This window comes from Stenotrophomonas sp. FR010 (genome assembly GCF_047520755.2).
GTDB classification, from domain to species: Bacteria; Pseudomonadota; Gammaproteobacteria; order Xanthomonadales; family Xanthomonadaceae; genus Stenotrophomonas; species Stenotrophomonas sepilia.
The window spans coordinates 29,603-84,312 of sequence record NZ_JAXBQT020000022.1; the positions used below are offsets into that span (position 1 = coordinate 29,603).

Here is a 54,710-nt window from a genome sequence, read left to right on the forward strand (position 1 = left end):
GGCCGGCAACCCGCAGCCCTGCAATTCCCTGGGATTGCCGGCCAGCGGCCGGCACTACCGGAAAGCCCTCAGGCGTGCAGGGCGCGGGCGTGGTGGGCGACGTGCTCGCCGATGAAGCTGGCGATGAAATAGTAGCTGTGGTCGTAGCCCGGCTGCAGGCGCAGGGTCAGCGGATGGCCGGCTGCGCCGCAGGCCTGCTGCAGGCGCTGCGGCTGCAGCTGGGTCTGCAGGAACTCGTCCGCCTCGCCCTGGTCGACCAGCAACGGCAGGCGCTCGCTGGCCGTCGCCAGCAACGCACACGCGTCCCACTGCGCCCAGTCGGCTGGGTTGTCGCCCAGATAAGCCGTGAACGCCTTCTGCCCCCACGGTACGTGGCTGGGCGCGACGATCGGCGAGAACGCCGACACACTGCGGTAGCGCCCCGGGTTGCGCAGCGCGATCACCAGCGCACCATGGCCGCCCATCGAATGGCCGCTGATCGCGCGTGCATCGGTCACCGCGAAGTTCGCCTCGATCAGCGCCGGCAGTTCCTGCGCCACGTAGTCGTGCATGCGGTAGTGCTTCGCCCACGGAGCACGGGTGGCATTGAGGTAGAAGCCTACCCCCTTGCCCAGGTCGTAGCCTTCGGCATCGGCCACGTCATCACCGCGCGGGCTGGTATCCGGCGCGACGATGATCACACCGTGCTCGGCCGCATAGCGCTGCGCGCCGGCCTTGGTGATGAAATTCTGCTCGGTGCAGGTCAGGCCGCTCAGCCAATACAGCACCGGCAGCTTCTGCGTTTCCGCCTGCGGCGGCAGGTACACGGCGAACTGCATGTCGCAGCCCAGCGTGGTGGAATGATGCCGGTAGACGTCCTGCCAGCCGCCGAAACAGGCGCGGTGTTCAATGCGTTCCATGATGCTCTCCTGCGCGGCGGCGTCAGCCGTCACGTGTGTTGATCAACTCATCCAGCTGCGACAGCAGGCGCAGAAGCGATTCGACGCCAGGCTGGCCATCCAGATTGCGGTACGCCGCCACCGCCACGTCGCTGCGCGGTGGCCATTGGCCGTCAGCGCGGGCTTCGTGCAGGCGCGGCAGGAATACCTGCGCAAGCCAGTGCTCGAACGGCATGCCATCGTCGCTGCCGAAGGCCGAAGTCACCGCACGCGGTGGCCCCACCTCGCCGTCGACCCAGCCTAGCGCACGCAACGCCTGCTCGATCGGGTCGACCAGGGCCGCGCGCGGATCTTCCGCACGCGGCCGGCGCAGGGCATCGAACCAGCCCACGCCGCGGCTCAGTAATGGACCACCGAACGGATCGACTTGCCTTCATGCATCAGGTCGAAGGCGTCGTTGATCCTGTCCAGGTCCATGGTGTGGGTGACGAACGGGGCCAGTTCGATATCGCCCTTCATCGCATCCTCGACCATGCCCGGCAGCTGGCTGCGGCCCTTCACGCCACCGAAGGCGGTGCCCATCCACTTGCGGCCGGTCACCAGCTGGAACGGGCGGGTGGAGATCTCCTGCCCGGCACCGGCCACGCCGATCACCACGCTCTGGCCCCAGCCACGGTGCGCGCATTCCAGCGCCGCGCGCATCACGTTGACGTTGCCGATGCACTCGAAGCTGTGGTCCACACCCCAGGTGGTCATTTCCACGATGACCTGCTGGATCGGCTTGTCGAAGTCCTTCGGGTTGATGCAGTCGGTGGCGCCGAATTCGCGCGCCAGTTCGAACTTGGACGGATTGGTGTCCACCGCGATGATGCGGCCGGCCTTGGCCTGGCGCGCACCCTGGATCACCGCCAGGCCGATGCCACCCAGGCCGAACACCGCCACGCTGTCGCCTTCCTGCACCTTGGCGGTGTTGTGCACCGCGCCGATGCCAGTGGTGACGCCACAGCCGAGCAGGCAGACGTGCTCCGGGTTGGCGTCCGGGTTGATCTTCGCCAGCGAGACTTCGGCCACAACGGTGTACTCGCTGAAGGTCGAGCAGCCCATGTAGTGGTACAGCGGCTCGCCGTTGTAGCTGAAGCGGCTGGTACCGTCGGGCATCACGCCCTTGCCCTGGGTGGCGCGCACCGACACGCACAGGTTGGTCTTGCCGCTCTTGCAGAACAGGCATTCGCCACACTCGGCGGTATACAGCGGAATCACGTGGTCGCCCGGCTTGACGCTGGTCACGCCCTCGCCCACTTCCACCACGATGCCGGCGCCTTCATGGCCCAGCACCACCGGGAACAGGCCTTCCGGGTCATCGCCGGACAGGGTGAACGCGTCGGTGTGGCAGACACCGGTGTGGGTAATCTTCACCAGCACTTCGCCCTTCTTCGGCGGGGCGACGTCGATCTCGACGATCTGCAGCGGCTGGCCGGGACCAAAGGCGACGGCGGCACGGGACTTCATGATGGCTTCTCCAGGATCAGGCGGAAATGGGATACAGCGTGAGCGGCGCGACGTCGCGCCGTCGTTATTTCAGGTACGAGCGGATCAACGCGCTCATGTCGCGCACGCGTTCGGCGCGTTGTTCGTCGGAGGCGGCGGGCTGGCCGAATTCCTCGCGCAGATGGGCCTCCATCACCTCGGACATCAGGCCGTTGACCGCGCCACGGATGGCGGCGATCTGCTGCAGCACCGGCCCGCAGTCGGCGCCGGCTTCCAGCGCGCGGTCCAGCGCATCGCACTGGCCGCGGATGCGGCGCACGCGGGCCAGGACCTTCTTCTTCTCTTCGGGGGAGTGCGGCATGGCGAGGCCACCTCTGAACTATACTGGGGGATAGTATATATGCAAAAAGCAGAAGGGTTGACGCAATAGGCTGCTTGGCAGCTCTACGCCGGGTGCCTGCAGAAACCAGATGCAGCCACCGCACTGTCCTAGATGCACGTCATCCGCCGCGAGCTGGCCCAGCTGCCGCCGGCCCATGCCATCTGGTCGTTCGATGATAGGTAGCTGGAGCACGACCGATGGCGGCGCTCCGGCCTACCGGGTTCAGGCCTCCTCGCGCACGTAAGCGAACGACTCGTCCAACCGCTCGAAGCCGATCACATCAGCGACGATGGCCTGTGCGTCGTCTTCGCTGATGTTTCCTTCTTCAATATCGTCAACGCGGGCGAACAACCGCTGCAACGCCGCGAACTGGTCGCCGCGCAGGAACGACTGGTGGCTCTGCAGCCAGCGCTGCAGATTGCCGGCCAGCTCGCCATGCGACAGCAGCGTATACGGCGCTTGGTAGTCGGCAACGGCTTCGACCATCTTGCGGAACAGGAAATCCTGGTAGTTGGCGGCCAGCACATCGGCACGATCATCGTCATGCCACACCAGCACGACGGGCGGCTCGGCAGAATCGGGCGCGTTGCTCCAGAAGCAGTAGCTGTCGCCGCCGCCGGTCCGCGCGAACGGCAGCAGCTGCAGGTCGGGACGCAGGGGATTGTAGTGGTCCTCGGCGGTCAGCTCCTGCCACGCTTCGAGCAGCTCATCGTGTTCCAGCGGTTCGTATTCCTGGGCGTACAACAGCACCGGTGGATCCGCCTGCAGCGTCGGGAACACCACCTCGGACCAATCCGGATGCGAACTGCCCCAGCTCAACCGGCCTGCTACCTGCAACTGCTTGAACAAAGGGGGGAAGGCCTGCCCGGTGGCCTGTTCGATGTCAGAGAGTGCGCTCATGGAAGTCCTTGTCGATGGAGGTCGCCCAGCTTGCCCGAATCCTCGCAGGAGATGAACCGGCAGCAACAGGTGGCGGGACTAGACTGCAACCACCGGATGCAGGAAATCACTGCCATGAACGCCACTGCCCGCAACTTCATCATCAACATCGACGTGCCCGACCTGGCCGCCGCCGAAACGTTCTACCTGGCCGCGTTTGGATTGCGCATCGGTCGTCGGCTCGGCCCCGGCGCGGTGGAACTGCTCGGTGGGCCAACACCGCTCTATCTGCTGCAGAACGAGGCTGGCAGCGCCGCCACCGAAGACGGCGACGTGCGTGACTACGAGCGCCACTGGACCCCGCTGCACCTGGACTGGGTGGTGGAGGACATCGACGCCGCGTTGATGCGTGCGGTCGCGGCCGGGGCGATGCTCGAGCAACCGGTGCGCGAGCGCCGCTGGGGCCGTATCGCCGTGCTGGCCGATCCGTTCGGGCACGGCTTCTGCCTGATCCAGTTCAGTGGCGAAGGCTACGACGCGCTGGTCGAATGAATTGCCGTCTGCATTGCGGGCGCCAATCCACGCATGGCGCGGGTCTACTGGTCTGGTCCTGGTGGACGCCATCCGGTAGGTGCCGACCGTTGGTCGGCACTCCTGCAGCACCTCACTCCCGCAACATATCCACGAACGCACGCAACGCACCGGGCATCTGCCGTTGCTTCGGGTAGTACAGCGCAAACCCGGCGAACGGTTCGCTCCAGTCTTCCAGCACCGCCACCATCTGCCCCGATTCGATATACGGCCGCGCGGTGTCTTCCAGCACGTAGGCCAGGCCGATGCCATCAAGCACCGCGCCGACCACGGTGCCCTGCTCGCTCAGCGTCAGCCGTCCGGGCACGTCGATTTCCAGCGCCTGCCCACCGCGCTCGAACTGCCACTTGTACAGATGCCCGCTGGCAAAGCGGAAGCGGATGCATTCATGCGCGGCCAGGTCGCGCGGATGCAGCGGCGCCGGATGCCGCCGCAGGTAATCCGGCGAGCCGACGATCAGCCCACGCAGCGGCGGCCCCATCGGCACCGCCACCATGTCCTCGGGCACGAACTCGTGCAGGCGCACGCCGGCGTCGTAGCCCTCGGCGACGATATCGACCAGCCCATCATTTTCGGTCAGCTCCACCCGCACGTCGGGATGGGCGTGCAGGAAGCGCGCCAGCCGAGGCCGCAGCTGGGTCGCCACCGCCGCGCGGGTGGCGTTGATCCGCAGCAGGCCGGCCGGGGCGGCGCGGAAGTGGTTCATTTCTTCCAACGCGTCATGCACCTGCCCCAGCGCCGGCTGCAAGCGCTCCAGCAGGCGCTGCCCGGCCTCGGTCAGGGCCACGCTGCGCGTGGTGCGGTGGAACAGGCCCACGCCCAGTCGTTCTTCCAGCGCGCGGATCGCATAGCTCACCGCCGAGGTCGACAGCGCCAGCTCGGCGCCAGCGCGGCGGAAGCTGCGGTGGCGGGCAACCGCCGCGAACGCGGCCAGGTGGGAAAGGTTGTCAGTGGCCATGATTGTGCAGTTTCACTTGATGAATCATGCCGATATCCACGCTTCTTGCCATTGGGAACGCGGCGTATTGTAAAGCGCCTTTCGATAAACCCTGCCAAGGATTCCCCATGTCCCTCGCCCGTGGTTACGCCGCCCATTCCCATACTGCTCCGCTGGTCCCCTATGAGTTCGAACGCCGTGCGGTCGGTCCCGACGATGTGCGCATCGAGATCCTCTACAGCGGCATCTGCCACTCCGACCTGCACCAGGCCCGCGATGACTGGGGTGGCTCGATCTACCCGATGGTGCCGGGCCACGAGATCATCGGCCGCGTCACCGAGGTCGGCAGCAACGTCACCCGCTTCAAGGTCGGCGACCACGCCGGCGTGGGTTGCATGGTCGACTCCTGCCGCCACTGCGACGCCTGCCAGCACGACCTGGAGCAGTACTGCGCCGAGGGCGCGACCTGGACCTACAACGGCCGTGAACGCGAAAGCGGCGCACCGACCTACGGCGGCTATTCCGACCACGTGGTGGTAGAGCAGCGCTTCGTGGTGAAGGTCTCCGACACCCTCGACCTGAAGGCGGCCGCACCGCTGCTGTGCGCCGGCATTACCACGTGGTCGCCGCTGCGCCATTGGAAGGTCGGCCCGGGCCAGAAGGTCGGCGTGATCGGCCTCGGCGGCCTCGGCCACATGGGCGTGAAGTTCGCCAAGGCGCTCGGTGCGCACGTGGTGATGATCACCACCACCCCGGAAAAGGGCGCCGATGCCAAGCGCCTGGGCGCCGATGAGGTGCTGGTCTCGCGCGATGCGGCGCAGATGAAGGCGCACGCCGGCAGCTTCGACTTCCTGCTCAATACCATCCCGGTCAGCCATGACACCAATCCGTACATGGGCCTGCTCAAGCGCGAAGCCACCATGTGCCTGGTGGGCGTGCTGACCGAACTGGACCCGCCGTTGACCGGCGGCAGCGTGATCTTCGGCCGCAAGCACCTGACCGGCTCGGCGATCGGCGGCATGGCCGAAACTCAGGAAATGATGGACTTCTGTGCCGAGCACGGCATCGTCAGCGATGTGGAGATGATCGACATCAGGAACGTCAACGAAGCCTGGGAGCGCATGGCGAAGAACGATGTGCGCTACCGCTTCGTGATCGACATGGCGACGTTGAAGAACGCGGCCTGAGCCAAGACGGATCTGGAAATGAAAAACCCCGGCAATGCCGGGGTTTTTCTTTTGGGTAGTGCCGGCCGCTGGCCGGCAACCCCGCATGACGGTCAGTACGCGAACTCGCGGAACACCGGATCGACGTCACCATGCCAGCGGCCATGGAACAGCGCCAGCTTGCGCTCGGCCGGGGTCAGGCCGGATTCGACGATCTCCTGCAGCACGTCCAGGAACTTGCTCTCGTCCTGGCCATCGGCATTGCGCGCCGCACGGCGCTTGAGGCCTTCCACGGAAATCCTTACCGCTTCCCGGGCCAGGTCGCGCACCGTGCCGTTGCGGAACGGCAGGTTCATTGCATGCTTCGGCACGCCGTCACGCAGCGCATGGCGCTCGGCCAGGGTGAAGTCATGCACCAGGTCCCAGGCAGCGTCCAGCGCAGTGTCGTCGTACAGCAGGCCCACCCAGAACGCCGGCAGCGCACACAGGCGGCTCCACGGGCCACCATCGGCGCCGCGCATTTCCAGGTACTTCTTCAGGCGCACTTCCGGGAACGCGGTGGTCATGTGGTCCGACCAGTCGCGCAGGGTCGGCAACGCGCCCGGCAGCACCGGCAGCTTGCCCTGCATGAAGTCGCGGAAACTCTGCCCGCTGGCGTCGTGGTAGGTGCCGTCGCGATAGGAGAAGTACATCGGCACGTCGAGCAGGTAATCGACATAGCGCTCGTAGCCGAATCCATCCTCGAACACGAAGTCGAGCATGCCGGTGCGGTCGGCGTCGGTGTCGGTCCAGATGTGCGAGCGATAGCTCAGGTAGCCGTTCGGCTTGCCTTCGGTGAACGGCGAATCGGCGAACAGCGCGGTGGCGATCGGCTGCAGCGCCAGCGACACGCGGAACTTCTTCACCATGTCCGCCTCGGTGGCGTAGTCCAGGTTCACCTGCACCGTGCAGGTGCGGGTCATCATGTCCAGGCCCAGCGAACCGACCTTGGGCATGTACGCGCGCATGATCTTGTAGCGGCCCTTCGGCATCCACGGCATTTCATCGCGCTTCCACTTCGGCTGGAAGCCCATGCCGAGGAAACCCAGCTGCAGTTCGCCGGCCACCTGCGCCACTTCGTTGAGGTGGGTGCCGGTCTCCACGCAGGTCTGGTGGATGGTCTCCAGCGCCGCGCCGGACAGCTCCAGCTGGCCGGCCGGTTCCAGCGTCACCGAGGCCCCATCGCGCAGCAGGGCGATGGTGCGGCCATTCTCCTGTACCGGCTCCCAGCCGAAGCGGACCAGGCCGTTGAGCAGTGCTTCGATGCCGCGCTCCCCCTCGAAGGTCGGCGGGCGCAGGTCATCCAGGCGGAACCCGAACTTCTCGTGCTCGGTGCCGATGCGCCACTGCGCGCGGGGCTTCTCGCCCGAGGCGATCACCTCCACCAGCTGCGAGCGGTCGGTAATGGGGGTATCGGCGACGTGGCTGGGGCTCGACAAGGGGAAGGCTCGCTGGACAGTGGCGGGGGATGTGGGGCTCGCGGCCTTCCATCGCAAGGGCGCACTATAGCGTGGCACCTCGTTGCGTCATGCGACGGTGACGGGTTTCAGCATCCTACCGACGCCCTCTTGACCCTCGTACACTCAACGTCATGAGCCGCCATTCACGACACCCCGAACTGCACCGCTCCGAGCGCGTCGGCTGGCTGCGTGCCGCCGTGCTGGGCGCCAATGATGGCATCGTCTCGGTGGCCGGCCTGGTGGTCGGCGTGGCCGCCGGCGGCGCCTCCGCTACCACCATCCTCGCCACCGGCGTGGCCGGCACCGTGGCCGGCGCGATGTCGATGGCCGCCGGCGAGTACGTCTCGGTACAGACCCAGGCCGACACCGAGGACGCAGACCTGGCAATGGAAAGGCGCGAGCTGCGCGAAAATCCGCACAGCGAGCTGGAGGAGCTGGCTTCGATCTACCGCCACCGCGGCCTGGAGCCTGCGCTGGCACGGCAGGTGGCCGAACAGCTCACCGCCCATGATGCGCTGGGTGCCCACGCCCGCGACGAACTGGGCATCACCGATACCCTGCGCGCCCGCCCGCTGCAGGCAGCGCTGGCCTCGGCCGGTGCGTTCACCTGCGGCGCGGCGCTGCCGGTGCTGACCGCCCTGCTCGCACCGGTCGACAGGGTCGCACTGATGACCACGGCCAGTACCCTGCTCGGCCTGTGCCTGACCGGCGCAGTGGCGGCCAGGGCTGGCGGCGCACCGCCGGTTCGCGGTGCGATCCGGGTGATGTTCTGGGGCGCATTGGCGATGGCCGCGGCGGCCGGCGTCGGTCGCCTGTTCGGTGCCCACGTGTCATGACCGCCATGCTGCCACCGGCCACCGCACTGCTGGCCGAGATGGCCAGCCTGGCCGGCTGCGCACGCGCCGAAGGTTATGCGTGCATCACCGCTCGGCGCGAACATGGCGCCAGCTCGGTGGAGATTCCACAACCACAGTTCGCGATCCTGCTGGAAGGCCGCAAGCAGGTGCGTACCGCGCACCAGTCGCTGGAGTTCATCCCCGGCGACATCCTGCTGCTGACCCAGCGCTGCCGCATCGATGTGGTCAACACCCCCGACCCACGCAGTGGCCGCTACCTCAGCGCCATCGTGCCGCTGTGTGCCGAAGTGCTGGCGGCCGCACGTACGCTGTGGAGCGGGGAGCTTCCCGCCGCCGGTCATGCGATGGCGCGACTGCCGTTGATCGATCATGGCGAGGTGCTGCGCCAGTGGCGGCAATCACTGCAGGACGGCCGTTACAGCGAAGCGCGGCTGGCCCTGGCCTCGTTGGTACTGACCCTGTGCCGGCAGGGCCACGGCAACCTGCTGCTGCCGAAGGCGCCGAGCCTGGGCGAACAGATCCGCGACCGCATCGCCGCCGAACCGGCTCGCGACTGGCAATCGCGTGATGTGGAAGCGCTGTTCGCGCTGAGCGGCGCGACCCTGCGCCGTCGGCTCGCCGCCGAGGACACCAGCCTGCGCCAGCTGCTCACCGAGGCCCGGCTGGCGCATGGCATGCAGCTGCTCTACACCACCGACCTGCCGCTGAAGACCGTGGCCGCACGCGCGGGCTACCGGTCTGCGGCCAGTTTCAGCAAGCGCTTCGCCGAGCAGTACGGGCTGGCTCCCACAGACATTTGAGGGGGTTCAGCAGGGCTTGCAGCCCTGCACCTGCAGACGCGACGGCAACAGCCGAAGCAACAGCAACAGCGTGCATTCCGTGAGGTGGCGGGACGGTGTCGGAGTGCGGGGACGCCGCAAGTACGTCCCTGTAGGCTTGGCAGCCGCATCCATGCGGCTGACACCCCGCACTCCGACACCGCCCCACCTCTGACAGATCGTCGCGGCTGTTGGTAGGTGTCGACCTTGGTCGACACATCTGTCAGACATCGAAATCGATCTGACCCCAAGAGAATTTCCAACAGATCGCGGAAAACTGTCGAAGGCGGTGTGGGTCCGGTTGCGGGGGCGTGAGCCGCATGGGCCCGAGGCATGCCTCGGGCGGGTTGGGCAGGACGCCCAACCCCGGCCTTGCCGTGTGCGCAGGAAAGCGCACACGAGCAAGCGGCGACCGAGCTTACATGGACGTACTTGCAGCGTCCCCCGCAACCGGACCCACCCCGCCATCCCACAGAGATCCAGCTTTTGACGTTGCTTTGGCTGCGGCGGTTGCCTCTGCGGGTGCAGGGCGCAGCCCTGCAGACAACACCCCTTCCCTGAGCATTCCGCGCAGTGGTTTGAGCGCCGCGCACACGCCGGCCGCGGCACGCTAATGCAGCAACGGAATCGCCCGTCGTCCACCGAGAACCGCCATGACCCTGCGCCACCTGCCCCTGCGCACCGCCCTGCTGCTGGCCCTGTCCGCCCTGCCACTGGCCGCGCTGGCCGAAGCCACCTCGCCCGCGCCCACCCAGCAGGTGCCCGGCGTCTACCACCAGCGCGTCGGTGCGCTGCAGGTCACCGCCCTGTTCGACGGCGTGGTCGCGCTGGGCCGGCAGGAAGTGGTCGACGTGCCGCCGACACTGGTCAGCCGCCTGTTGGAAGGCCGCTACGTGCCCGAAGACAAGAAGGGCCTGCAGACCGCGATCAACGCCTTCCTCGTGCGCCAGGGCAACCACCTGACCCTGGTCGATACCGGCACCGCGCAGTGCTTCGGCCCCGGCCTGGGCCAGGTGCTGGGCAACCTGCGCGCCTCCGGCGTGGACCCGGCCGAGGTGGACGAGGTGCTGCTGACCCACGCCCATCCGGACCACCTGTGCGGGGTGCTCGATGCGCAGGGCAAGCCGGCCTACCCGAATGCCACCGTGTGGCTGTCCAGGGCCGATGCCGACTACTGGCTCAATCCGGCCAGCGAGGCTTCTGCGCCGAAGGGTGTGCGCTTCGCCTTCCCGCTGGCACGCAACGCGGTGGCGCCGTACCAGGCCAGTGGCCACCTGCGCACGTTCAACCCCGACGATGCCGTGCCCGGCGGCGCGGTGGCAATGGACACCCATGGCCACACCCCCGGCCACGTCTCCTACCGGTTCGACAGCCAGGGCCAGTCACTGCTGGTGTGGGGCGACGTGCTGCACTTCCATGCGGTGCAGTTCGCGCACCCGGAGGCCGCGTTCGAGGCCGATTCGGACCGCAAGGCGGCCATCGCCAGCCGTCGCGGGCTGCTGCAGCAGGCCACCGCCAACGGCTGGTGGGTGGCCGGTGCGCACCTGCCGTTCCCCGGCCTGGGCCACGTCCGCAGTGAAGGCCAGGCCTATGCGTGGGTCCCGGCGGAGTATTCGCCGTTGAAATGACCTCGTGTAGCGCCGAGCCCATGCTCGGCTACCACGCGCAGCGTGCCGGGATTCCGCAGCCGAGCGTAGGCTCGGCTCTACAGGAAGGCAGGGAAGGCCTTATTCCAGCCCCAGCCAGCCGCCGATCACGGCGCGCGCTTCGTCCACGCCGGTACGGTCTTCGCCGGAGAACACCTGCACGCTGACGCTGTCACCGTAGGCCGATTGCAGCTCCTTGCGCACCTTCTGCAGGGACTGCATCTGCTGGCTGCGGCTGAGCTTGTCGGCCTTGGTCAGCAGGGCGTGCGCCGGCAGGCCGCGCTGCACGGCATAGGACAGCATCTGCCGGTCGTAGTCCTTCAGCGGATGACGGATGTCCATCACCACCACCAGCCCCTTCAGGGCCTCGCGGGTGCGGAAGTACTTGTCGATGAAAGCCTGCCAGTGCGCCTGCAGGTCCAGCGGCACCTTGGCGTAGCCGTAACCGGGCAGGTCGACCAGATGCGCCTCCGGGGTGACCTGGAAGAACACCAGCTGCTGGGTACGGCCGGGGGTCTTGGAGACACGCGCCAGGGCGTTCTGGCGGGTCAGCGCGTTGAGCGCACTGGACTTGCCGGCGTTGGAGCGGCCGGCGAAGGCCACTTCGGCCCCTTCGTCGGGCGGCAGCTGCCGCACGTTATGGGCCGAAAGGTGGTAACGGGCGCGTTCGATGAGCAATGACATGTGCCTAGGATCGCATGTTGCGGCGCCGCGCGCCCGTGCCGGCGGCCTTTGCGGGCATTTTGCTGCACTGCTGCGTTGACCGTGCGCGGAAACGGCGTTGATAATCCGAACGATGCCGGCGGCCACCGCCCGGCCCGGTCCATACGGAGCTTCAGCATGCGCCACGCTCGCGTTCTTGCCGTATCCGCCCTTGCCACTGCTGTAGTCGTTGCCGCTGCTGCGTTCGCGCAGACCACGTTGACCCCGCTGCCCGACAATGGGCCGATCAACACCGCCTCGCTGGAGGTGGATTTCAGCAAGACCCACTGGGGCGATGCCAAGGCCGGCCAGGCCAAGGCCTCGGCCTGCGCGGCCTGTCATGGCGTCGACGGCAATTCCACGGTGGACATGTATCCGTCCATTGCCGGCCAGAGCGAGCGCTACGTGGCCCAGCAGATGGCCCTGATCGCCAATGGCCAGCGCAGTTCCGGCGCGGCAGTGGCGATGGTGCCGTTCGTGCAGAACCTCACCCCGCAGGACATGCGTGATATCGGCGCCTACTTCGCCACGCAGAAAGCCAACGCCGGCATCGCCGATGACACGGCGGTGACCGAGGGCCCGTACAAAGGCATGAAGTTCTACGAGATCGGCCAGCAGCTGTACCGCGGCGGCGATGCCAAGCGTGGCCTGCCGGCCTGCATGGCCTGCCATGGCCCCAGCGGTGCCGGCAATCCCGGTCCGGCCTATCCGCACCTCGGTGGGCAGCACGCCAGCTATGTCGCGCGCCGCCTGCAGGAGTACCAGGCCGGCCAGACCAACGAGACCGACAAGGCGCACTTCCAGATCATGGCCACGGTCGCGCAGAAGCTCAGCGAGCAGGAGGTGCAGGCGCTGTCGAGCTACCTGCAGGGCCTGCACAACAAGGCCGACGATGTGGCCGGCGCGGCCACGCCAACACAACCGGCTGCCGCCCCCTGACCACCACTGGTCGGCCCGGGCCGCGACGACGGCCCACGGCTGCGGTATGTTTCCTTCACGCCGGCGGCTGCGCCGGCGTTGCTTTTTTCAACGGAGATGCGTGTCGATGAGGTTGATTTCCCGCCTGCTGTTGTCCGTGCTGGTGCTGCTGCCGCTGGCAGCCTGCGCCGCCACCCCCGCCAATGCCCCGCTGGTCGAGGGCAAAGACTACGAGCGCATCGCCCAGCCGGGCCCGTTCCAGCCGCTGGCCGGCAAGATCGAGGTGGTCGAAGTCTTCGGCTACACCTGCCCGCACTGCGCCCATTTCGAACCGCAGCTGGAAGCCTGGGCGGCCAAGCTGCCGGCCGACGTGCGCTTCACCCCGGTCCCGGCGGCCTTCGGCGGTGCCTGGGATGCCTGGGCCCTGGCCTACTACGCCGCCGATGAAGTCGGCGTGGCCAAGCGCAGCCATGCCGCCGTGTTCAAGGCCCTGCACGAGCAGGGGTCGCTGCCGATGCAGAACGTCTCGGCCGATGAGCTCGCCACCTTCTACAAGGCCTACGGCGTGACCCCGGACCGCTACATCCAGGCCCTGCGCGGCGATGCCGTGCAGAAGAAGGTCGACGCCGCGCGCGCGTTCGCCCAGCGCACCAAGATCCCGGGCACCCCGGCCCTGATCATCAACGGCCAATACCTGGTGCGCGGCGAGAGCTTCGACGACCAGCTGCGCATTGCCTCGGCGCTGATCGCGCAGGCGCGCGCCGCCCGCGGCCGCTGAACCAACACCCACCACCGACACGGCGTTGTCGCCGCCGCATGTCATCATTTCCCCTTGGCCGGCGCTTGCCGCCGGCCCCACCTTTCCAGATGCTGGAGACGTTTCCATGAAGATCCGTTACGCCCTCGCCCTCGCCCTCGCAGCGCTGCTGCCGATCCTGGCGGCCTGCAAGGCCGACGACGGCAGCACCAACACCACCGCGGCCCCGGCCGAACCGGCAGCCACCCCGGCAGCCACCACCGAACCGGCTGCTGCGCCGGCAGCGGGCAGCGAAGGCGCCGCGCCGGCTGCCGCTGAAGGCGAGAAGGCCCCGGCCGAAGCGGCGCCGGCCGCCGCACCGGCCCCGACCACCGCCGCACTGACCGGCCCGGCTCCGGTGGAAGGTGCCGACTACCAGGTGATCCCGAACGGCCAGCCGTTCCAGCCGGCCGCCGGCAAGATCGAAGTGACCGAGATCTTCGGCTACGTCTGCCCGGCCTGCGCCGCGTTCCAGCCGCTGGTCGGCCCATGGAAGGCCGGCCTGCCCAGCGACGTGAACTTCGTCTACGTGCCGGCCATGTTCGGCGGCACCTGGGATGACTACGCCCGTGCCTTCTACGCCGCGCAGACCCTGGGCGTGCAGGAGAAGACCCACGAAGCGCTGTACGCCGCCATCCACTCGCAGAAGACCCTGAAGGGCGAGCGCGGCCGTGACTCGGTGGAAGACATCGCCAAGTTCTACGCCGCCTACGGCGTCGATCCGAAGCAGTTCGCGGCCACCATGGGCAGCTTCGCGGTGAATGCCAAGACCAACTCGGCCAAGCAGTTCGCCCAGCGCAGCCAGATCAGCGGCACCCCGTCGATCATCGTCAACGGCAAGTACCTGGTGAAGGGCAAGAGCTTCCCGGACATGCTGCGCATCGCCGACCACCTGATCGCCCGCGAACGCGGTGCGGCCCAGGCTCACTGATCCAAGAGAAGCATTTCCCGGCCGTGAATTCCCCCCGTACACGGACCCTGCGCTTGCTGACGGCCAACATCCAGGCCGGCTCAAGTACCCGCCGTTACAGCGACTATGTGACCCGCAGCTGGTCACATGCGTTGCCGGCGGGTCGCAAGCGCAGCAGCCTGGACGCGATCGCCACCCTGGCGCGCGAACATGACATCGTCGGCCTGCAGGAGGCCGACCCGGGCAGCCTGCGCTCGGGCTTCACCAACCAGACCCATTACCTGGCCCAGCGCGCCGGCTTCAACTACTGGAGCCACCAGCCGAACCGGCGCATGGGCGGGGTCGCGTCCAGCGCCAATGGCCTGCTGAGCAAGCTCGAACCGGTGGAAGTGCAGGACCACGCCCTGCCCGGCCGCATCGGCGGGCGCGGCGTGCTGCTGGCCAAGTTCGGCGACGGTACCGACGGCCTGGCGGTGGCGGTGGCGCATCTGTCATTGGGCGCGGGATCGCGGATGTCGCAGCTGGGCTTCATCGCCGAGCTGCTGTCCGACCACCCCAACGCGGTGCTGATGGGCGACTTCAACTGCCTGGCAGAACGCCCGGAAATGCAGGTGCTGTACCAGAAGACCCGGCTGCAGCCGCCCGGCTGCATCGTGCCGACCTTCCCCAGCTGGCGCCCCGACCGCGCCATCGACCACATCCTGGTCAGCAGTGGCCTGCAGACCCGCACCGTGGAAGCCATACCGGCCGCGTTTTCCGATCACCTCGCCCTGGCGATGCAGATCGACGTCCCGGCCGACGCCCTGCGCTGACCGCCCCCCCCCTGGTAGGTGCGGACCGTTGGTCCGCACGCTTCGCGCCGGCCGCCGCCTGGCGTCCCCTAAATCAGGGCGTAAACGACTTAATCCCCTCCGTCCCTTTTTTCAGGCGGTGACCGGCACCTTCAATCGCCGCGCGGTCATCGTGCTGCCCACCGAGGCCAGCACCGTGCAACCGATCGCCAGCCACTGCAATCCATGCAGGTGCTCGTGCAGCAGCAGCATCGCCCACAGCGCGGCCACCGCCGGCTCCATGCTGATCAGGATGCCGAAGGTCTCCTTTGGCAGGCGCTTGAGCGCCATCATCTCCAGCGACATCGGGATCGCACTGGACACCAGCGCCACCAGCAGGCCGGCCGCCAGGATCTTCGGATCGAGCAGCGCGGTGCCGGCATGAACCACGCCCACCGGCACCACCACCAGCGATGCCGCCAGCAGCCCCAGCGACACCGAATGCCCGGCGTGCAGGTGGCCGGCACGCTTGCCGAACACGATGTACAGGCCCCAGCACGCCGCTGCGCCCATCGCATACAGCACGCCTGCCGGATCCAGTGCCGGCCCGCCGCCGATCGGCAGCAGCAGCAACAGCCCCACCGCCGCGCACCCCACCCAGACGAAGTCGATGGGGCGTCGTGATGACAGCATCGCCACCGTCAGCGGCCCGGTGAACTCGATGGCCACCGCGATGCCGAAGGGAATCGTGCGCAGGGCCATGTAGAACAGCAGGTTCATCAGGCCCAGGGTGAGCCCGTAGCGCAGGAGGGTGATGGCATCCACGCGGCGGGTCCTCCAGCGCCACGGCCGCCAGAACAGCAGCAGCAGCAGCGCCGAGAAGCCCACGCGCAGCGCACTGGTGCCCTGTGGGCCGATCAGCGGGAACAGGTGTTTGGCGTAGGAGGTGCCGATGGCCAGCGAGGTGACCGAGCCGAGCACCGCCAGCGCCGGCAACATCGGCGCAAGTCGTGAGGTCTGCATGGGCAAAGTCTATTGCGCCGGCGCCGAGCACTTGGCTCAATTGACAGCCCGTTCGTGCAACTTCTGCTCGCCATGGCCACCGCCCCCGTGCTCGACAGCTTCGACCGCGCCATCCTCGACCTGCTGCAGCGGGACAACACCCTGCCGCAGCGCGAGATCGCCGAGGCCGTGCACCTGTCCACCCCGGCCGTGCAGCGACGCATCAAGCGGCTGCAGGACAGCGGCGTGATCGCGGCCAACGTGGCGGTAGTCGCCGCAGCCAAGGTCGGGCGACCGCTGACCATCATCGTCGAGGTGCGCGTGGTCAGCGAGCTGCGTGAACGCGTGGCGCCGCTCAAGCGCCGCGTGCAGGACGACCCGGCCGTGCAGCAGTGCTACTCGATCACCGGCGATGGCGATTTCCTGCTGCTGCTTTCGGCCGCGTCGATGGAGGAGTACGAGGCGATCACCGAGCGCCTGTTCGGTGGCGATGACAACATCGAGCGCTTCCGCACCTCGGTGGCACTGGGAACGTTGAAGCGCAGTTTCGAAGTGCCGCTGGCCCCGGTTCTGTAGCGCTGAGCCATGCTCGACTGCGCTTTGACCACAAAGTAACAGCCGCCGAGCATGGCTCGGCGCTACAGTCGGAGACCATGAACACACCGCCCTCCCCCGCCCGTCGCCTGCGCCGCTGGCTGCTGCGCGGCCTGTGGCTGGTCATCGCGATCGTTGCCGCGATGGCGCTGTGGAACAGCCCATGGGCTGCTGCACCGAAACTGCTGTGGACACTGTCGCGGATGCCTCCGGCCACCGAGCTTCCGGTGCCGGTGGAAGGCGTGCGGCCCCGCCAGATCGCCGATACCTTCGGCGCCCCACGCGGCCGTGACCGCTCCCACGCCGGCATCGACATCTTCGCCAGGCGCGGCACCCCGGTGCGCAGTGCCACCGCCGGCGTTGTCGTGGATGTCAGCGACCGCGGCCTCGGTGGCCGCCAGGTGTGGGTGATCGGGCCCGGGCGCGAGCGCTACTACTACGCCCATCTGGACGACTGGGCCGAGGGCCTGGCGCGCGGCCAGGTGGTCCAGGCCGGCGACCTTCTCGGCCACGTCGGCGACAGCGGCAACGCCAAGGGCACGCCGCCGCACCTGCACTGGGGCATCTACGGCGCCGACGGCGCCCGCGATCCACTGCCGCTGCTGCGTTGAACACCATATGCTGCGTCGAGTCCTGCGTGAGCGCCTTCCTCGTTCATGATTTGTAAATAGGAATAGTTCGTATTACCATTTCTTTCGTTTCCGGTGGTGCCAGGACGGCCTGCCCGCCCGTTTCCCACCCGTAGCGCCTCGCCTTCTGGATGCTGGCCGAGCGCGCGTGCTCGTCCAGGACCCCCATGAACCGTTCCGCCTTCCGTATCCCGCAGCCGCAACGGCTGTCCGTTGCCGTGCTCGCTGCACTCTGCGCCGTGGCCCCGGCCGCCTTCGCCGACACCGCCGCCGACCCTACCACGCTCGACAAAGTGGTGGTCAAGGGCGAACGCGCCGAAGGCTATTCGGTGCGCCGCACCTCGGCCGGTACCCGCTTCGACCTGGCGCCGCGCGAGATCCCGCAGTCGCTCAGCATCATCAGCCACCAGCGCATCGAAGATCAGAACCTGGACGACATCATCGACGTGCTGGCCAACACCACCGGCGTCAGCAGCACCCAGTCCGACAGCGAGCGCACCGAGTTCTATTCGCGTGGCTTCTACATCGATAGCTACCAGTTCGATGGCCTGCCGACGCAGATGGTGCAGAACTGGAGCTACGGCGATTCCGGCCTGGACCTGGCGCTGTATGACCGCGTGGAAGTGGTGCGTGGCGCCACCGGCCTGCTGACCGGTGCCGGCAACCCGTCGGCGTCGGTGAACCTGGTGCGCAAGCACGCCGACAGCGCCGAACTGACCGGCAGCGTCTCGGTGAACGTCGGCAGCTGGGGCCGCACCCGCAGCACCGTGGACGTGACCACCCCGCTGAACAAGAGCGGTTCGGTGCGCGCCCGCGTGATCGGCAGCTACCTGGACACCGACGCGCAGATGGATCGCTACAACCAGCACAAGACGCTGGGCTACGCCGTCATCGACGCCGACCTGACCCCGGACACCCAGCTGAGCGTGGGCTACGACTACCAGCAGAAGCGCGCCAACGGCGCCACCTGGGGTGGTTTCCCGATGCTGTTCTCCGATGGAACCAGCACCGGCTACGACGAATCGTTCAATCCGAACCCGAGCTGGACCTACTGGGACACCACCAGCAAGCGCGCGTTCGCCACGTTGGAACACGCCTTCAACGATGACTGGAAAGTCCGCATCGGCGCCACCCACGACGAAACCAAGGCCGACGACAAGCTGTTCTACCCGGCCTACAACGACTGGGTCACCGGCGCTTCGTTCTTCGACAAGAACACCGGTGCCGGCATTTCGCCGTCGGCCGGCTTCTACAACACCGAACGCAAGGTCAATGCGGTGGACGGCTACTTCAGTGGCGCGTTCGAGCTGTTTGGCCTGAAGCACGAAGTGATGGGCGGCCTGAGCTACAACAAGCGCGAGTACGCCAACTACGGCGACTACCAGATCGGCGGCGCCGGCCTCGCCTGGGACCCCTTCTCCAGCTACCTGAACTGGAACGGCAACATCAGCGAACCGAACTGGAATCCGCTGGCCCTGGCCAGCGAAGGCACCATCACCCAGAAGGCCGCCTATGCTGCAGCACGCCTGTCGCTGGCTGATCCGCTGAAGTTGATCGTGGGCGCGCGCTACACCGACTGGAAGAGCGAAGGCGAAGGCGCCGACCGTTCGCACAAAGTCACCTCCCCGTATGCGGGCCTGGTGTTCGACATCAACGACACCTACTCCACCTATGCCTCGTACACCGAGATCTTCCAGCCGCAGATGCTGAAGGACCGCAACGGCAGCTACCTGGACCCGGTGGACGGCAAGAGCTACGAAGTGGGCGTGAAGGGTGCCTGGTTCGACAACCGACTGAATGCCTCGGTGGCGGTGTTCCGCATCGAGCAGGACAACGTCGGCCAGTCCACCGGCGAGCCGGTCATCGGCGGCACCGGCGGCGAAACGGCCTACGTGGCCGCGCGTGGCACCGTCAGCCGTGGCTTCGAGTTCGAACTGAACGGCGAACTGGCACCCGGCTGGAACGGGACCTTCGGTGCTTCGCGCTACGTGGCCAAGGACATCAACGGCGCCGACATCAACACCAACCTGCCGCAGACCGCGCTGAAACTGTTCACCAGCTACACCCCGCAGTCGCTGCAGGCACTGACCGTCGGCGGCGGCGCCAACTGGCAGAACCGCATCTACTACGCGGTGCCGGCTTACGGCCGCATCGAACAGAGCGGCTACGCCCTGGTCAGCGCCTTCGTGCGTTACCGCCTGTCGCCGGAATGGAGCGTGCAGGCCAACCTGAACAATCTGCTGGACAAGAAGTACTTCTCGCAGATCAACGGCTACGGTGCGTACGGCGATGGCCGCAATGGCTCGCTGACGTTCACCTGGGCGTTCTGATCAGACGCGGGGTACGACCGCCCCGCACCTGTAGAGCCGAGCCCATGCTCGGCTCAGAGAATCAGCCGAGTGCGGGCTCGGCGCTACATCCGCAAGGCAGCGCCGGAACTGACCGGCGCTGCCCCTCTCACATCAGAACCGCAGGTCCGCGCGCAGGTACCAGTAACGGCCACGCGGGATGTCGTAGGTCGAGGCGTCATACCCGTTCAACGAGCACGACAGGCAGATCGGCGGATCCTTGTCGAACACATTGTTCAGGCCCGCGGTCAGCTGTAGCCCCTTCATCCAGTCGATCTTGTAGCCCACCTGCATGTCGTGGAAGGTGGTGGCCGAGAGCGTGTTGGTGCCGTCGGCCTGGTTGCTGCACACCGGGAATGCCACGGCATCGCCGCAGTTCTCGGTCAGCTCGGAGATGTGCCGCACCGTCCAGTTCGCACTCCAGCGATCCATCGTCCAGGCGATGCTGGCGTTGCTGGTCCACTCCGGAATGGAGCTGTCGGCCACTTCCACGCCCGGCTTCTGCGGCTGCTTCTGCCCGGCCGCGCCGGTGGCTTCGTAACGACCGACGAACGTGTTCTTCCAGGCCAGCTTGAACTGGCCGAAGGAGGTCTGCGGCAACGTCCAGAACAGGTCCACGTCCCAGCCGTCGGTCTTGATCGAGCCCAGATTGGTCAGGCGGTTGTTGAAGCTGCTGACCGCACCGGTGCTGGCGCGGGTGATGCCATCGCAGTACACCGGGTCGAGCGTGTCCACGCACAGGTCCAGCTGGGTCTGCGCGTTGATGGCCTGGATCGCACCATCGATGGCGTGGCGGTAGAAGGTCACTTCCACATCGAAGCGCTCCGACCACGAGGCGTTGTTGCCGAACCACGGGCTCCACACGAAGCCGGTGCTGAAGCTGCGCGAGCGCTCCGGTTCCAGATCACGATTGCCGCCGGTGGTCACCGAGATCTGCGAGTTGGCCTGCTGGAAGCCGGCCGGCACGCCCAGCGCGGCACAATTGGCGGCACTGCCACGTGGCGGCGTACCGCCCAGGCCCACCGAGCACGGATCGAACAGCTGCAGGTCGGCACGTGCGGCCGAGCCGTACAGTTCGCCGATGGACGGTGCGCGGAAACCCTCGGCGTACGTGGTGCGCAGCACGAAGTCATCGGTCACCTGCCAGCGCAGGCCGTACTTGGGCGTGAACTCGCCACCGAAAGTGGAGTAGTCCGAATAGCGGCCGGCCAGGCTCAGGTCCAGCTTCTTGCCGAACGAGGAGTCGGCGAAGATCGGCACGCTCAACTCCAGGTAGGCCTCGTTGACGTCGTAGGAACCGGAGGTCGGCTGCGACGGCACGCCGTTGTAGTGGCCGATCACCGTCAGCGGATCCGGCTGGTACCAGCCCTCGTACTTGCGGTACTCGAAACCGGTGGCGAAGGACACCGGGCCGGCCGGCAGCGAGAACAGCTCGCTGGACAGGTTGGCGGTGAACAGGCTCAGCTCGTTCTGGCTGCGGTCGCGCACCACCGGCTGGATCCACTTCAGCATGTCCGGGGTGATCGAACCGACGCCACCGAAGATGTTCAACGGCACGCAGCCCGGGGTAGCCGCGCACACCGCCGGGTCACCCAGCGCCATGTTGACGTTGTAGATGTTGTAGCTGCCGTAGTTGGTCTGTTCGGCCTTGTTCTTGCTGTACATGCCGTTGACGTCCCAATACCAGCTACGGTCGGCCGCCTGGAAGTTGCCGACCAGGCCGGTGGCCACGTAGGTCGTGTTGACCTCCTGCTTGAACACGCGCGCACCGCCTTCCACCGGGCGACGGCCGATCAGGCTCATGTTGCCCGAGGACACCAGGTCGAAGCCGAACGGGTTGTACGGGTTCAGGCGCGAGACCACGATGTTGTCGGCCAACGGATTGCCGGTGGCGCCATCGGGACCAAAGAACAGCGGCTCGGGGCCGGCCTGGTTGGTCGACTCGCGGCGGTTGCCCAGTGCCTTGATGTACCACTGCACGTTGTCAGTGATGTCGAAGCGGAACTGACCGAACAGGCCCTTGCGCTCGGACGGCGTGAGCACCATGTTGTATTCGGCGAAGTTGAAGCGGTCGGCGCTGGTGAAGCAGTGGTAGTCATCGCTGCGGTTGCAGCCGGCGCTGCCGTCGTAACGCGGGTTGGGCACGCCGCTGTTGGGCACGATGTCCTGCTCGGCACCGGTGTTGGGGTCGACGAAGGCGAAGCGGCCCTGTGGAATGCCGCCGCTGCCGAAGGCCAGGCCGGTGCCCGGAATCGGGAAACGTGACTGCTCGCGATCCTTGGCGAATACCGGGTCCTGCTTGGTCCAGCTGGCGCCCAGGAACAGGCTGAAGCGATCACCGCTCTTGCCCCACGCCAGATCCACGCCCTTCTGGGTGCCGTCACCCTTGCTGTACTCACCATAGTTCAGCGTCACCTGCCCGCCATCGAAGTCGCGGCGGGTGATGATGTTGACCACGCCGGCGATGGCATCGGAGCCGTACAGCGACGACGCGCCGTCTTCCAGCACCTCGATGCGTTCGACGATGGCCAGCGGAATGGTGTTGAGGTCGGTGGCCGCACCGACGCCCGATGCGGACGACTCATTGACCCAGCGGATGCCGTCAACCAGCACCAGCACGCGCTTGGCACCCAGGTGGCGCAGATCGACCTGCGCCGAGCCGGCACCCACGCCACTGCCATCGGGCGGGAAACCGAAGTTGCCGGACGAGTTGAACTTGGCGTTGAGCGCAGAGCCGGAACCCGTGAGCTGCTGCAGCACTTCACCGATCGAGGTCAGGCCGGTGCGTTCGATATCACCGCGGGTCAGCGTCTGGATCGGCACCTGGCCTTCGACTTCAGCGCGCTTGATGCGGGTACCGGTCACTTCCACCGCGTCGAGGTTGGTGGTGGATTGTGCAGCGGCACCCAATGGGGCCAGGGCCATCACGCACAGCGTGACGGCAACCGCCAACGGGCGGTGGTGCAGGTGATTCATTCGCTCTCTCTCCAAAGGAATGTCGGGACATGGACTGCCGCGCTCCCCCTGCATGGCGGCAGCGTCTCCTTTGTAAACAAGCGGTAAAAATCACGGCGTGACGATCGACACTCTTTCACGCGGAATTGACGCAATTGCATGACATTTGCGTCAGATGAATGCCGTTTAGAACCGGACGGTAATGTTCCGCCGCTTCGCTTTGATGCTGGCCGCGACAGCGCGCGCCGGAAACTGCCGCGCGCATGAAAGTGCCTTTGCCGAACCATTTCAGGAATAGTCTGAAATTCCTTCATTCAGAAGGCCCGCTTGATCGACCCGGTGCAGACTCGCACCTCCAGCCATTCGCGGGCGGATCGATCATGAAAGCACTAACTGCCGTGCCGAGCGTCATGTTGGTGATCACGCTGCTTCTTCCTCTGGCAGGCGAATCGAGGGCAGGCGGCGTGATCGAGTGCAACAACTGCCTCTCTCCCAGCGATGCGGCCTCGGCCTCAGGAGAGGGGTTGACGGTTGTGGTGGATTTCGAGAGAGCCGAGTTGACCGCTTTCGACGTTGCACATGACCCTGAGACCAGAAGGTGGCGAGCACATCCGACCCCGGTTCCGGCGCAGATTGAAATGGCTTTTCTGCGGATCCTGGATGCGACGCTGTCAGCAGGGCAAGCGCCGCTCATGCTGCAATCACCGCATGAGCGGCAGTGAGACAACGCTCTATCGCACGAAGGCAATCCGCTCCATGCCGGTCGCCTCGGCCGCAGCCAATATCCGCGCCATGCCTTCGTACTCGGCCGCCGGATCGGTGGCGATGCGCAGCTCCGGCAGGTTGCCGGCATGTTCGCCCACCTGTGCCTGCAGGCGCGCCTGCAGCTCACTGATCGCCATCGGCTGGCCATTCCAGCTGAGCTGGTTGCCAGCGTCCAGGCGCAGCTCGATCGGCGGCGGCGGTTCGGGACGGTCGACCACCCGATCGGTGGCCTGCGGCAACTGCACGGCAATCGGCCGGGCCACGATCGGCGCGGTCACAATGAAGATGATCAACAGCACCAGCATCACATCCACCAGTGGCGTGACATTGATGTCCGCCAGCGGGTCGCTTCTTTCTGCGCTACTGAACGCCATGTGCCGCTCCCTGCAGCCGGGCCGTTCGCCCGAGGCCGACGTTACGACGCCTGCAACCCCGTGCGGCAGGGGCCTGCGCGGATTCATTCAGCTGTCGTTGCCGACGCCGGGCGTGCACGCAATGCGAAACTGAATTCAGCCATTGCCCGCTATGCTGCCCGCCATGACCCGACGCACTTCGACCGCCCTGTCCCTGCTGCCCTTGGCCACCACGCTGCTGATCGGCTGCGCCAATGCCCAGTCCCTCGATGCCCAGAACGCGCAGCTGAAAGCCGCGATCGCAGCCGCCGAACGCGGCCAGTACGATCCTGGCCAGGCCGCTGCGCTCAGCCGCCATCCGGCCTATGGCTGGCTGGAGTACGCCAACCTGCGGCGCAACATCGACACCGTCGATACCGCGCAGGCGCAGGCCTTCCTCAAGCGCTATGACGGCCAGGCCGTGGCCAGCACCTTCCGCAGCGTGTGGCTGCCCTCGCTCGCACGCCGCCAGGACTGGCCGACCCTGCTGGCCAACTGGGCGCCCACCGACAACCCCGGCCTGCGCTGTGCGCAGCTGACCGCGCGCCAGGTGACGGGCAGGGTCGATCCGCAGTGGATCAGTGAAGCGCAGGATCTGTGGCGCAAGAACGGCAAGTCGCTGCCGGACGGCTGTGATGCCGTTTTTGCCGTACTGCAGGCACAGGGTGGCCTGAGCGACGCCCTGCGCTGGGAACGCATCGATGCCGCCGCCGATGCCCAGCAACCGGCGGTGATGCGCAGCGCCGCACGCGGCCTGCCCGCCGCCGACCTGGCGCTGGCGAACAATTACGCAGCCTTTGTCGACAAGCCCAATGCCAGCGCGTTGAACTGGCCGCGCAACGAGCGCAGCCGGCGCATCGCCACCGATGGCCTGGCCAAGCTGGCCAAGGCCGACCCCGGCGCCACCGAGCAGCAGCTGCCGCAGTACGCCCAGGCGCTCGGCCTGAGTGCCGACCAGCAGGGCCAGGTGCTGTACCAGATCGCGCTGTGGACGGTGGCCTCCTACCTGCCCGATTCGGCACGCCGCCTCAAGGCGGTACCCGAATCGGCCTACGACGAGCGCCTGCACGAATGGCGCGTGCGCGAAGCGATGTCGCGCGGCGACTGGCCGGCAGCGCTGGCCGCGATCCGCAAGATGGGCAGCAAGCAGCGCAGCGACCCGCGCTGGCGCTACTTCGAAGGCCGCATGCTGGAAAAAACCGGCCAGGCCCAGCAGGCGCAGCCGCTGTTCCGCGAAGCCGCACGCGCACCGACCTTCCACGGTTTCCTGGCCGCCGACAAGCTGCAGCAGGGCTACACCCTGTGCCCGTGGAAGCCGAACGACAGCGCACAGGCACAGGCGGTGATCGCGCGCGACCCGGCCATCCAGCGCGCGATGGCGCTGTACCAGATCGACCGCGCCGGTTGGGCCGTGGCCGAATGGAACAGCGCGCTGTCGCGCTTCGATGACACCCAGCGCCGCCTCGCCGTGCGCGTGGCGCAGGACAACGGCTGGTTCGACCGCGCCGTGTTCGCGCTCGGCAAGCAGCCGCAGGAACAGCGCCTGTACGACCTGCGCTTCCCGCTGCATCACGACGCCACCATCCGCCGCGAATCGGCACGCAACGCGATCGACCCGGCCTGGGTGGCCGCGGAGATCCGCGCCGAGAGTACCTTCACTCCGCGTGCGCGCTCGCCTGCCAATGCCATGGGCCTGATGCAGGTGCTGCCGGCCACCGGTGCCAGCGTGGCCAAGTCGATCGGCCTGACCGGCTACGGCGGCGCCGACAGCCTGTACGACCCGGACACCAACATTGCCATCGGCACCGCCTACCTGCGCCAGCTGATGAACAAGTACGACGGTCTGCCGTACGTGACCATCGCCGCCTACAACGCCGGCCCGACCCCGACCGCACGCTGGCAGGGCCAGCGCCCGGGCTTCGATCCGGACCTGTGGATCGAGACCATCAGCTACAAGGAAACCCGCGAGTACGTTGCCCGCGTTCTGGCCTTCAGCGTGATCTACGACTGGCGCCTCAATGGTGATGCCCTGCCGCTGAGCGACCGCCTGATGGGGCGCCTGGTGGACAAGCGCAAGAAATTCAGCTGCGCGGCCGACGCCGAGCAGGGTGGCGATTGACCGCAACACGGTACTGCCGGCTGCTGGCCGGCATTCCCCGGTATCCATTCCGTGGGGAGGGAAACGATGAGCCTGCTGGCCTGGCTCGGGCTGGCCGCTGCATCGGTAGTGCCGGCCGCTGGCCGGCAGCTTCGGGGTGACTGCGGTTGCCGGCCAGCGGCCGGCACTACCGGAACATCTGCGCCTACCGTGCGATGATTCCCCCATGAAGATCTATCTTGTCGGCGGCGCCGTGCGCGACCGCCTGCTGCAGCACCCTGCCGGCGACCATGACTGGGTGGTGGTTGGCGCCACGCCTGCGCAGATGGAAGCGCAGGGCTACACAGCGGTTGGCCGCGATTTCCCGGTGTTCCTGCACCCGAAGACCGGCGAGGAATACGCACTGGCGCGCACCGAGCGCAAATCCGGCCGTGGCTATCGTGGGTTCGTGGTCGATGCTGATCCAGCGGTGACGCTGGAAGAAGACCTGCAGCGGCGCGACTTCACCATCAACGCGATTGCCTGCGACGAAGACACCGGCACGCTGGTGGATCCCTATGGCGGTGTGCGCGATATCGAGCAACGCGTGCTGCGCCATGTTGGCCCGGCCTTCGTTGAGGATCCGCTGCGCGTGCTGCGCGCGGCCCGGTTCATGGCGCGCTTTGCGCCGCTGGGCTTTACCGTCGCCGAAGAGACCATGGCGCTGATGCGCGAGGTCGCCGCCAGTGGCGAGCTGGACGCGCTGGTGCCCGAGCGCGTCTGGCAGGAACTGCGCAAGGCGCTGGTCAGTGAGCGGCCCTCCGCCTTCCTGCGCACGCTGCACGATGTGCATGCCCTGGGCCCGATCCTGCCCGAACTGGAAGCGCTGTACGGCGTGCCGCAGCGTGCTGAATTCCACCCGGAAGTCGATACCGGCATCCACCAGGAAATGGTCAGCGACATGGCCGCGAAACTGGCCCCCGGCGATGACCTGGTCGGCTTCGCCGCGCTCACCCACGACCTCGGCAAGGGCCTGACCCCGCCGGAGGAATGGCCGCGCCACATCATGCACGAGCAGCGCGGCATCAAGCCGCTGAAGGCACTGTGTGCGCGGTTGAAGATTCCAGCCGAGCACCAGCAGCTGGCTGAAGCGGTGTGTCGCGAGCACTTGAACGTGCACCGCATCGACGAACTGCGCGATGCCACCGTGCTGGAACTGCTGGGCCGCTGTGATGCGCTGCGCCGGCCGGAGCGCGTGGCGCGCATCGCACTGTGCTGCGAAGCCGACAAGCGTGGCCGTCTCGGCTTCGAGGACGCCGACTACCCGCAGGGCGAAACGCTCAAGCGACTGCACCAGGCGGCGTTGTCAGTGCAGGCGCGGGATCTGGATACCACCCATCTGAAGGGCCCGGCCATCGGTGAAGCGCTGGCCAAGGCGCGGGTGAAGGCGATTGCCGCCGCCCGCTGAAGCACCTGGTAGTGCCGGCCGCTGGCCGGCACCCCTATATCACTGGCTTCAATGCGCCATCCCACGGGTAATCGCCGCCGCACGCTGCTTCAGCTGGGCCACGGCATCGGGAATCATCTCCATGCCCACGTCCAGGCCCGGGTTCAGCACCAGGCCGACGCCCTCGCCGATGCCGGCCAGCAGCGCGTGCACCGCGATCGGCATGGCATGCGCGAACTGCGGCAGCTGCTCGTGCCACAGGCCCGCGCGCTCGGGGGCAGTGAACACCGCGAACATCGGCTCACCGCTCTCGCTGGTCAGCACCAGCGGCGAGATGCTCTCGTCCCAGGCGCCATCTTCGCCGATGGCCTTGTCCAGCAGCACGAACGCCGTCGAGGTCAGCAGGCCGTCGAGGAACTGCGCTGCGGTCAGCGTACCGTCCTGGGCCTGCAGCAGGCGCACCTCGAGGTCGTTGAGGGGTTCGAACGGGGTGTCGTGGTCCATGGTCGGTTCCGGTACGTGGTTGCAGGCTGCAACTTTAGCAGGCCGGGAGTGAGGCACGGCAGCGTATCGGCAGGGGCACGCGGGGCTTCAGCGGCCGATGAGACTTTCTGCGGGAATGCCCAGGTTGCGGTGAAGCTTCCGGATCATTTCAAGAGTCAGACCGCGCTTGCGATTCAACACCTCATAGACACGGTTGAGCTGGCCGATGGAGGGCACCAGATCCTTCACGGTCAGACCGCCCTGCTCCATGCGGAAGCGGATTGCATCGATGGGATCTGGCGGCTCGATCGGGTAGTGCTTCGCTTCGTAGGCTTCAACCAGCGTTACGAGAATTTCAAATCGATCGCCATCTTCGCTGCCCGGCTCCGGCTCGTTGTCGACATAGGCCGAAATCATGCGCAGCGCGTTTTCGTAGTCGCTTTCCGTACGGATGGGATGGATGTTCATAGAAGCTCCACAGTGTCGGCGTCGATCCGGTCGTACTCGGCGTGGGTGCCAATGAACTTGATGTAGACCACTTGAAACCTGTAACCCACAGCGACGATGAGCCGGTAGCTGTTGCCTTTTATGTTGAACACCACACGACTATTGGCCACGAAACTTGCGCTTGCGTAACGTTGGCGTACGTCATGCGGTGTGTCCCAGACGGCGTGCCTCACTTCGTCATACCAGGACCTCAGCGCTGCCTCCGAATCAGGGTGACGTTCCCAGAATCGTTTCAGCGTCGCCAAAGCAACCACTTTCATTCGGATATCCTAGTCCCAATTTGGGATATAAGCAACCGTGTCATCTCCATCAGCGGCCGATGTATCCGTGCCGCCACATCCATCCGGCCACCGCCAGCGCGGCGCCCCCTAACAGCATCAACGGCAGGCCGAAGCGGTGCCGCCACGGGATCGGCACCCCACCCAGCTGCTGGTCCATGGTCTCGGTATCCAGCACCCAGCCGTGCTCGCAACGGGTACAGGCCAGTTCGTAGCGGCGCTGGTAGGTGAACCCGAACAGCAGGTCGATGCGCGCCATTTTGTAGCGCAGCTGCGGGGCGAATTCGGTTTCGGTCTGGCAGCGCAGGCAGTGGTGGGCTTCGGTGGGGCCGACGATCAGCACCCGTTCCTGTTGACCGATCAGGATCATGACCGGGTGCCTTGGCAGGCGGGCTGGGCCAGCAGCCAGGCTTGGGCGGCGGCCACGGTGGCGGCGTCCCCGTCGACGCGCTGGTCGGGCTCGATCTTCAAGCCATCACCACGATCATTGCGGTCCCGCATCACGCTGGTGGTCAGCAGCAGGCGACTGCCATCGGCAAGCGTGTGCACGACATTGCCAGTGGAGACACCCGCAGTAGGCTGACCGAAACTCCGCGTCTGCGGACGACCACGCCACGCCAGCACCGAGGCCTCGCCCGAACTGCCGGTGCGCGGCCCGAACAGCACCGCCACCGGCGCGCCGGGCTGCCGCAGCACATAGCCGGACTGGCCGAAGTCCAGCACCGACTTGCCTGCACGCTGTACAGCGGTCGCGGTCAACGTCCAGCGCTCCGGCCCCTGTGCGGCTTCGAACGCTCCCACATCTTCGTTGTTCACCACCGAGGTGCGCAGCAACGGTGCCATGCCCAGCAGCATCGGCCACATGTTGCCACCGCTGTTGTCACGCAGGTCGACGATCCAGCCACAGCGCATGCCGTCGTCCTTGCTACGGATTACCTGCTGCCACCGCGCGGCGCGCTGGATATCCTGGCGGAATTTCTCCTGCGGCGTCGCGCCGGGCATAGGGGCATAGCCCTCGATGACCACCCAGCCGATGCGCGCATCCACCGCATCGACGGCCTTGGCCTGGTCCACGGCGGCGGCACCGGCCTGCTGCGCGCGCGCAAGGGATTCACGCTGGCGCTGGGTCGTGGTCCATGCACCATGGTGGCCGGTGCTGAGCGCAATGGCTTCGCGCAGAACGGCCAGCCGTTGCGCGGGGTCGCCCTGCGCCGATTGCAGGCGGATGCGGATGGCGGGCCAGTCCACCCGATCGCGATACAGCGCCTGGCGTTCAAGCAGGCTGAGGATCTCGGCCAGGGCCTCCGGCGAGGGCACCTCGACCGTGCTTGGCGTATCGGCCATGGCGCCGGTCGCCAGCAACACGAACATCAGCGCGCCGATGCGACGCACTCCCTTGCGAACCTGCATGCGACGCTTCCTTGTCGTTGAGTCAGGACCGCAGCATAACCGGGGCATGATCGCTTGCGCCACGCGCGAACTGTCGTATCCGGCCCGGTCGCTGATTGCAGCAAGGCGGCTTGCGTGCAGTCACCACATTGCAACTTTGCCCATGTCATCGCGGCGCACAACGCGCCAAGGTGGCCCCCGTCGGCGCTTCCTGCGCTGACCGGGATTGGCGTCCTGAATGAAGCTTTTCACGAGCGGGCTTGCAACGTCGTTGCCTGCCCGAACAATGCACCGTCCGTCGTTCTGCGGCGGGCGGTGCGTGGGGATCCCCGGATCCGCCGGCGTCATTTCTCGTGAAGAGCTTCACCGGCACGCCAACCCGCACCGCCCGCCACCTTGCATCCCGCAGGTGGCCTTGCCTTGTGAGGTTGCTGCCATGAACACGCCCTACCCCACCTATCCGCGCCTGCAGGCACTGCTCGGTGCTGCATTGCCCGACCTGCAGCTGTCCACTACGGCAGCCGAAGCGCTGGAAGATGCGCTCACCGAAGCCGACGAACAGGCGCCGCAGTCGGCGTTCTTCGCCCGGTTGCGCGGCATCGCACACAGCCACGGAGCCGACGGCCAGGCGTGGCGCGAGCGGCAACTCAGCGAGGCGCGCGGCCGGGAACTGGCCGAGGCGACGCGCTGTCTTGCCGCATTGTCCGCCTGCGGCGGTGTGTTGCTGGCGGCGCAGTCGGCGCGCGAGATGGATGATGCGCAGGTGCAGTGTCCGCCACAGGTGGAGGAAGGGTTGCTGCATGCGGTGGTGGTGTTGGCCGATCATGCCGGGGCGTTGGTGGAGCCGGATGCGTGCGCGCCGTTGTCGTAGAGCCGAGCCTATGCTCGGCTGCACTGTGCTCGTGGCGTCGGTAGGTTCAGTGCCGACCAAGGTCGGCACCTACCAGAGCAGGGTCCCCCGAGCGCAAGGGCGCTACCAGTCCGCGCGCAGCCCGATGTTGCCTTCGATGATGCGGCGCTTCTCGTTGCGCTCGCCGCCCAGCTCGCGCGTGTAGTCGGCCACGGCGTACGCACTGATGGTGCGGTTGAAGCGCCCGACCACACCCACGCCGGCTTCGAGCGCGCGTGAACGCTGCGAATTGATGATCACCTCGTCGTCGAAGCGGATGCGATCCTCGCCGGAACGACCATGCCAGTAATTCAGCTTGAAATACGGTTGCCAGCCGTTGTCGGCCAGCTGGTAATCGCCGGCCAAACGCAGGCCCACACGGCCGGTCCAGGCGTTGTCGTTGTCGAAGCGCACGCTCGATATTTCATCGCGACGGTCATCCAGCGAAGTGCGTTGCCAGATCACCTGCACCTGCGGTTCCAGCCACCATGCGGACTGCCCGAAGTGCAGCAGCGGCTTGCCAGCCTCCACCGACACACTGGTGCCGTCGCCGCTCAGGCCGAAGCCGAGCCCGCGCGAGGAACGCGCGCGGCCGTCGTAGCGGCTCTGCATCGCCACGGCGTCGATGTAGGCACCGCTGCTGTCGGTGAACGTCCAGTACAGGCCCACGTGCTTGTCGTCCAGGCGGTTCTGGCCCACCTGTACGTTCTCCCAGCCCAGTGCCAGGCCGGTGGTCTTGCCCTGCGCGCGGGTGCGGCCGACGAACACGCCGATCTGGTTGCGGTGGTTGTCCGACGCCGCAGCCCATACGTCGAGGCCGGCCTGCAGGCCCATCACGTCGCCATCAAAGCCGGGCTGTGCATCGCCCTTCCAATGGATCTCGCTGCTCTGCCCCACCAGGCGACCCCAGGCGGTGCGGAATGCGCCCTGGTTGTACAGCAGGCGCTGTTCGCCCTGCCGCTCGTGGAAGGTACCGAGGCTGGCCAGCGAGGTCTCGCGCAGCAGCGGCGGCACCACCGCGTAGGCGGCGGTCTCCACGCGGTACAGCGGTACCACCGCGCCTTCGGCCGGGCGTGCACCCGGCGTCGGCGGCGCGCCGGTACCGGGCAATGCACCGCCGGCCACGGGCACGTCCGGCACCGCCGGATCGCTGGGCGGTGCCACCGGCGCCGGTTCCGGCGGCGGTGGTGGTGGTGCGGTCTCGCCTGCGGTCAGGTCCGGATCGGTGGCGCCTTCCGGCGGCGGCGGAGGTGCCGGGGCAATGGGGGGCGGGGGTGCCACCGGCGGCGTCAGCGGCGGCGGGGCGGCACTACCACCACCGTTGGGTGCCGGCGTCGGGCCGGTCACCAGCGTCGAACGCAGGTACCAGTTCTCGCTGGTACCGGCACTGACACCGCCCTTGAACAGGAAGTACTCGTAGGCGCCGGCCGCGACCGGTGCGAACAGCGAGAACGCGCCCGGCGAGGTGCGGCCACCATTCAAGGCCTGCACCACCAGGATGCCATCGGCCAGCGTGGCCGCGCCGCTGCCGCCGGCATTCAGCACGCCGATGCCGGTGGTTCCGGTGGCGGTACCGCCATCGATCACCAAGCGATCGCTGGGGGAGTTGTCCGCGCCCAGCACGGTGCGCAGGTACAGGCCACCACCGTCACCGCGATAGTTGCCGCGCACGGTGAACACGTCGCCGGCGCCGGTACCGGTCAGGTCGATGCGCCCGGCATTGACCATCTCCACCAGTGCAGCACTGTTGAATGGGCGGATGGCATGGCCGCCACTGCCCGCGTAGACGGTGCTGGTGTCGTCCACCGTGAGCGTACCGGTGCCGGTTGCGCTGTCGCCCAGCACCAGGTCGCCATCGAAGCTCAGCTCCGTGCTGTTGGCCAGGCTGATCGCCTCCCAGTTCTGGAAGCGGCCCACGCCTGCGGTCTTGACGTTGCTCAGGTTGAGCTGGTCGATGCCACTGCCCCCGTCGAACAGCGGCACCGCACCCAGGTTGCCCTGGTTGAGGTTGCTGAGGTTGGCCACGTCGTTGTCCGGGCCCATGTCGATCGCACCGTAGACGATGCCACCGCCGTCCCAGTTGAAGGTGTCATCGCCGGTGCTGAGCAGTACCTGCCCGCGCACGGTGCCGTCGGTGATGGTCACGCTGTCGTTGCCGCCGCTGACGCTGATGTTGCCGCCGATGTAGGCCGTGCCCGAAATGATGATGGTGTCGGTGTCGAAGCCGGTCACCACGTTGCCATCCACGGTGCCGCCGGACTGGTCCCACAGGTTCTTGTCCAGCTTCATGTTGACGCGGCCGATGCGGCCAGCGGTCATCCAGGCCTGGTCGCCATCCTCGAACGCGCCGATGATGCGACCACCGCTCATGCGGAAGGTATCGATGTTGTCGCCCTGCTGCAGCGCGCCGATCGTGCCGCCACTCATGACGAAATCATCGCGGCCACTGTCCTGCGCTACCAGGCCGGTGACGGTGCCGCCGGTGACGGTCATCCGGTCATCGCCACTGCCCTGGTCGACGCTGTCGATGGTGCCATTGCCCAGCAGCAGCACGTCGTTGCCATCCCCTTGCAGGACACCGCCGCTGATGCTGCCGGCCTGCATGTCCAGGCGGTCGTTGCCTGAATCGAACTGTACGCCGGTACGCCCACTGATCGTTCCGCGGTTGACCAGCACGCTGTCGCCCGCACCGACGAACTGCAGCGCGGTGTTGTTGCCGGTGCTGATGCTGCCCGCATTTTCGACGCGGCTGCCACCACCGAGCTGGACCGCCACACCCCCCACCGAACTGATCGTGCCTTGGTTGGTCAACAGGTGACCACTTGCACCGACCAGGGTAACGGCCGACGCCCCACCGCTCTGCTGCAACTGGGCACCGCTGGCGACGTTGACGGTGATGCCCGCTTCGCCGCTGGCCGAGATGGGCATCGTCTGCGGATTCGGCGCGTTGGCGTCGCAGGTGACCGCCTGGCCGGCGACCGGAGCGACGGTGCTGCAGCCGGCCCAGGCGGCGCTGGCGGTCAACAGCACCATGGACGGGACTGCCAGTGCCTGAAGCATGGAAACGGTGAGGCGGCGCGGACGGAAAGCGCGCGGGACGGCACGGGTCATACAGTCCTCCTGGACAGGGAATCAGGAACTGCGAATGCACGCTGCTGCGTGTGCAGTCTGGCGTGATGTGAACCGTTTCGATAGGTGAACTTGCGTGCGAGAAATCACATTTCGGATGTGAAATCGCCGGGCCCTCACGCCAATGTGATGTGGCTGAAGTCGTTCATTTTTCCGGCATCCGGAATCACGCGCAAAGCATCCACGCATGGCGTGGATCGACTGATCCTGCATCGCCAATCGATTCAATCGTGGCACCTGGTAGATCCACGCCATGCGTGGATGGCGTTGGCGGATGGGGTCAGATCTTCAGGTAGATCTTCCGCCGGTCCAGCCACCATGCCACGCCCCACCACAGTGCGACGAACGCCAGCGCCTGCAGCATCGATGCCAGCTCGAGCGCCTGCGGCATCGCGTTGGCCAGCTGCTGCCAGATCCAGCCCCAGGCACCGCTGGCCATCAACGCCACCGACATCACCGAGGCCCCCAGATACGCGGTGATCGCGTTGACCCCGAAACGCCGGCCCAGCGGCGGCCATCCCTTCTTGTCGATCAGCACGTGGCCCAGCCACAGCGCCAGCGCGGCCAGGCCGCCGGTCCACAGCACGTAGCTGGGCGTCCACAGCGGCTTGTTCAACGGCAACACCCCGGCCAGCAACAGGCCCAGCACAGCGGTCGCCACGCCCAGCCCGGCCAGTGCCGTCGAACGCCCGCTGCGCAGCAGGCCACCGGCCAACAGGCCGAGCACGGTACTGGCCAGTGCACCCAGCGTGCTCAGCAATCCTTCCGGGTCATGGCCGAGGCCGGTATCGGCATGCCATTGATAGATCCACGGCGCGAACAGCGCGGTGTCCAAGCGGCTGGCCGGGTTGATCCACGGCGCCAGGTCACCCATGCCGAGCAGCAACATCGTGTATCCCACCAGCAATCCAACAAGCACGCCGGCCTGCATGCGCGGCTGTGCATACACCGCCAGCACGCCCACCAATGCCGCGCACACGGCGATCCGTTGCAGCACGCCCCAGATGCGGAAGTGGTGCGTATGCAGCGCCCACCAGATCAGCAGATGCAACAGCACGCCGGCCACCAGGATGCGCAGTGCGCGCTCCAGCACGCCGCGCACCAACACCGGGCGCGCAGCGGCATCCAGCGCGCGCGGTGCCACGCTGAAGGCCATCGACACGCCCACCAGGAACAGGAAGAACGGGAACACCAGATCGGTAGGCGTGCAGCCATGCCATTCCGAATGGCGCAGCGGCGCGAACACTGCACTCCAGTCGCCTGGATTGTTGACCAGCAGCATCGCCGCCACGGTGATGCCGCGCAGGGCATCGATCGAGCCCAGACGGCGTGGCGGCGTACTGTTCATCAGGCGGCCTCGTACTGTCCGGCAATCCAGGTGCCACGTACCTGCAGGGCGTCATCCAGCAGCACCAGGTCGGCCTGGTAGCCCTCGGCGATGTGGCCCAGGCGGTCGTCGACATTGAGGAACTGCGCCGGGTAGGTCGAAGCCATGCGCGCGGCTTCGGCCAGCGGCTGGCCGAGCAGCTGCACGGTGTTGCGCACCGCCGTGGCCATGTCCAGCGCCGAGCCCGCCAGCGAACCGGCGGCATTGCGCACCACGCCGTCGATGGCGGTGATGGTTTCGCCGTACAGCACGTAGCTGGGATCATCCGCACCGACCGGCGGCATCGCATCGGTCACCAGCAGCAGGCGGCCGCGCGGCTTGGCCGCCAGTGCCACGCGCAGGCTGGCCGGATGCACGTGCACGCCATCGACGATGATGCCGATCCAGCTGTCGCGGTCTTCCAGCGCAGCGCCCACCGCGCCGGGCTCACGGCCCTGCAGCGGCGACATCGCGTTGTACAGATGGGTGAAGCCACGCACACCGGCATCCAGGCCGGCGCGGATCTCTTCGTAGGTGCCTGCGGTGTGGCCGGCGGCCACGATCACGCCACGTTCGACCAGCGCGCGGATGGTCTCCAGCGGCACGCGCTCCGGCGCCAGGGTCAGCAGGGTCACCCCGTTGTCCAGCGACGCGGCCAGCGCGATCTCTTCTTCGTCCGGCACGCGGAACTTGCTGGCATCGTGCGTGCCCTTGCGCGTCGGCGCGATGTAGGGCCCTTCGAGATGGATGCCGATCACGCCCGGCACGCCCTGCGCGATCGCCTCGCGCATCGCACCGATGGCTTCGCGCATCACCGCCACGTCATCGCTGATCAGCGTGGGCAGCATCGCGGTGGTACCGAAGCGGCGGTGAGCCTGCGCGATGGTACGCAGCGAGGCAACATCGGGCGTGTTGTTGAACAACGCGCCGCCACCGCCATTGACCTGCACGTCGATGAAGCCGGGCAGCAGCCAGCCGCCGCCCAGGTCCACCTGCTCGGCAGCATGGCCAAGCTGTGGTGCGGCGTCGGGCAACAGAGCGGTGATCTGCCCGTTTTCGATCACCACCGCCAGGTCATCGCGGAAATCATCGCCGGCGAGAATGCGGGCGTTGCGCAGCACCGTTGCCATCACACCGTCTCCGTAACCTTGTTCAGATGCGGCGGCAGATCCGGGTTGAAGCCACGGCGCAGCGCCAGCGCGTTGATCGCGCGATAGAAGCTCTGCACGGTCAGCAGCGGTGCGCACAGCGGGTGTGGTGCGGGCGCCACCGGCAGGTTGCCGCCGGCACCGGCCAGCCACACCTGCGCGCCGCGCGAAGTGAACTCCTCGACCACCGCGCGGGTGCCGGCGCCGGTTTCATCGGGCTGCGCGAAGGCCAGCACCGGGAAGCCACGGTCGACCAGTGCCATCGGGCCGTGCTTGACCTCGGCCGAGCTGTAGGCTTCGGCGTGCAGGCTGCAGGTTTCCTTGAACTTCAGCGCCGCTTCCTGCGCCGCACCCAGGCCCAGGCCACGGCCGAGCACGAACAGGTTGGTGGCCTCGACCAGGCCTTCGGTCACCGCGCTCCAGTCGCACTGCCAGGCTTCACGCATCGCGTCCGGCAGCAGGTCCAGCGCGTTGCGCAGGCTGCTGTCCTGCTTCCAGTAGGCGGCCAGCTGCAGCAGTGCAGCCAGCGAGGCCAGGTAGCTCTTGGTTGCCGCCACGCTCTTTTCGGCACCGGCATGCAGCGGAATGACCGTGTCGGCCAGCTGCGCCAGCGGCGAATCCTCGACGTTGACCAGCGCGACCACGCGTGCGCCAGCAGCCTTGGCCGCCTCGGCGTTGCGCAGCAGGTCCGGGCTCTTGCCCGACTGCGAAATGACGATGAACAGCGCACCGCGCAGCTGCAGCGGTGCGGCGTAGACCGAGCCTACCGACGGCGACGCGGAGGCGACCACCAGGCCCAGCTGGGTTTCCAGCAGGTACTTGCCGTAGGTGGCGGCATGATCGGAGCTGCCGCGTGCACAGGTGACCACGAACGGCGGCGGCGCGGCGCGCAGGCTGGCGGCCAGGGTTTCCATGGTGGCGTGGTTGCGCGAGAACTGGCGGGCAACCACGTCTGCCGCTTCAGCGGCCTCGGCGAACATCAGGGTGGCGGTGGGGTCTGACAGCGACATGGCAGGCTCAGGCAGGATCGGAAGGAAGGGGGCGTGCGCCGGCCGGGCGCATCGGCGCGGTCGAACCGCGCACCACCAGTTGCGGCACGAAGCCCTGGTTGTGCAGCGGTGCCGGCGCATCGTCGTAGGCGTCGCTGCGCAGTTGTGCGATCAGCAGGCGCGCGGCATGGCGGGCGATGTCCTCAGTGGCCTGCTTGGCGGTGGTCAGTGGCGGCCACGACTGGCGCGAGAACGGGCTGTCCTCGAAACCGGCGATGGACAGGTCGTACGGCACGTTCATGCCGGCCGACTTGGCGGCGGCCAGCACGCCGGCAGCGATTTCGTCGTTGGAACCGAAGATGGCGGTGGGCGGTTCGCGCAGCGCCAGCAGGCGGCGCGCCCCACGGAAACCATCATCGAAGGTGTAATCGCCCTGCACCACCAGGTGCTTGTCCACGGTCATGCCGTAGTCCTTCAGCGCGGCTTCGTAACCGGCGTAGCGTTCGCCCGAGGAGCGGTGCGAGCTGCCGCCCCAGAGGAAGCCGATGCGCTGGTGGCCCAGCTGGATCAGGTGCTCGGTGATCTCGTAGGCCGCCTCGCGGTCGTCGACGAACACGCAGGCGCCGTCGGCCGGGTCTTCAGTGGCGGCGATGATGCGCACCAGCTTGATGCCACGCGCGGTCAGCGCCTGGATCAGGTCGCGGCGCTCGGACATCGGCGCGGTCAGCACCAGCCCCGCCAGGCGCGAGCGCTGCACCCAGTCGGCCAGTTCATCGGCCAGCAACGGCGAGCTCGAATCACAGGGATGGATCTGCAGGCCGAAGCCGGTCTCGCGGCACGCGGCCAGTACGCCGTTCTGCACGCCGATGATGTGGTACGGGTTCGGGTTGTCGTAGACCAGCCCGATCACGAAGGTAGTGCCGCTGCGCAGGTTGCGCGCGGACGGATCGGGCTCGTAGTCGAGCTCGGCGATGGCACGCAGCACCCGCGCACGGGTGGCCTGCATCACCGAGGGCTCGTTGTTGATCACCCGCGAGACCGTCTTCAGCGAGACCTTGGCCTTCTCCGCAACGTCCTTGATGGTCGCTCTGCGCATGGGTTTTCCCTGGGGTTGGCTGCCGTCCATCATCGCCGATCAGGCCTTGTCCTGCGGCAGGCCGGCACGATGGCCGATCACCGAGTAGAACAGGATGTACAGGTAGCACGGCACCATCAGCAGCACGAACACCAGCTGGAAGTCGATGTGCTGCTTGAGCACGGCGAACAGCTGCGGAATGATCGCGCCGCCGGCGATGCCCATCACCAGCAGGGCCGAGCCGGTCTCGGTGAAGCGGCCCAGGCCGCGGATCGCCAGCGGGAAGATGGCCGGCCACATCATGGCGTTGGCAAAGCCCAGCAGCGCCACGAAGGCCACCGAGACGTAGCCGTGCGTAGCCCAGGCGCCCAGGCAGAACACCACGCCCATGACGGCCGAGATGGTCAGGTAGCGCGACTGCGAGACCAGGCCGGGGATCGCCAGCAGGCCGACCACGTAGCCGGCCAACATCGCACCCAGCGTCAGCGAGGTGAACATCTTGGTCTGGTCCAGCGGCAAGCCGAAACCGTGGCCGTAGGTGCCGATCGCATCACCAGCCATGACTTCCACGCCTACGTACACGAACAGGCACAGCACGCCCAGCCACAGGTGCGGGAACTGGAAGATGCTGCGGCGCTCGGCCGTCCCCGGTGCGCCTGACGGCGTTGCATTGGCTTCGGAGGACTTGATCTCCGGCAGAGGCGAGAACAGCACGGCCACCGCCAGCACCACCAGCAGCGCGGCCATCGCCAGGTACGGCGCATGGATCTTGGCGGCGAATTCGTTGAGCAGCGCGACCTTGGTGACCGCGTCGGCGGCCTGCACCTGCTTGTCCAGATCGCCGATGCCACGCAGCACCAGAGTGCCGATCAGCACCGGCGCCAGCATGCCGGCAATCTTGTTGCAGATGCCCATCAGCGCGATGCGGCGTGCCGCGGTTTCAATCGGACCAAGGATGGAAATGTAGGGGTTGATCGCGGTCTGCAGCAGGGCCAGGCCGCTGCCGATCACGAACAGGCCGCCGAGCGCGCCCGGGTACCAGCGCTGGGTCGCGAATTCACCGAACAACGCGGCCCCCGCGGCCATCACCAGCAGGCTCAGGCTCAGACCCTTCTTCATGCCGGTGCGGCGCAGGATCCAGGACGCCGGCAGGGCCAGGAAGAAATAGGACAGGTAGAACACCATCAGCACCAGGAAGGCGCCGACCTCGCTGAGTTCGAAGGCCAACTTGACGAAGGTGATCAGCGGGCCGTTGAGCCAGGTGAAGAAGCCGATCAGGAAGAACAACACGCCAACGATGGCGATGGAGGTGGCCACGTTCGGGCGCGCGCTTGCAGCGGGGACGGCGGACATCAGGAGGGCTCCTGCGGCGACGGCCGCAGAACGCGGCGTCGGAGAGTGGCTGGGAACAACGTTGTCACATTCTTTCGATGGACAACGGCGGTTTGTCAACTTCCATGCACGCCTGGGTAAACCTCGTGCTGCACTGCGCAAGCCCACCGCGGTACGCCCCGCTGAATGCGCGGCAGGCCTAGAGCCCCGTGCAGCAAGGGTTCCCACGTGAAACCCGTACTCACACCATGTAAACGTTTACTGCATACCGCATTCGTTGCGACGCAGCAACGAAAGTGTCACGAACTCGTTGACATCGTTGTCAGCGCGGTTACAGACTCCGCCCCAATGCCGCCCCCGATCCCCGGGCCGGCCCTACCTGCAGCAGGAGCCCGCGTGACCGCCAGCCACCCCGCCCCGTCGCATGTCCTGTCCCGCGTCGCGCCCTCGTTCCTGGCCGCCGACGTCGGTGGCACCCATGTGCGCGTGGCCCGGGTCCAGGCCAGCGGTGACGCCACCCATCCGGTGCAGGTGCTGGAGTACCGCAAGTACCGCAATGCCGACCATGCCGGCCTCAGCGCGATCCTGTCCGACTTCCTGGGCGAAGGCCCGCGGCCCACGCATTGCGTGGTCGCCAGCGCCGGCTATGCCCGCGAAGACGGCACGGTGATCACCGCCAACCTGCCGTGGCCGCTGTCGGCGCGCCAGGTGGAAGCCGATGTCGGCCTGCAGCGGGTCTACATCGTCAACGATTTCGAAGCGGTGGCCTACGCCGCCGCGCAGGTGGACGCCAGCGGCGTGCTGCACCTGTGCGGGCCGGAGACCGCCGCACGCGGCCCGACCCTGGTGGTCGGCCCCGGCACCGGTCTGGGCGCCGCGCTGTGGATCCCCACCGCGCACGGCCCGGTGGTGCTGCCCACCGAAGCCGGCCAGCCGACCCTGGCGGCCAGCACCGAACTGGAAATGGCCATCGTCCGCCACATGCAGCGCGACCGCGCGCACGTGTCGATCGAGCATGCGATCTCCGGCCCCGGCCTGATGAACCTGTACCGTGCGGTGTGCGCGCTGCAGGGGCAGGCGCCGACCCTGGCAAGCCCCGACGCAGTCACCGCCGCCGCCATGGCCGATACCGATACGCATGCGCGCCAGGCGCTGGACGTGTTCTGTGGCCTGCTCGGCAGCACCATCGGCGACATGGCGCTGTTCTACGGCGCCCACGGTGGCGTCTACCTGGCCGGCGGCATCCTGCCGCAGATCCGCGAATACCTGCACGCCAGCACCTTCGTCGAACGCTACCTGCAGAAGGGGCCGATGGGCGAAGCGCTGGCGCGCATCCCGGTGAAGGTCGTCGAGCACGGCCAGCTGGGCGTGGTCGGCGCTGCCAGCTGGTACCTGCAGCAATCGGCCGCCTGACACCGCAACAGGCTTCAACGCAATCGCAGCACGCAGTACGTGGCACGCCAACGCACGGGACTTCGCCGCCGCCCCGCGCATGTCATCGCAACCGTAACCGAACACCGCCGCCGGCACCCAATCGAGTGATGAGGAGAGACATCATGAACACCCGCAAGACCCTGCTTTCGGCCGCCATCGTCAGCTGCATCGCCTTCAGTGCGCACGCGCAGCAGGCTGCCCCGACCGCCACCGATCTGGACACCGTGACCGTTACCGGCATCCGTGGCTCGATGGAAAAATCGCTGGACACCAAGCGCGAAGCCAATGCGCGCGTGGAAGTGGTCACCGCCGAAGACGTGGGCAAGCTGCCCGCGCACAACGTTGCCGATACCCTGCAGCGCCTGCCGGGCGTCAACATCAGCTCGTCCAGCGCCGACGAAGGCGGCTTCGATGAAGCCGACCGTGTCAGCCTGCGCGGCACCAGCCCGAGCCTGACCCAGACCCTGATCAACGGCCACACCGTCGGCTCGGCCGACTGGTTCGTGCTCAGCCAGGGCAACAACGTCGGCCGCAGCGTCAGCTACTCGCTGCTGCCGTCGGAACTGGTCAGCTCGGTGGAAGTGAACAAGTCCTCGCAGGCCAAGCTGCAGGACGGCGGCACCACCGGTACCGTCAACATCATCACCCGCAAGCCGCTGGAATTCTCCAAGCCGTTCACCGCGGAAGGCTCCATCGGTGCGGTGCGTTCGGACCTGGCCAAATCGACCGATCCGCAGTACTCGGCGTTGTTCAATTACAAGAACGACGAAGGCACCTTCGGCGTGATGGTGCAGGGCTTCAGCCAGAAGCGCGAACTGCGCCGTGAAGCGCAGGAAATCCCGGGCGGCTTCTTCAAGATCGGCGCCGGCGATCCGGTCGCCAGGACCAATCCGGACCTGATCGGCGTCAACGTGCCGGGCCTGCTGGGTTCGACCCTGTTCGAACAGACCCGCGAACGCAAGGGCGGCCTGGTCTCGCTGCAGTTCAAGCCGAGCGACAGCCTCACCCTGGGCCTGAATGGTTTCAGCTCCGAGCTGAAGGCCAACAACTACAACCGCAACTTCATGATGTTCGGCAACAGCTTCGCCAAGTCGCAGGCGCCGGATCCGGGCTATGTGGTCAAGGACGGCGTGCTGACCAACGCCACCTACAGGGGCGTGCCGGGCACCGACTATGCGGTGTACGACATGATCTACCGCGAGTCGAAGGCCAAGTCGAGCTATGTCACCTTCGATGCCGACTGGCAGATCAGCGACAGCCTGACCGCCACGTTCCAGGCCGGCAGCACCAAGGGCACCGGCGAGACGCCGCGCCAGTACATCGCCGAGGTCACCCTGGCCAACGGCGGCGGCGCCAGCTGGGCCACCCACGGCAATGGCTCGCCGATCGACTGGAACGTCGGCGGCGACCTCTCGCCCAACGGCGTGACCAGCTTCGGCACCTGGGGCAACCAGCAGGTCACCGCTGAAGACAAGGAGAAGTGGGCCACGCTCGACTTCAACCAGTACTTCAATGATGGCGGCGTACTGAGCTCGATCGACTTCGGCCTGCGTTTCGCCGACCACAAGCGCGAAGCGCTGTCGCCGGAAGGTGCAACCCCGGGTGACATCTGGAGCGCGCTGAAGAACGGTGCCACGGCCAACTATCCCAGCGGCTTTGCCGGTGACATCGGCGGCACTTTCCCGCGCAACCTGTGGTACTTCACCCCGGGCGCGCTGAAGGACGCGGTGACCAACAACTCCACCTGGCTGGCCGGCAATGACGGCCCGACCGGTCGCCACAACTATGGCGCCGAGTGGAAGGTGAAGGAAAAGAACTTCGCCGGCTACGTGCAGGCCAACTTCCGCGGCGACTGGTGGAGCGGCAACGTCGGCCTGCGCTACGTCAACATCAAGCAGGACATCGACACCTACAACGCCGTCAGCAAGGCCGCAGATGCCGATGTCAGCAGCCTGTTCGGCATGTGGGAGCGCCTGGCCTTCCAGAACAAGCGCAACCGTGTCCTGCCCAGCGCCAACATCAAGTTCGACCTGGACGACTCGCTGGTGCTGCGTGTCGCCGCCTCGCAGACCCAGACCCTGCCGGACTACTCGGCACTGGGCGCGTCCTCGTACGGCTCGGACCTGAACCGCACCGGCGGCGGCGGCAATCCGAACCTCAAGCCGACCCTGTCGACCAACCTCGATGCCAACCTGGAGTGGTACTTCATGCCGCGCGGCCTGCTGTCGGTGGGCGCGTACCACATGAAGCTGAAGGACTACATCGCCTTCGACGTGGTCTCGCGCCAGCTCTACAGCGAACTGACCAACCAGCTTGAGACCTACCAGATCTCCACCCCGATCAATGCCGACGGCAAGGTCACCGGCGTGGAAGTGGCCTACGAGCAGCCGATCGGCGAGTACTTCGGCATCAATGCCAACTACACCTACGCCAACGGCACCACCTCGCACACCTGGTCGGATGGTTCGCACAACCTGCTGGGTACTTCGAAGAACACCTACAACGTGGGTGCCTACTTCGAGAACGAGCGCTTTGGCGCCCGGGTCAGCTACACCCGCCGTTCCTCGTTCCTGATCAGCCTGTCGGGCACCAACCCGTACTACCAGGATGACTTCGGCACGCTGTCGGCATCGCTGAGCTACAAGGCCACCGATTGGCTGAGCATCAGCCTGGATGGCCTGAACCTCAACAACCCGACCTACAAGTACTACCAGACCGCGGCCATCCCGACCTCGTTCTACAGCAACGGCCGCCAGTACTACCTCAACTTCCGCTTCAAGTACTGATCCAGCGGCAGCAACATCGCCGAGTCGTGCACGCACGCCGGGCCTGGGTCATTCCGGGCCCGGCGTTTTTCATGTATAGCGTTCATCGCACCGTTCCAAGGAGTCGTTCCGATGGTCAAGCCTTCCCGCGCCCGGATGCGCAGCGCAGTGCTGCTGGGCAGCCTGCTCGCCCTGTTGCCGGCACTGCCCGCACTCGCCGCCGATCCCACGCCGGCCGCTGAAGCACCGGGTCCGCAGCTGCGTGCCGGCAGCCTGATGCTGATTCCCGCCCCGGCCACGGTGCAGCCCGGCCAGGGTAGCGGCATCACCGTACGCGCCGATACCGCGCTGCACGCCGAAGGCGAAGCCGCGCAGCGCGTCGCCACCCAGTTCGCCGACCTGCTGGCCCGCAGTGACGGTCCGCGGCTTGCGCTGGCCAAGGGCAAGGCGGCAGGCACGTCGGGCAGCATCCGCTTCCAGATCGTTCCGACCTTCCGCGACAGCGGTGAGAGCTACACGCTGGAAAGCACCGCGCAGGGCGTGCTGGTGCAGGCCGGCAACGAAACCGGCCTGTTCTACGGCGCAACCACGCTTGCCCAGCTGGCCACGGGTGGCAGCAACGGCCTGCTGCCGGCGGTGCAGATCCAGGACGCGCCACGCTTCAGCTGGCGCGGCTTCATGCTCGACTCGGCGCGGCACTTCCAGAGCCTGGATGAGATCAAGCGCGTGCTCGATGCGATGGCCGCGCACAAGCTCAATACCTTCCATTGGCACCTCACCGATGACCAGGGCTGGCGCATGGAGATCAAGCGCTACCCGAAGCTGACCGAGGTGGGCAGCTGCCGCCTGCCGGCCGGCGACGGTGGCATCGATCCGGCCAGCGGTAAGGAGCATCCGTACTGCGGCTTCTACACGCAGGAGCAGATCCGCGAAGTGATCGCCTATGCCGCCAGGCTGCATATCCAGGTGATTCCAGAAATCGATGTGCCCGGCCATGCCACCGCGGCGATCGCCGCGTACCCGGAACTGGGTTCGATCAACACCCCGCTGAAGCCGATCAGTGAATGGGGCGTGTTCCCGAACCTGTTCAACGTGGAAGACAGCACCGTCACCTTCCTCGAGAACGTGCTGGAAGAAGTGATCGCGCTGTTCCCTGCGAAGTACGTGCACGTGGGCGGCGACGAGGCAGTCAAGGACCAGTGGGAAGCCTCGAAGCAGGTGCAGCAGCGCATGCGTGCACTGGGCATCAAGGATGAAATGGCCATGCAGAGCCACATCATCAAGCGCTTGGAGACCTTCCTGGAGAAGCACGACCGGCGCCTGATCGGGTGGGATGAAATCCTCGAAGGCGGCCTGCCACCGCAGGCCACGGTGATGTCGTGGCAGGGCACCGAAGGTGGCCTGGCCGCGGCCAGTGCTGGCCATGACGTGGTCATGTCGCCGGTGGGCTACCTCTATCTGGATTACCTGCAGACGGCCTCGCCGAACGAACCGCCGGGCCGCCCGGCCCAGGTCAACCTCGGCAAGTTGTACAACTACGAGCCGGTGCCGGCCGAGCTGGCGGCCGACAAGCGCCAGCACATTCTCGGTCTGCAGGCCAACATGTTCACCGAGCACACGCGCACCTACGCACGCCTGCAGCACAACCTGTTCCCGCGCCTGGCGGCAGTGGCCGAGACCGGCTGGAGCACGCCGGAACATCGCGACTTCCGCGATTTCCTCGCGCGCCTGCCCGCGCAGCTGCAGCGCTACCGTGCCTGGGGCCTGGCCTACGCGCAGACCCCGTTCGAAGTGGGCGTGGACTACACCGATGATCGCGCGAAAAACTCCGTGACCCTATCGCTGGCCAATCCGCTGGGCTATGAAGTGCGCTACAGCACCGATGGCCAGCCGGTGACCGCGCAGTCGCCGTTGTACCAACAGCCGCTGACCGCGACGCTGCCGACCACCGTGCAGGCCGCTGCGTTCTACCAGGGCCAGATGCTGGCCGCGAAGCCGACCATCGCCACGTTCACCGCGCAGTCGCTGCTCAGCCGCCGCAGCGATGCGCTGCTCAGCTGTGTGGGCAAGAAGGGGCTGGTGCTGCGCCTGGAAGACGACGGCCCGCGCGAGGGAACGCGTGCGGTGTTCAACGTCGACATCTTCCAGCCATGCTGGCGCTGGCCGCAGGCGCAGCTGGACGGCATCGGCAGTGTGGAGGTCCGCGCGGGCCGCATTCCGTACTACTTCCAGCTGGCCCACGATGAACCCAAGCGTCGCTTCGAAAAGGCCCGGAGCGCACACGGCGAAATGCTGATCCGCCGCGGTGATTGCACGGGCAAGGTGCTGGCTCAGGTACCGCTGCCGGCCACGCCCGATGCCGATGGCTTCGTGACCCTGCGTGCGGCGCTGCCGAAGGGCACGCAGGGCACGGGTGACCTGTGCATCAACTTCACCGGCGATACGCGCCCGGCGATGTGGGTGCTGGATGAGGTCACGCTGAAGAAGTAACCGCAAGCCTGTCCTGGCGCAATCCATCCACGCATCGCGTGGATCTACTGTAGAGCCGAGCCCATGCTCGGCTGCCTTTCGGGAGGGAGCCGAGCACGGGCTCGGCTCTACAGGAACCTCAGCCCCGCCAGCGCATCAGCAGATCGCGCAATGGGGTCAGTGCCGTGGCCATGCCCGCCAGCACGCCGATCGTGTTGGCCAGTGCATCCATCGGGTCAGCAGTGCGGTTGCTGGTCAGTGCGCCCTGCGCGAACTCGATGCCGATGCCCATCAGCACCAGGCCCACGCCCACCCACAGCAGCGGGCGGCCCCGACGGAACAGCTGCACCGCGCTGCCTGCCAGGATGAAATAGGCGAGGAAGTGTTCGCCCTTGTCGCTGTTTTCCGGCAACGGAATCGGCGGTGGCGGGATCAGGCAGACCACAATCACCAGCAGCACGGCCAAACCCCACAGCACGGCCCACAACCGCGGCCGCCGCAGCGGCTTGATCACCGGCAACACCTCGCTCACAGGCGCCAGCTCAGGTCGCCCAGTTCGAACGCCGGCTCGAAGTCGACGCCGCGCTGCAGGCCGATGGCCTGGAAGCGCTCGCCCATCTCGGTAGGCAGGGTCAGCTTCTTCACCTGGTCACGCAGCTGGATGCGGCCGACCTCATCCGTACGCTCTTCGGCCAGCAGCAGCACCTGGTCCAGGCCGTTGCCGAGCAGGAAACTGGCCTGGCTGCAGTACCCCGCCAATTCGAAACCACCGTGCATGCCCGCCTCGGCCATCGCGGTGAAATCCACCGACGCGGTGATGTCCTGCAGGCCGGGCCAACGATGCACGTCGTTGTGCACGTGGTGGCGGTAGAACGCGCGGACCGTGCCATCGTCGCGGTCGTGCTGGTAGAACTCGCTGCGGCTGTAACCGTAATCGACAAACAGCATCGCACCACGCTGCAGGCCGCCAGCCACTGCCTGCAGCCAGTACGGCAGCTGCGGCAACACTTCGGAGCGGTAACCGTCGGCAAAGGGCTTTTCCAGGTAGCGCTCGATGTGGCGCACCGCACCGTTGAGCAGGATGTCAGCCGGCTGCGCGCCACGGATGAAGTTGCCTTCGCCATCAAGCTCGACGGTTTCCTCATAGACCTCGCCGTCCCGGATCAGGAAACGCGGGGTCGGCAGCGCGTCGATCACCTCGTTGGCGAACACCACGCCCTCCCAGTCCTCGTCGAACGGGCGGTCGATCCAGTCCACGCGCGCGGCCAACTCGGCCGGCAGGTTCTGCTGCAGGCGCTGCTGCTGGCGCTCGCGCAGGTCGGCGCTGGGTTCGAGGATGGCGTAGCGCGATGGCAGCGCGTCCAGTTCGGCCAGGCGCAGCAGCACGGCCTCGGCGAAGGCGCCGGTACCGCCGCCCAGTTCCAGCATGCGGGCCTGCGCGCCCAGCTGGGCGAACACTGGCGCCAGCGCATTGGCCACGCTGCCGGCGAACAGGCTGCCGAGCTCGGGTGCGGTGGTGAAGTCGCCACTGCCACCGAACTTGCTGGCGCCGGCGCTGTAGTAGCCCCAGCCGGGGGTGTACAGGCACAGCTCCATGAAGCGCGAGAACGGCATCGCCCCGCCCTGCGCAAGGATTTCGGCGCGCAGGGCGGCCGCCAGCTGGTCGCTGTGGGCCAGGGCATCGGCTTCGGGCAGGGGGAAGGTGGGCTGCATGGCGTCTTCGAATGCGGTGACAATGGTGCACAGGATAGCCGAGCCTTGGAGGACTCTCGATGAGCGATACCCACCCCGTGGTCCTGATCACCGGCAGCGCGCGCCGGATCGGTGCGGCCATCGCCCGCCAGTTCCACGCCTGTGGCTGGTCGGTGGTACTGCATGCCAACACCTCCAGCGCCGAACTGCAGCAGGCCGCGTTCGATTTCGACAACGTGCGGCCCGGAAGCGTGCTTGCGCTGCAGGCCGACCTGCGTGACGCCGACGCCCTGCCCGACCTGGTGGAACAGGCCGTTACCCACTTCGGCCGCCTGGACGCGCTGGTCAACAACGCCTCCAACTTCTATGCCACCCCGCTCGGCCAGGTCACCGCCGAGGCGATGGACGAGCTGTATGCGGTCAATGCGCGCGCGCCACTGCTGTTGTCACAGGCGGCCGCGCCGTACCTGCGCCGCCAGCAGGGCTGCATCGTCAACCTGACCGACCTGCACGGCACCGACCCGATGCGCGACCACATCGCCTACACCATGGCCAAGGCCGCGCTGGAGATGGCCACCCGTTCGCTGGCGCTGGAGCTGGCGCCCAAGGTGCGGGTCAATGCGGTGGCGCCCGGCGCGATCCTGTGGCCGGAACAGGGCAAGGACGATTTCGCCCGCGAGGCCCTGCTGGCGCGCACGCCTTTGGCGCGGATCGGTACGGTCGAGGAGATCGCCGAAGCGGTGTACTGGCTGGTGGCCGAAGCCAGCTTCGTCACCGGCCACACGCTGCGCGTGGATGGCGGGCGCACGGTCAGCTGAGAGGTTGCCGGCCAGCGGCCGGCGCTACCGGTCATGCCGGCCGCTGCCGGCAACCTCCATCAATCCAGGTCAACCACCTCGAACGCCTCGCCAAACTGCGCGTGCGCGCGCCACAGCGTGGCCAGGTCCAGCCCGCTGACCGGATCGATGAAGTCGGGCGCGATATCGGCCAGCGGCTTCAGCACGAAGGCATGCTTCAGTTCGGGACGGGGAATGCGCAGGTGGCCGGGACCTTCCACCACCAGGTCGCCGTAGAACACCACGTCGATATCCAGGGTCCGGTCGGAGAAGCGCGGCCCACTACGGTCGCGGCCGTGCGCATCCTCCAGCGCATGCAGCCAGTCGTCCAGTTCCTGCAGCGGCAAGTCCGTCTCGATCGCCACCGCGTTGTTGAGGAAGGCCGGGCCGTCGAAGCCGACCGCGGCGGTACGGTAGGCCGGCGAGACCTGCAGCGCGCCGAAGCGCTCGCGCAGGGCCGCCACCGCGGCGTGGAGGTAGCGGCGGGGCTGGACATTGCTGCCCAGGCTCAGGAGCACGGTCGTCATGCGGTTCAGGTGGCAGCGATGGGGGCGTGGACATGCCGTCGTCACGGCGGCCTGCCTACAATCCGGGACGCACATGATAGGGCACCGACATGACCTATTGCGTTGGAATCGAGGTGGACGAGGGCCTGGTCTTCGCTGCCGACACCCGGACCAATGCCTCGCTGGACGATGTACGCGTGCATCGCAAGCTGCACGTGTTCGAATATCCCGGCCAGGCAGCCTACGTGCTGATGGCGGCTGGCAACCTGGCCACCACCCAGCTGCTGGTGTCGCGCCTGGGCCGCGATGCCGACGAACGGCGCTCACCCAATCTGCACGACATGACCCACCTGTTCGAAGCTGCCGAGTACGTTGGCCAGTTGCTGGTGGACAGCCAGGTGCACAGCAGCCACAGTGAACATGGCCACGATGGGGTCAATACCCAGGCCACGCTGATCTTCGGCGGCCAGATTGCCGGTGAGCGGCCTGGGCTGTACATGATCTACCCGCTCGGCAACGCCATCGCCGCCTCGCCGGAGACGCCCTACCTGCAGATCGGTGAATCCAAGTACGGCAAGCCGATCCTCGACCGTATCCTCAGCCCCGCCACGCGCCTGGAGGATGCCGCCCGCACGGCGATCGTCTCGTTGGACTCCACCATCCGTTCCAACCTGTCGGTAGGCCTGCCGATCGACCTGGCGCTGCTGCGCGACGGTGAACTGCGCATCGGCCAGCAACTGCGGCTGGGCGCGGATTCCACGCTGTATGCCGACATCCACCAGAACTGGTCGCGGCGCCTGGAACAGGCGGTGGACGCGCTGCCGCGGTTCCCCTGGGAAACCGCCCTGTAGAGCCGAGCCCATGCTCGGCTGTCGAGGTCAATGCAAACACCAGCCGAGCATAGGCTCGGCTCTACTGAACCCCAGCGGCATCAGCCGAGCGCCTCGGCCACTGCCCGGAACACCTGCTGCATCTGCAGCGGCTTGCGCAGTACATGGACGTCCACGCCTGCCGGGAAGGCATCGGCAGGCACCGCCACCGCCGCGTCCTCCAGCACCAGCGCCGGGCCGCGATAGCCCAGCGCAGCCATCTCGCCCAGCAGCTGGCTGGCCGGCAGCAGCTTTGAGCCGGCGTCTGCAATCACCAGCGCCGGCATCGCCTCCTGCTGCATCCAGCGCAGCGCCGCCGGGCCATCGGAGGCCAGCTGCAGCTGATACCCCTGGCTGGACAGCGCGTTGCCGAGCAGCGACAGGCGCGTGGCTTCGCCGTCGACCACCAGGATCGACTGGCCACTGCCCAGGGCCACCAGCTGCTCGATCGGCTCGCTGCCGTCGCTGGCTTCGTGCATCGGCAAGCGCAGCTCGAAGCAGGTGCCCTGCCCTGGTTGGCTGCTGACATGGATGCTGCCGCCGGCGCCTTCGACGATGCGCTTGCAGGAAATCAGGCCCAGGCCGGTGCCATCGGCCTTGGTGGTGAAGAACGGATTGAACAGGTGCGACAGCGTGTCCGCATCCATGCCGATGCCTTCGTCGGACACGCAGATCTGCATCCAGTCCACGCCATCGCGCTGGCCGGCATGGCTGGCGGTCAGGCTCAGGCGGCCACCGTTGGGCATCGCCTGGATCGCGTTGAGCGCCAGGTTCAGCATTACCTGCTGCAGTTCAGTGTAGTTGGCGTCGACTACCAGGCCTTCGTCCAGCACCTGCAGTTCCAGGCGCACGGCATCGGGCACGTTGCTGCGCAACAGCAGCGCCACCGCATCGAACAGGCCATCGATCTCGATGCGCTCGCTCGGCTTGCGCGAACCACGCACGAACGACAGCATCGACTCGGCCATCTCGTGGCCGCGGCGGCCACACTCGGCGATGACGTCGGCCAGATGGTGCAGCTGCGGATCCTCGGTGCGGGCCTTCAGCAGGTCCGGCATGATCAGCAACGGCTGCAGGATGTTGCGCAGGTCGTGGCTGAGCCCGGCGGCAAGCAGAGACAGGCTTTCCAGCCGCTGCGCACGCATCAGTTCGGTTTCCACGCGTGCGCGCTCGACCGCACTGCGTGCATCGCGGATCGCACGCGCGACCGCCGAAGGCAGGCGCGCAGGCTGGTGCTTGATGATGTAGTCGTTGGCGCCCTTCTGCAGCGCCGCCACCGCATTCTCCTCACCCATCGTGCCGGAGACGAAGATGAAGGGCACCTCCGGCGAGGTCTCGCGCACGATGCGCAGCGCGTCGTCACCGGAGAACCCCGGCATGCTCAGGTCGGACAGCACGATGTCCGGCTGGAAAACCGCCAGTGCCTGGCGCAGTTCCGCCTCGCTCTCGACACGCTCGAAGCGGGCCTCCAGGCCCGCGTCGAGCATCTGTTCGGACATCAGCTCGGCATCTTCCGGTGAGTCTTCCACCAGCAGGATGCGCAGCGCCCCCAGGGCGGGACCGGTCAGGGGCATGGGCTCACTCGAGTTCCGGTGCCTGGTTGATCAACGCCCAGAACTTGCCCAGGGTCTGCACCGCGCCGAAGAACTGGTCCACGTCCACCGGCTTGACCACGTAGGCGTTCACGCCCATGTCCCAGCTGCGGGCCAGGTCGCTTTCCTCGCGCGAGGACGACAGGATCACCACCGGCAGCCGCTTGAGTTCTTCGTGCTCGCGGATCTGCCGCAGCACTTCCAGGCCATCCATGCGCGGCATCTTGATGTCCAGCAGCAGCACCGCCGGCAAGCCTTCCTCGCGGTTGGCGAAGGCACCGCGGCGCAGCAGGTAGTCCATCACTTCCACGCCGTCCTCGACGTGCACGATGGGATTGGCCAGACGCGCTTCTTCCAGGGCGTCGATCGCCATTTCGGCATCCGCCGGGCTGTCTTCGGCGAGAAGAATGGTGCGCAGAGTCGTCATGCAGAAGGACCTTGTTTGTCCGCGTCGGTCGCGGGGGGCAGGTAGAAGTGGAAGGTGGCGCCGACGTCCGGTTCGGCCTCGGCCCAGATACGGCCACCATGGCGGGTCAGCACGCGGCGCACGCTGGCCAGGCCGATGCCGGTCCCCGGATAGTCACTGGCCTTGTGCAGGCGCTGGAACACACCGAACAGCTTGCCGGCGTAGGCCATGTCAAAGCCTGCACCATTGTCGCTGACCGTGAACTGATGGCCGCCGTCGGGCTGCTGCTGGTAGTCAACGCGGATCTTCGCCGGCTCGCGGTTGCCCGAGTACTTCACTGCGTTGCCGAGCAGGTTGAGCCAGACCTGGCGGATCATGTTCTCGTCGCCCACCACGATCGGCAGCGGCGCGATGTTCCACTCCACCTGGTGCACATGGCCGCTATTCTCGGCCTCGGCCTGCAGGTTGGAATCGAGCATGGCCCGGGTGTCGGCCACCAGCGACTGCATGTCCACCGCCTGCTGCCGCATCGCCGCGCGGCCAAGGCGCGAGTAGACCAGCAGGTCGTCGATCAACGCTGCCATGCGCCGGGCCGAACTGGAAATCACGTCCAGATAGTGGCGGCTCTTGTCATCGGCCTGATCGCCGAGGTGGCGCGACAGCTTGTCGGAGAATCCGGCCACGTGGCGCAGCGGTGCACGCAGGTCATGCGAGACCGAATAGCTGAAGGCCTCCAGCTCGCGGTTGACCTCGGATACCTGCGCAACCTTGCCTTCCAGCTGGCGGTTCAGCTCTTCCACGCGCAGCTGCACTGCGCGCTGCATGGTGACGTCGCTGATGGTCAGCAGCACCACCTCGTCATCGCTGTCGGGCAGCGGCATGCGCCGCGCGTTGAGCAGCATGTAGCGCACCACGCCGTCAGCGGTGCGCTGCTCGTGCTCGAAGTCCCACAGTTCGCGACCGCGCGACAGCACGTCGGCCAGGCGCTGCCGGACCACCGGGTCCTGCCAGGCGTTGTCGCCAACGTTTTCCAGCAGCAGGCCGTCGGCGCGCTCGTCCTGCAGGCCGTAAAGCTCAGCGAATGCTGGATTGTGCAGCTGCACGCGCAGGTCGCGGTCGAGCAGCACGATCGGTTCGCGCACGGTCTGCAGCACCGACGCCGCACGTGCAGCCGAGCGCAGCGATTGCCGCTCCGCATGCAGGCGACGGCCGATCTGCCGCTGCAGCAGCCACAGCACCAGGCCGAGCAGCGCCAGCTGGATCACCAGCGAACTCCACGACACCAGTTCGGTCTGCTTGCGCTGGCGCGCCGCCTGCTCGGCGCGCAGCGCCAGCAGCTTCTGCTCGCTGGCCTGCAGTTCTTCCACCAGCCCGCGGATGGGATAGCGCGTACTCAGGTCCTGCACCAGCTCGCGCTGGTCGCTGTTCGGCTCGGACCTGGCCAGCTCGCGGGCGAGTGTCATGCGGCCTTCCAGCATCGATTCGATCCGACCGATGCGGATCAGCTGGTCGGGATTGTCGCGGGTCATCCGGCCCAGTTCGGCCAGGCGCCCGGGAATTTCATCGGCCCGGGCCATGCGCTCGCGCAGGCCGGGGGCATCCACGCCCTTGGACAGGGTCAAAGCGGCCGATTCAACATCGCGCACATCGGCCTGCAGTTGCTGCAGTGCCACGCCCACGGCCTGGGTGTGGTTGACCCAGGCCATCGCTTGTTCGCTGTCCTGCTGCAGTTTACGCAGGGTCAACCACGGCACCACGATGATCGCGGCGGCGGCCAGCGCCAAGGCCGGCAACCGCCAGCGGTCCCAGATGTCGTCACTGAAAACCAGCGCCATAGTTCCTCGTCAGCTCTGCCGCGACGCGTTGGCCGGGTCGAGCCCGGTTGCGGCGGAACCGGCAATATAGCGCAGGCGGTCACAACTCTGGAATTTCCAGCGCGGTCGGCTGAACGGGTTGGCAATCAGACCTGTAGGGCCAAGCCCACGCTCGGCTGCCTTGGAGTTCCAGCCGAGCATGGCTCGGCTCTTATCTCTTCCGACTCTGGCACCTTAGGTGCCGAGAGCCCGGCGCGGACGACCGTTCGGCTCTAGGTCTTTTCGATCGCTCTGTA

The 54,710-nt window shown here is 67.0% G+C and carries 49 protein-coding genes; 21 read left to right on the forward strand and 28 right to left on the reverse strand.

All coding sequences use genetic code 11. The features are described 5' to 3' along the window. Window positions 1-68: 68 nt before the first annotated feature. From fghA to ACM0PK_RS17375, 5 genes are all read right to left on the reverse strand, one after another. Window positions 69-899 (reverse strand): S-formylglutathione hydrolase, encoded by an 831-nt coding sequence (gene fghA, locus ACM0PK_RS17355; RefSeq protein WP_414607795.1) that lies wholly within the window; start codon window positions 897-899, stop codon window positions 69-71. Window positions 900-921: 22 nt separating this feature from the next. Beyond that, on the reverse strand, window positions 922-1,269 hold the full coding sequence (locus ACM0PK_RS17360; protein ID WP_111202283.1) for a YqcC family protein: 348 nt from the start codon (window positions 1,267-1,269) through the stop codon (window positions 922-924). A gap of 8 nt (window positions 1,270-1,277) precedes the next feature. Beyond that, entirely contained in the window at window positions 1,278-2,387 is a 1,110-nt protein-coding gene (locus tag ACM0PK_RS17365) for an S-(hydroxymethyl)glutathione dehydrogenase/class III alcohol dehydrogenase (protein ID WP_061479597.1), read from the reverse strand. Between the two features lie 64 nt (window positions 2,388-2,451). Beyond that, the gene (gene frmR, locus ACM0PK_RS17370; protein WP_005411009.1) at window positions 2,452-2,727 is read right to left on the reverse strand and encodes a formaldehyde-responsive transcriptional repressor FrmR; all 276 of its coding nucleotides are present in this window, start codon (window positions 2,725-2,727) and stop codon (window positions 2,452-2,454) included. A 243-nt stretch (window positions 2,728-2,970) separates the two neighbouring features. Continuing rightward, window positions 2,971-3,648, reverse strand: coding sequence for an SMI1/KNR4 family protein (locus ACM0PK_RS17375; protein ID WP_111202282.1), 678 nt, complete (start codon window positions 3,646-3,648; stop codon window positions 2,971-2,973). Window positions 3,649-3,762: 114 nt separating this feature from the next. On the opposite strand from ACM0PK_RS17375, the gene ACM0PK_RS17380 reads away from it, so the two are divergent. Beyond that, window positions 3,763-4,179 carry a VOC family protein gene (locus ACM0PK_RS17380; protein ID WP_134970498.1) on the forward strand — a complete coding sequence of 139 codons (417 nt, stop codon included), beginning with the start codon at window positions 3,763-3,765 and terminating at the stop codon, window positions 4,177-4,179. A gap of 112 nt (window positions 4,180-4,291) precedes the next feature. On the opposite strand, the gene ACM0PK_RS17385 is transcribed toward ACM0PK_RS17380, so the two are convergent. Beyond that, window positions 4,292-5,176 carry a LysR family transcriptional regulator gene (locus tag ACM0PK_RS17385; RefSeq protein ID WP_061479601.1) on the reverse strand — a complete coding sequence of 295 codons (885 nt, stop codon included), beginning with the start codon at window positions 5,174-5,176 and terminating at the stop codon, window positions 4,292-4,294. Between the two features lie 107 nt (window positions 5,177-5,283). Between ACM0PK_RS17385 and ACM0PK_RS17390 the strand changes: the two genes are divergently transcribed. Beyond that, window positions 5,284-6,342 carry an NAD(P)-dependent alcohol dehydrogenase gene (locus ACM0PK_RS17390; protein WP_061479602.1) on the forward strand — a complete coding sequence of 353 codons (1,059 nt, stop codon included), beginning with the start codon at window positions 5,284-5,286 and terminating at the stop codon, window positions 6,340-6,342. A gap of 92 nt (window positions 6,343-6,434) precedes the next feature. On the opposite strand, the gene ACM0PK_RS17395 is transcribed toward ACM0PK_RS17390, so the two are convergent. Next, window positions 6,435-7,799, reverse strand: a complete 1,365-nt coding sequence (locus ACM0PK_RS17395; RefSeq protein WP_414607794.1) for a glutamate--cysteine ligase — start codon at window positions 7,797-7,799, stop codon at window positions 6,435-6,437. 152 nt (window positions 7,800-7,951) lie between these two features. Here ACM0PK_RS17395 and ACM0PK_RS17400 point away from each other — a divergent pair, with 152 nt between their 5' ends. From ACM0PK_RS17400 to ACM0PK_RS17410, 3 genes are all read left to right on the forward strand, one after another. Further along, window positions 7,952-8,656, forward strand: coding sequence for a VIT1/CCC1 transporter family protein (locus ACM0PK_RS17400; RefSeq protein WP_088497520.1), 705 nt, complete (start codon window positions 7,952-7,954; stop codon window positions 8,654-8,656). Further along, window positions 8,653-9,477 carry a helix-turn-helix transcriptional regulator gene (locus ACM0PK_RS17405; protein ID WP_414607793.1) on the forward strand — a complete coding sequence of 275 codons (825 nt, stop codon included), beginning with the start codon at window positions 8,653-8,655 and terminating at the stop codon, window positions 9,475-9,477. The genes ACM0PK_RS17400 and ACM0PK_RS17405 overlap by 4 nt, the downstream gene beginning before the upstream one ends. A 671-nt stretch (window positions 9,478-10,148) precedes the next feature. Further along, entirely contained in the window at window positions 10,149-11,123 is a 975-nt protein-coding gene (locus ACM0PK_RS17410; protein WP_111200779.1) for an MBL fold metallo-hydrolase, read from the forward strand. A 99-nt stretch (window positions 11,124-11,222) separates the two neighbouring features. Here the strand turns inward: ACM0PK_RS17410 and yihA are convergent, their stop codons facing one another. Further along, window positions 11,223-11,825 carry a ribosome biogenesis GTP-binding protein YihA/YsxC gene (yihA, locus tag ACM0PK_RS17415; protein WP_049414655.1) on the reverse strand — a complete coding sequence of 201 codons (603 nt, stop codon included), beginning with the start codon at window positions 11,823-11,825 and terminating at the stop codon, window positions 11,223-11,225. 156 nt (window positions 11,826-11,981) lie between these two features. On the opposite strand from yihA, the gene ACM0PK_RS17420 reads away from it, so the two are divergent. The 4 genes from ACM0PK_RS17420 to ACM0PK_RS17435 all read left to right on the forward strand — a co-directional run bounded on the left by ACM0PK_RS17420 (window position 11,982) and on the right by ACM0PK_RS17435 (window position 15,279). Continuing rightward, on the forward strand, window positions 11,982-12,782 hold the full coding sequence (locus ACM0PK_RS17420; RefSeq protein ID WP_111007821.1) for a c-type cytochrome: 801 nt from the start codon (window positions 11,982-11,984) through the stop codon (window positions 12,780-12,782). 106 nt (window positions 12,783-12,888) lie between these two features. Further along, window positions 12,889-13,539, forward strand: a complete 651-nt coding sequence (locus tag ACM0PK_RS17425; protein ID WP_072167154.1) for a thiol:disulfide interchange protein DsbA/DsbL — start codon at window positions 12,889-12,891, stop codon at window positions 13,537-13,539. A gap of 106 nt (window positions 13,540-13,645) precedes the next feature. Further along, window positions 13,646-14,488: a thiol:disulfide interchange protein DsbA/DsbL gene (locus ACM0PK_RS17430; protein WP_414607792.1), complete on the forward strand. Its 843-nt coding sequence runs from the start codon at window positions 13,646-13,648 to the stop codon at window positions 14,486-14,488. A gap of 53 nt (window positions 14,489-14,541) precedes the next feature. Beyond that, window positions 14,542-15,279, forward strand: coding sequence for an endonuclease/exonuclease/phosphatase family protein (locus ACM0PK_RS17435; protein ID WP_172412138.1), 738 nt, complete (start codon window positions 14,542-14,544; stop codon window positions 15,277-15,279). A gap of 111 nt (window positions 15,280-15,390) precedes the next feature. Here ACM0PK_RS17435 and ACM0PK_RS17440 read toward each other — a convergent pair whose 3' ends face one another. Then, window positions 15,391-16,260 carry an EamA family transporter gene (locus ACM0PK_RS17440; RefSeq protein ID WP_414608074.1) on the reverse strand — a complete coding sequence of 290 codons (870 nt, stop codon included), beginning with the start codon at window positions 16,258-16,260 and terminating at the stop codon, window positions 15,391-15,393. A gap of 72 nt (window positions 16,261-16,332) precedes the next feature. Between ACM0PK_RS17440 and ACM0PK_RS17445 the strand changes: the two genes are divergently transcribed. The 3 genes from ACM0PK_RS17445 to fhuE all read left to right on the forward strand — a co-directional run bounded on the left by ACM0PK_RS17445 (window position 16,333) and on the right by fhuE (window position 19,792). Next, the gene (locus tag ACM0PK_RS17445; protein WP_088497180.1) at window positions 16,333-16,815 is read left to right on the forward strand and encodes an Lrp/AsnC family transcriptional regulator; all 483 of its coding nucleotides are present in this window, start codon (window positions 16,333-16,335) and stop codon (window positions 16,813-16,815) included. Between the two features lie 77 nt (window positions 16,816-16,892). After that, window positions 16,893-17,444 (forward strand): M23 family metallopeptidase, encoded by a 552-nt coding sequence (locus ACM0PK_RS17450; protein WP_072167157.1) that lies wholly within the window; start codon window positions 16,893-16,895, stop codon window positions 17,442-17,444. Window positions 17,445-17,629: 185 nt separating this feature from the next. Beyond that, window positions 17,630-19,792, forward strand: coding sequence for a ferric-rhodotorulic acid/ferric-coprogen receptor FhuE (fhuE, locus tag ACM0PK_RS17455; protein ID WP_414608073.1), 2,163 nt, complete (start codon window positions 17,630-17,632; stop codon window positions 19,790-19,792). 132 nt (window positions 19,793-19,924) lie between these two features. Here the strand turns inward: fhuE and ACM0PK_RS17460 are convergent, their stop codons facing one another. After that, on the reverse strand, window positions 19,925-22,735 hold the full coding sequence (locus tag ACM0PK_RS17460) for a TonB-dependent receptor (protein ID WP_414608076.1): 2,811 nt from the start codon (window positions 22,733-22,735) through the stop codon (window positions 19,925-19,927). A 293-nt stretch (window positions 22,736-23,028) separates the two neighbouring features. Between ACM0PK_RS17460 and ACM0PK_RS17465 the strand changes: the two genes are divergently transcribed. Next, entirely contained in the window at window positions 23,029-23,487 is a 459-nt protein-coding gene (locus ACM0PK_RS17465; RefSeq protein WP_414608072.1) for a hypothetical protein, read from the forward strand. 9 nt (window positions 23,488-23,496) lie between these two features. Here ACM0PK_RS17465 and ACM0PK_RS17470 read toward each other — a convergent pair whose 3' ends face one another. Then, window positions 23,497-23,904 (reverse strand): ExbD/TolR family protein, encoded by a 408-nt coding sequence (locus tag ACM0PK_RS17470; protein WP_414608071.1) that lies wholly within the window; start codon window positions 23,902-23,904, stop codon window positions 23,497-23,499. Window positions 23,905-24,055: 151 nt separating this feature from the next. On the opposite strand from ACM0PK_RS17470, the gene ACM0PK_RS17475 reads away from it, so the two are divergent. Together ACM0PK_RS17475 and ACM0PK_RS17480 are read left to right on the forward strand one after the other, a co-directional pair. Next, window positions 24,056-26,041 carry a transglycosylase SLT domain-containing protein gene (locus ACM0PK_RS17475; protein WP_414608075.1) on the forward strand — a complete coding sequence of 662 codons (1,986 nt, stop codon included), beginning with the start codon at window positions 24,056-24,058 and terminating at the stop codon, window positions 26,039-26,041. 205 nt (window positions 26,042-26,246) lie between these two features. Then, complete coding sequence (locus tag ACM0PK_RS17480) at window positions 26,247-27,467, forward strand: multifunctional CCA addition/repair protein (RefSeq protein ID WP_414607970.1); 1,221 nt, start codon at window positions 26,247-26,249, stop codon at window positions 27,465-27,467. 48 nt (window positions 27,468-27,515) lie between these two features. On the opposite strand, the gene ACM0PK_RS17485 is transcribed toward ACM0PK_RS17480, so the two are convergent. The 5 genes from ACM0PK_RS17485 to ACM0PK_RS17505 all read right to left on the reverse strand — a co-directional run bounded on the left by ACM0PK_RS17485 (window position 27,516) and on the right by ACM0PK_RS17505 (window position 30,124). After that, the gene (locus ACM0PK_RS17485; protein WP_072167163.1) at window positions 27,516-27,950 is read right to left on the reverse strand and encodes an SseB family protein; all 435 of its coding nucleotides are present in this window, start codon (window positions 27,948-27,950) and stop codon (window positions 27,516-27,518) included. Window positions 27,951-28,037: 87 nt separating this feature from the next. Continuing rightward, window positions 28,038-28,397: a helix-turn-helix domain-containing protein gene (locus ACM0PK_RS17490; RefSeq protein WP_069139190.1), complete on the reverse strand. Its 360-nt coding sequence runs from the start codon at window positions 28,395-28,397 to the stop codon at window positions 28,038-28,040. Next, window positions 28,394-28,696 carry a type II toxin-antitoxin system HigB family toxin gene (locus ACM0PK_RS17495; protein ID WP_065178056.1) on the reverse strand — a complete coding sequence of 101 codons (303 nt, stop codon included), beginning with the start codon at window positions 28,694-28,696 and terminating at the stop codon, window positions 28,394-28,396. Before ACM0PK_RS17495 ends, ACM0PK_RS17490 begins: the two co-directional genes overlap by 4 nt. Window positions 28,697-28,745: 49 nt before the next feature. Next, on the reverse strand, window positions 28,746-29,084 hold the full coding sequence (locus ACM0PK_RS17500) for a hypothetical protein (protein WP_139727664.1): 339 nt from the start codon (window positions 29,082-29,084) through the stop codon (window positions 28,746-28,748). Beyond that, window positions 29,081-30,124, reverse strand: coding sequence for a S41 family peptidase (locus ACM0PK_RS17505; RefSeq protein ID WP_005419313.1), 1,044 nt, complete (start codon window positions 30,122-30,124; stop codon window positions 29,081-29,083). Before ACM0PK_RS17505 ends, ACM0PK_RS17500 begins: the two co-directional genes overlap by 4 nt. A 415-nt stretch (window positions 30,125-30,539) precedes the next feature. Here ACM0PK_RS17505 and ACM0PK_RS17510 point away from each other — a divergent pair, with 415 nt between their 5' ends. Further along, a complete protein-coding gene (locus tag ACM0PK_RS17510; protein WP_072167168.1) occupies window positions 30,540-30,974 on the forward strand; it encodes a hypothetical protein in 435 nt (144 codons plus the stop codon). Window positions 30,975-31,076: 102 nt separating this feature from the next. On the opposite strand, the gene ACM0PK_RS17515 is transcribed toward ACM0PK_RS17510, so the two are convergent. The 6 genes from ACM0PK_RS17515 to ACM0PK_RS17540 form a co-directional block, all read right to left on the reverse strand. Beyond that, window positions 31,077-34,103: an autotransporter family protein gene (locus tag ACM0PK_RS17515; RefSeq protein ID WP_414607969.1), complete on the reverse strand. Its 3,027-nt coding sequence runs from the start codon at window positions 34,101-34,103 to the stop codon at window positions 31,077-31,079. 298 nt (window positions 34,104-34,401) lie between these two features. Next, window positions 34,402-35,469 carry an acyltransferase family protein gene (locus ACM0PK_RS17520; RefSeq protein WP_414607968.1) on the reverse strand — a complete coding sequence of 356 codons (1,068 nt, stop codon included), beginning with the start codon at window positions 35,467-35,469 and terminating at the stop codon, window positions 34,402-34,404. After that, entirely contained in the window at window positions 35,469-36,617 is a 1,149-nt protein-coding gene (nagA, locus tag ACM0PK_RS17525) for an N-acetylglucosamine-6-phosphate deacetylase (RefSeq protein ID WP_134956164.1), read from the reverse strand. The genes ACM0PK_RS17520 and nagA overlap by 1 nt, the downstream gene beginning before the upstream one ends. Continuing rightward, on the reverse strand, window positions 36,617-37,645 hold the full coding sequence (locus ACM0PK_RS17530) for an SIS domain-containing protein (RefSeq protein ID WP_414607967.1): 1,029 nt from the start codon (window positions 37,643-37,645) through the stop codon (window positions 36,617-36,619). The genes nagA and ACM0PK_RS17530 overlap by 1 nt, the downstream gene beginning before the upstream one ends. 7 nt (window positions 37,646-37,652) lie before the next feature. Continuing rightward, a complete protein-coding gene (locus ACM0PK_RS17535) occupies window positions 37,653-38,720 on the reverse strand; it encodes a LacI family DNA-binding transcriptional regulator (protein WP_005411045.1) in 1,068 nt (355 codons plus the stop codon). A gap of 39 nt (window positions 38,721-38,759) precedes the next feature. Then, window positions 38,760-40,052, reverse strand: coding sequence for a sugar MFS transporter (locus ACM0PK_RS17540; protein WP_414607966.1), 1,293 nt, complete (start codon window positions 40,050-40,052; stop codon window positions 38,760-38,762). Window positions 40,053-40,427: 375 nt separating this feature from the next. Here ACM0PK_RS17540 and ACM0PK_RS17545 point away from each other — a divergent pair, with 375 nt between their 5' ends. The 3 genes from ACM0PK_RS17545 to ACM0PK_RS17555 all read left to right on the forward strand — a co-directional run bounded on the left by ACM0PK_RS17545 (window position 40,428) and on the right by ACM0PK_RS17555 (window position 46,720). Then, window positions 40,428-41,444: a glucokinase family protein gene (locus ACM0PK_RS17545; protein WP_414607965.1), complete on the forward strand. Its 1,017-nt coding sequence runs from the start codon at window positions 40,428-40,430 to the stop codon at window positions 41,442-41,444. A 143-nt stretch (window positions 41,445-41,587) separates the two neighbouring features. After that, on the forward strand, window positions 41,588-44,251 hold the full coding sequence (locus ACM0PK_RS17550; protein ID WP_088496524.1) for a TonB-dependent receptor: 2,664 nt from the start codon (window positions 41,588-41,590) through the stop codon (window positions 44,249-44,251). Between the two features lie 111 nt (window positions 44,252-44,362). Continuing rightward, window positions 44,363-46,720: a family 20 glycosylhydrolase gene (locus ACM0PK_RS17555; protein ID WP_414607964.1), complete on the forward strand. Its 2,358-nt coding sequence runs from the start codon at window positions 44,363-44,365 to the stop codon at window positions 46,718-46,720. Window positions 46,721-46,838: 118 nt separating this feature from the next. Here the strand turns inward: ACM0PK_RS17555 and ACM0PK_RS17560 are convergent, their stop codons facing one another. After that, window positions 46,839-47,231 carry a VanZ family protein gene (locus ACM0PK_RS17560; RefSeq protein ID WP_414607963.1) on the reverse strand — a complete coding sequence of 131 codons (393 nt, stop codon included), beginning with the start codon at window positions 47,229-47,231 and terminating at the stop codon, window positions 46,839-46,841. Next, window positions 47,228-48,412 (reverse strand): class I SAM-dependent methyltransferase, encoded by a 1,185-nt coding sequence (locus tag ACM0PK_RS17565; RefSeq protein ID WP_235646795.1) that lies wholly within the window; start codon window positions 48,410-48,412, stop codon window positions 47,228-47,230. Before ACM0PK_RS17565 ends, ACM0PK_RS17560 begins: the two co-directional genes overlap by 4 nt. 59 nt (window positions 48,413-48,471) lie before the next feature. On the opposite strand from ACM0PK_RS17565, the gene ACM0PK_RS17570 reads away from it, so the two are divergent. Then, window positions 48,472-49,209, forward strand: a complete 738-nt coding sequence (locus tag ACM0PK_RS17570) for a pteridine reductase (protein WP_005419347.1) — start codon at window positions 48,472-48,474, stop codon at window positions 49,207-49,209. 59 nt (window positions 49,210-49,268) lie between these two features. Here the strand turns inward: ACM0PK_RS17570 and folK are convergent, their stop codons facing one another. Beyond that, on the reverse strand, window positions 49,269-49,754 hold the full coding sequence (gene folK / locus ACM0PK_RS17575) for a 2-amino-4-hydroxy-6-hydroxymethyldihydropteridine diphosphokinase (protein ID WP_053498221.1): 486 nt from the start codon (window positions 49,752-49,754) through the stop codon (window positions 49,269-49,271). Window positions 49,755-49,843: 89 nt separating this feature from the next. Here folK and ACM0PK_RS17580 point away from each other — a divergent pair, with 89 nt between their 5' ends. Then, the gene (locus tag ACM0PK_RS17580; RefSeq protein WP_180885273.1) at window positions 49,844-50,584 is read left to right on the forward strand and encodes a proteasome-type protease; all 741 of its coding nucleotides are present in this window, start codon (window positions 49,844-49,846) and stop codon (window positions 50,582-50,584) included. An 80-nt stretch (window positions 50,585-50,664) separates the two neighbouring features. Here the strand turns inward: ACM0PK_RS17580 and ACM0PK_RS17585 are convergent, their stop codons facing one another. From ACM0PK_RS17585 to ACM0PK_RS17595, 3 genes are read right to left on the reverse strand one after another with little or no spacing between them, the layout of a single operon-like run. After that, window positions 50,665-52,176: an ATP-binding response regulator gene (locus tag ACM0PK_RS17585; protein WP_005419354.1), complete on the reverse strand. Its 1,512-nt coding sequence runs from the start codon at window positions 52,174-52,176 to the stop codon at window positions 50,665-50,667. Between the two features lie 4 nt (window positions 52,177-52,180). Then, a complete protein-coding gene (locus ACM0PK_RS17590) occupies window positions 52,181-52,621 on the reverse strand; it encodes a response regulator (protein WP_005411057.1) in 441 nt (146 codons plus the stop codon). Then, complete coding sequence (locus ACM0PK_RS17595) at window positions 52,618-54,435, reverse strand: sensor histidine kinase (RefSeq protein WP_111007681.1); 1,818 nt, start codon at window positions 54,433-54,435, stop codon at window positions 52,618-52,620. Before ACM0PK_RS17595 ends, ACM0PK_RS17590 begins: the two co-directional genes overlap by 4 nt. Window positions 54,436-54,710: the final 275 nt, after the last annotated feature.

Bases quoted from the DNA above. Each gene is read 5' to 3' on its own strand.
- fghA (WP_414607795.1), bottom strand. From the start codon at position 899: ATGGAACGCATTGAACACCGCGCCTGTTTCGGCGGCTGGCAGGACGTC.
- ACM0PK_RS17365 (WP_061479597.1), bottom strand. From the start codon at position 2,387: ATGAAGTCCCGTGCCGCCGTCGCCTTTGGTCCCGGCCAGCCGCTGCAG.
- frmR (WP_005411009.1), bottom strand. From the start codon at position 2,727: ATGCCGCACTCCCCCGAAGAGAAGAAGAAGGTCCTGGCCCGCGTGCGC.
- ACM0PK_RS17375 (WP_111202282.1), bottom strand. From the start codon at position 3,648: ATGAGCGCACTCTCTGACATCGAACAGGCCACCGGGCAGGCCTTCCCC.
- ACM0PK_RS17380 (WP_134970498.1), top strand. From the start codon at position 3,763: ATGAACGCCACTGCCCGCAACTTCATCATCAACATCGACGTGCCCGAC.
- ACM0PK_RS17385 (WP_061479601.1), bottom strand. From the start codon at position 5,176: ATGGCCACTGACAACCTTTCCCACCTGGCCGCGTTCGCGGCGGTTGCC.
- ACM0PK_RS17390 (WP_061479602.1), top strand. From the start codon at position 5,284: ATGTCCCTCGCCCGTGGTTACGCCGCCCATTCCCATACTGCTCCGCTG.
- ACM0PK_RS17400 (WP_088497520.1), top strand. From the start codon at position 7,952: ATGAGCCGCCATTCACGACACCCCGAACTGCACCGCTCCGAGCGCGTC.
- ACM0PK_RS17405 (WP_414607793.1), top strand. From the start codon at position 8,653: ATGACCGCCATGCTGCCACCGGCCACCGCACTGCTGGCCGAGATGGCC.
- ACM0PK_RS17410 (WP_111200779.1), top strand. From the start codon at position 10,149: ATGACCCTGCGCCACCTGCCCCTGCGCACCGCCCTGCTGCTGGCCCTG.
- yihA (WP_049414655.1), bottom strand. From the start codon at position 11,825: ATGTCATTGCTCATCGAACGCGCCCGTTACCACCTTTCGGCCCATAAC.
- ACM0PK_RS17420 (WP_111007821.1), top strand. From the start codon at position 11,982: ATGCGCCACGCTCGCGTTCTTGCCGTATCCGCCCTTGCCACTGCTGTA.
- ACM0PK_RS17425 (WP_072167154.1), top strand. From the start codon at position 12,889: ATGAGGTTGATTTCCCGCCTGCTGTTGTCCGTGCTGGTGCTGCTGCCG.
- ACM0PK_RS17430 (WP_414607792.1), top strand. From the start codon at position 13,646: ATGAAGATCCGTTACGCCCTCGCCCTCGCCCTCGCAGCGCTGCTGCCG.
- ACM0PK_RS17440 (WP_414608074.1), bottom strand. From the start codon at position 16,260: ATGCAGACCTCACGACTTGCGCCGATGTTGCCGGCGCTGGCGGTGCTC.
- ACM0PK_RS17445 (WP_088497180.1), top strand. From the start codon at position 16,333: ATGGCCACCGCCCCCGTGCTCGACAGCTTCGACCGCGCCATCCTCGAC.
- ACM0PK_RS17450 (WP_072167157.1), top strand. From the start codon at position 16,893: ATGAACACACCGCCCTCCCCCGCCCGTCGCCTGCGCCGCTGGCTGCTG.
- fhuE (WP_414608073.1), top strand. From the start codon at position 17,630: ATGAACCGTTCCGCCTTCCGTATCCCGCAGCCGCAACGGCTGTCCGTT.
- ACM0PK_RS17460 (WP_414608076.1), bottom strand. From the start codon at position 22,735: ATGGCCCTGGCCCCATTGGGTGCCGCTGCACAATCCACCACCAACCTC.
- ACM0PK_RS17465 (WP_414608072.1), top strand. From the start codon at position 23,029: ATGAAAGTGCCTTTGCCGAACCATTTCAGGAATAGTCTGAAATTCCTT.
- ACM0PK_RS17470 (WP_414608071.1), bottom strand. From the start codon at position 23,904: ATGGCGTTCAGTAGCGCAGAAAGAAGCGACCCGCTGGCGGACATCAAT.
- ACM0PK_RS17475 (WP_414608075.1), top strand. From the start codon at position 24,056: ATGCTGCCCGCCATGACCCGACGCACTTCGACCGCCCTGTCCCTGCTG.
- ACM0PK_RS17480 (WP_414607970.1), top strand. From the start codon at position 26,247: ATGAAGATCTATCTTGTCGGCGGCGCCGTGCGCGACCGCCTGCTGCAG.
- ACM0PK_RS17485 (WP_072167163.1), bottom strand. From the start codon at position 27,950: ATGGACCACGACACCCCGTTCGAACCCCTCAACGACCTCGAGGTGCGC.
- ACM0PK_RS17490 (WP_069139190.1), bottom strand. From the start codon at position 28,397: ATGAACATCCATCCCATCCGTACGGAAAGCGACTACGAAAACGCGCTG.
- ACM0PK_RS17495 (WP_065178056.1), bottom strand. From the start codon at position 28,696: ATGAAAGTGGTTGCTTTGGCGACGCTGAAACGATTCTGGGAACGTCAC.
- ACM0PK_RS17500 (WP_139727664.1), bottom strand. From the start codon at position 29,084: ATGATCCTGATCGGTCAACAGGAACGGGTGCTGATCGTCGGCCCCACC.
- ACM0PK_RS17505 (WP_005419313.1), bottom strand. From the start codon at position 30,124: ATGCAGGTTCGCAAGGGAGTGCGTCGCATCGGCGCGCTGATGTTCGTG.
- ACM0PK_RS17510 (WP_072167168.1), top strand. From the start codon at position 30,540: ATGAACACGCCCTACCCCACCTATCCGCGCCTGCAGGCACTGCTCGGT.
- ACM0PK_RS17515 (WP_414607969.1), bottom strand. From the start codon at position 34,103: ATGACCCGTGCCGTCCCGCGCGCTTTCCGTCCGCGCCGCCTCACCGTT.
- ACM0PK_RS17520 (WP_414607968.1), bottom strand. From the start codon at position 35,469: ATGAACAGTACGCCGCCACGCCGTCTGGGCTCGATCGATGCCCTGCGC.
- nagA (WP_134956164.1), bottom strand. From the start codon at position 36,617: ATGGCAACGGTGCTGCGCAACGCCCGCATTCTCGCCGGCGATGATTTC.
- ACM0PK_RS17530 (WP_414607967.1), bottom strand. From the start codon at position 37,645: ATGTCGCTGTCAGACCCCACCGCCACCCTGATGTTCGCCGAGGCCGCT.
- ACM0PK_RS17535 (WP_005411045.1), bottom strand. From the start codon at position 38,720: ATGCGCAGAGCGACCATCAAGGACGTTGCGGAGAAGGCCAAGGTCTCG.
- ACM0PK_RS17540 (WP_414607966.1), bottom strand. From the start codon at position 40,052: ATGTCCGCCGTCCCCGCTGCAAGCGCGCGCCCGAACGTGGCCACCTCC.
- ACM0PK_RS17550 (WP_088496524.1), top strand. From the start codon at position 41,588: ATGAACACCCGCAAGACCCTGCTTTCGGCCGCCATCGTCAGCTGCATC.
- ACM0PK_RS17555 (WP_414607964.1), top strand. From the start codon at position 44,363: ATGGTCAAGCCTTCCCGCGCCCGGATGCGCAGCGCAGTGCTGCTGGGC.
- ACM0PK_RS17565 (WP_235646795.1), bottom strand. From the start codon at position 48,412: ATGCAGCCCACCTTCCCCCTGCCCGAAGCCGATGCCCTGGCCCACAGC.
- ACM0PK_RS17570 (WP_005419347.1), top strand. From the start codon at position 48,472: ATGAGCGATACCCACCCCGTGGTCCTGATCACCGGCAGCGCGCGCCGG.
- folK (WP_053498221.1), bottom strand. From the start codon at position 49,754: ATGACGACCGTGCTCCTGAGCCTGGGCAGCAATGTCCAGCCCCGCCGC.
- ACM0PK_RS17580 (WP_180885273.1), top strand. From the start codon at position 49,844: ATGACCTATTGCGTTGGAATCGAGGTGGACGAGGGCCTGGTCTTCGCT.
- ACM0PK_RS17585 (WP_005419354.1), bottom strand. From the start codon at position 52,176: ATGCCCCTGACCGGTCCCGCCCTGGGGGCGCTGCGCATCCTGCTGGTG.
- ACM0PK_RS17590 (WP_005411057.1), bottom strand. From the start codon at position 52,621: ATGACGACTCTGCGCACCATTCTTCTCGCCGAAGACAGCCCGGCGGAT.
- ACM0PK_RS17595 (WP_111007681.1), bottom strand. From the start codon at position 54,435: ATGGCGCTGGTTTTCAGTGACGACATCTGGGACCGCTGGCGGTTGCCG.